A 56,677-nucleotide genomic window follows, 5' to 3' on the forward strand; every position below is an offset into this window, starting at 1 on the left:
ATCTGATGCTGGCCTCCACTCCAGCCAGCATCTTGAATCACAAAACAGGCCTCGACGGAATCCCCTTCGATTCTGTCAAAGGCTGAACCGCTCTAGCTGCGAGGTTTCAGGTTTTCCGGGTCATATAGAGGCTTGTAGCCGATGGAGACCACTTCGACCGGATAGGCGTCGCCGAAATATTCCACCTGAAGTTTGCGCCCTTCCTGGCAGTAGGACCAGGGCAGATAGGCGAGGGCGATGTTCCTGCCAATGGTTGGGCCATAAGCGACTGACGTTATGAACGATCTGCGGCCCAGTTCGTCGATGAGTGTTTCCCCCGTTTCCGGGTCCAGAACCGGCATGATGCCCACGGGATAACGCGCGACGCCCTTGCTGTCGGTGTTGTCCGTCATGACCAGCGTACAGAGCATGGCGGGCTGATGCTCGCGAGCCTTATATTCCTGGTGCTTCGCCTTGCCGCGGAAATCCGCCTCCTTGACCTTGGGGCGGGCAAGATCGGCCTCAAGCAGATTGTATTCCGTCAGCAGATCGGCATTTTGCAGGCGCAGGCTTTTCTCCATGCGACGGGTGTTGGCATAGGTTTCCACGCCAACGGCGATCACGCCGGTCGAGCGCAGCACGTCCCACACGGCAAGGCCGTCTTCGTAAGCCATGTGCAATTCCCAGCCCTGTTCCCCGACGTAGGAAATACGGAAGGCGGTCACGTCCTTGCCGGCGATCCTGATCGGCTTGATGGCTGCAAAAGGGAAATTCCCGGGATCGAGACCATCCGGGTTCTCAACCACCTTCTTGAGGTTTTCGCGGGCGTTCGGACCCCAGATGCCGATGGTGACATATTTCTCGGTCACATCGGTAATGGTGACATCGAAGCCCTTATCCTCTGCGATGCGGCGCATATAATGGAAATCGCGCGGACCGGCATCGGCGCCGTTGATCATGCGGATGCGGTCGGCCATGCGGATTGCCGTAAAGTCGGCGCGCACCATGCCCTCGTCATCAAGGAAATGGGTATAGATGCCCTTGCCTATATTGGCATCGCCGCCGATCTTTGCGGCGCAGAGCCATTCCATCAGTTCGACATGGTCCGGCCCCTCGATATCGTACATTGCGAAGTGCGATAGATTGATGATGCCGCAGTTTTCAGTGAGTTCCAGATGCTCGGCATTGGAGACACGCCAGAAATGGCGGTTATCCCACTCGTTTTCGCGCACAGGAACGCGGTCGCCATACTTTTCCAGCAAATGCTCGTTGGCGGCATAACCATGCGCGCGCTCCCATCCGCCCAATTCCATGAAGTAGCCGCCCAGTTCCACTTCACGTTCGTAGAAGGGAGAACGGCGGATATTGCGTGCCTTGGAAAAGGGTTCACGCGGATGGACTGCCGGATTGTAGACTTTCATCGCTGTTTCAGTGCAGCGATCCCAGATGAACTGTTCCGTCATCTGATGCGGATAGAAACGGGAATAGTCGATGGCGTGGTGGTCGATGGAGGTTCGCCCGTCGGTCATCCAGTCGGCGATCAGCTTGCCCATGCCCGGACCGTCCTTGACCCAGATGGCGACCGCATACCAAAGACCGCGCACCTTCTGGCTTTCGCCCATCGAAGGACCGCCGTCGGTGGTGACCTGCAGGAAGCCGTTGAAGGAATGGCCCTCATTGTAACCGAGTTCGCCGAGGATCGGGGTCAGTTCGATGGCGCGTTCCAGCGGCTCCAGGACCTGCTCCATGTCGAGGTCGCGCTGCGAAGGCGACAGGCGCGCTTCGTGCTTTTCCAGAAGATCACGCGGATGGCAAAGGCGCGGGTTCTTTTCCTCGTAATAACCCCACTCGATCTGACCACCCTCCGCCGTCTTCGGATCGCCGGTATCGCGCATATAGGCCGAATTGCCCTGATCGCGCATCAGCGGCCAGCCGATTTCCTTGCCGGTGCCTTCGAATTCATTATAGGGGCCGAAGAAAGTCAGCGGATGATCGATCGGCATGACCGGCAGGTCTTCGCCGACCATTTCCGCTATCAGACGCCCCCAAAGCCCGGCGCAGACGATGACATAGTCCGCTTCGATGGTGCCGCGATGTGTGACGACGCCCTTGATACGGCCATTCTCGACGACAAGCGACTGTGCCGGTGTGTTTGCGAAGCTCTGTAGCTTGCCAGCGGCCTCTGCCTGGTCGATCAGTTTGCCGGCGACCGTCTGCGAGCGCGGAATGACCAGACCTGCATCGGGATCCCAAAGGCCGCCCTGAACGAGGCTTTCCTCGATGAGCGGGAATTTTTCCTTGATTTCAGCCGGTTCCATCAGGCGCGCACGCGTGCCGAACGCCTTGCCCGAAGCGACCTTTCGCTTGATTTCATCCATGCGGGCGTCGTCGTCGACCCGCGCAACCTCAATGCCGCCTACGCGGGCGTAATGTCCCATCTTTTCATAGAAATCGATGGAATAGAGCGTGGTCCAGCAGGAGAGGAAATCGTGGCTTGTCGCATAGCAGAAATCCGATGCGTGGGCGGTCGAGCCGATGTCGGTCGGAATGCCGGATTTGTCGATGCCGACAATGTCGTCCCAACCACGCTCGATGAGATGATGCGCGACTGATGCGCCGACGATGCCGCCGAGCCCGACAATCACGACTTTCGCCTTTTTAGGAAACTCTGCCATTTTATGCGACCCTAGTTGGAATTCAACAAAACCATAGTCGTTGGCTGGTCGCGACATTTGCCTTTATACGACATATTCGCAGCGTCGGACGACTGCATCGCGGCTGCGGAAAATCATGCGGCCGCCGTGAAATACTATCCTGTCCGCGACATGCCGCAGCCTCCACAGTTTTCGGGGACGCGCTAAGCGGCAATGAGCATTTTGCGCTCCGCACGCTCCTGTTGCGGTGAACGTCCGTAGAGTTCGCGATAGCATTTGGAAAAATGCGACGCAGATACGAAACCGCAGGCGACGGCGATTTCAACAACGGGCATGGCCGATTGCAAAAGCAGGTGCCGGGCCCGATCCAGCCGGATTTCCAGATAATAGCGTGCCGGGGAGCGGCCCATCTCCTGGCGGAACAGGCGTTCCACCTGACGGCGCGAAAGCCCGATCATGTGAGCCACATTTATCAGCGCCTGCGGCTCGGAGAGATTTGCTTCCATCATCTCGATAATAGTCAGCACCTTGGAATTCTGGATGCCCAGCCGTGCGCGCAGCGGAAGGCGCTGGCGATCCTGCGGGCTGCGGACACGATCCGTCAGCGCCTGCTCACATATCTTGTTGACCAGATTGGCGTCGAAATCGTCGCCGATGAGCTTCAGCATCATGTCGAGAGACGCCGTGCCTCCCGCGCAGGTATAGATGTTGCTGTCGAACTCAAATAGATCGGCATAGACTTCAGCTTTTGGAAACGCCTCCGAAAAGCCCGGCAGGTTCTCCCAGTGGATCGCGCAGCGCTTGCCGGAAAGAAGCCCTGCCGCCGCCAGTATATGCGCGCCGGTGCAAAGTCCGCCGACCGTCACGCCGCGATTATATTCTTCGCGCAGCCAGGCAAAGACGGACTTGTTTTTGAACTGTTCGACATAGACGCCCGAACAGACGAACACCATCGACGGGCGCTGTTCACGTTGCAGAAAACGCCGCTCGTCTTCCAGCGACGCATTGACCGCACATTCGACACCGTTCGACGCGGTGACCGGTTTCCCGTCAACCGAGGTCAAACGCCATCGATAGGCGTCGTAGCCAAGCATTCGATTTGCAATGCGCAGCGGCTCGATTGCCGTGGCAAATGCAATCATCGAAAAGTTTGGAACAAGAAAAAAGACAATAGACCGCTTAACCGATGAAGCCTGGATCATAGCCCGATCGTTCCCATTCTCGAAAGCTCAGACTGCGGTTCCCGACGCAGCAGAAGCCTTGTGTCTCCGTCACGACTCCGGGTCATTTTCGAACCCGGTTTGACCGGTCGTTTTCAGACCGGCTACCCGGCTGCACCAGCCCGGATTATCCGGGGGAGGGCGATGGCGCAAACGAGATAGTGTTCTATTGAGACACAGAACAGGCAGGTTGCAAAGTGCGGCTAAATGCCTGCCGCGAAAACGTATTTAGATGTCGTGAAATTGAGGGCGAACCACATGATCGCCCTCGGTTTCGCTTCAGTTTTTTCGTGTGGGCCCGGATGTGGGGCGGGCCAGGCGATCATCGATATTCGGCCAGCCAATATCGTGCAGGATGTGTTCCGGGAGTGCTTCCAGAACCCGGCGGCTGCGCTTGATGCGCCGTTCATGCGACCAGAGTTCCGCCTGATTTCGTATCCTGGTCCAGATGTCCAGAAACCATGACGGAGCCGATGCGTCGGGCAAAGCGGAAGCGTTGCGGGCTATTCCTGTTCGGCCAATGGAAGCGGATTGAGTGAGTGTGTGGCATTGAACGGTCATTTTCTTACTCCTCGTTCGGAAAGTTCAGGTGATACGTTCGCTGCAGCTCTGTTTGTCGTGTTTCCAATGTGTGCCCTACTTGACGTTCAATCAAACGAAATATAGAAAGGTTTAAGATCAGAAAATTTGAACAATGCGCAGCGAAACGGAGTCCGTCATGACAGCGCCGGTTCAACACCCTCTTCCAATGCTCGATATTGATGTGCTGCGCACATTCGTGGCGATCGCCGATGCGGGAAGTTTTTCTTCGGCAGCGAATGCGGTGTTTCGGACGCCTTCTGCCGTATCCATGCAGATCAAGAAACTGGAGGACCAGTTGGGCGTCGCCGTTTTTGACCGCGATGCGCGTTCGGTCACGCTTACCAGCGACGGTGAAGTTCTTCTGGGATATGCCCGTCGCCTTCTGGCTCTCAACCGCGAAGCTGTGTCGAAATTCGTTGCGCCGACGGTTGCCGGCGTCGTTCGGCTCGGCTCGCCGGACGATATCGGCGAATGTGTTCTGCCGCTCGTCCTCAAACGTTTTGCCGAGACGCATCCGGGTGTGACGGTTGACGTGGTTATCGATCAGAGCGCCAATCTACGCAGGCGGCTCGATGAACGTCGGCTCGATGTGACGCTGGTCAACATCTCACATACCGTGCCGACGAGGGACGATGTGGAAATTCTCCTGGATGAGGAACTGGTCTGGGCAGGGGCGAAATGCGGCACGGCCTATCGCCGTGATCCGCTGCCGCTTTCCATATGGGAAGAAGGCTGCGCATGGCGCGGAAATGCGCTGCAAGCGCTTGAAAGCAGCGGTCGCCCCTATCGCATCGCCTATATGAGTTCGCACTCGACGGGACAGCGGGCGGCTATCATGGCCGACCTTGCAATTGCACCCTTCGGCAAGACCTTGCTGAACGATGGAATTGTCGCTCTTGGGCCGGAACATGGCTTGCCGTCGCTGGGCCGTTATCAGCTTGGCATGGTGGTCAAGCCGGAAGCCGGACCGCATATACAGGTCGTGGCCGATCATTTGCGGAATGTTTTCGAAGCCTATCGCCGGAGCGGTCGTTTCGAAACATTCCGCTCATGCTGATTGGGATTCCCGTTTCCCGAAATGTGTATCAGAGCGCGTCCCAAAAAGTATGAAGCGGTTTTCGGGACGCGCTCTAATACATTCTCTTGCCAGCAAAAATTGCTGCGCTAAATTGCCTTTGTGACAGCCGCGTGAATCGGCTTCACCGCCGGTCATGTCGGTCAGGATTTCAGGCGTGGCGCGAGGTATGGCTGGTTTGAATGGCCCGGTAATTTACGCAGTTCCCTTCCTTTTGGGCAAGGGCGCTCATCCCGTTGGAGAGACTGTTATGAAGCTGACCAGACTTGTCCCACTTGCTATCGTTCTGTGCGCTTTCACGCTTGCATCCTGTGCGAACACCGTTCGCGGTGTCGGGCGTGACGTGAAAAGCACCGCACACGCCATTCAGGATACGGTGGAATAAGCAAAGGTTTGGCCCGGGCTTGCCCGGGCCTTTTCATCGAAGCAGAAAATAGCTTACGGTGACGTGCCTGTCTGGGCGCGTTTTGTATTGGACATTGGTTGTCGTTATACCGTTTTCAGGCAGCTTGATATTCGCATCCTGCAGCAATGTGGCGATACGGTCGTTGGGGGCGGCGTCGCCGAACCACATGACAAGCAGGGGCGGTATCAGATGGCCTCTGGAATCCGGGGTTTCGGGATGTATCACCTGCAAGCCCGGATCGAATAATCTTAGATTGCCCGGTATCTGGGCATTGTCGGCCAGGATGGTCCTGAACGGTCCCTTCGCCTGAACTTCCTCGTAAAAATGTCGGTAATCAAGCTGCCCGTAAGGCGGATTGCTTGAGCCGTAAGTCAGATAATAGCCCAGAACAGGCGGAACGATGAGGGCAACCGCCGCGCTCACGGCGGCGAGGTCGATCATGGGCCGGTCGCCGGTCCGGTAGCGCGCCATCAGGCTGGCCATGAGCGCAGGCGTAAGAAACAGGACAGGCTGCAGCCAGCGATCCTTTACATTGTTTGCGCCGGTGGCAACGACGCCCGCGAGAACGATAACGATCCCCACCGCAATGAGACGCCGCAGAAATTGCTCGCCAGCGGTCAGAGGGATTGACGGAGCGGTCTTTTTTCTCCAGTGAATGAGCGCGATGACGCCTGCCACGGCAAGAGCGAGAATTGAGAACAGGAACGCGGCTTCGACCAGGCTCTCGACCCCGAGTAGCCTGTCGGAGAAAACATTTCCCGAAGCGCCGATTTCGAACTTGCTGGCGCGGGCGATGACACTCGATTTATGTGCCAGCATCCAGAACGCGGTCGGCCCGAAACAGACGGCGAAAGCGAGAACGGTGACGAGGCTCAGTTTCGAGAGCAGCACTTTCCGGTATTCCGCAACCAGCAGTCCCGTGACGATCAGCATGGCAAGAAAAAACGAGGCGTTGAACTTGCCGAGGATGGCGGCGGCCATGGCAATGCCGAGTGCGGCCGCAGAACCGGCATGGCGGGCGCGCATGTGCCACGCAAAAGCCAGAAAGGCCCACCCGCAACCTGCGGTGCCCGCTACCGAATGGGTGAGGGCGCGCTGCGATTCCCAACCGATCTGCGGGATGAGAAACAGGCCCAACATGCTGGCTGACGCCACGAGGCGCGAGAAACCCAACAGCCTCATGCCGCCATAAACGCTCAGAAACAGGCTGGCCAGAATGCTGAATTTTACAATCTGGAGCGTAAGCATGGATGTGCCGAGCACCGAAGCCGCCAGATTGGTGATCCAGGTGTAGAGCGGCGGTTGCGATCCGCCGTAACCCCATTCGAGATAGCCTATATTGGCGAGTTGCTCAGCGTCGTCCAGGCCCGCTCCATTGGAGACGGCAGTAACGAGAATTGTCTGGAAGACGAAATAACACAGCACGAAGATGACAGCCCAAGGCAATCCAAGGAATCTTCTATCGGCTGGGGAGGCCGTGGTAGCTGGTCGGTGTGCGGTCAAAAGCGATGCCCTGAATGATGAATTTCGCCGATTTAAGCTTCTTTTAAAGCGTGTTGCGTTCAATCGTATTCAGGCAACACGCTTTAAGCTTTTATTTTTACGCATGTTTTTATCCCAAAACCGGTTCCCACTTTTGGGAGACATGCTCTAGGCGCTGTGCATTTCACAGGATTGTGTCCAGATTTCAATCCGGTCACTGAGAAGTCTTGTAACAATAGCTTGCGATTTTGCAACGTGGCAGGCGCAAGAGCAATGCGCAACCGTCAGGGGCGGTAGGTCGTTCCGACGTTTTGAAAACCTGCCGGTATTGAAGAGGCTGAAAGTCGGGCCTGAACGGCAAAAACCGCGCTGCCGAACGGTGCACGGTTTTGCCAGTTACGCATGGCATCGCCGCCGAACGTTACACTGGCGGGATATACTAAGCTCCGGTACGCAGTACCAGATCCGGAGCATCGAGCGGGGTGACCCCCTCTCGTGCTCCTTTCTAGCCCAACATCGTTACCGTACGGTTATCAGAGACTTAAGCAAATCTAAACAATGCAATTTTTTTTAGCTTACTCTCATGTGGCATTCGACCGGGAGCGCAGATAATTGACGATACCCGAAAAATCGTCGCCGCCATGTCCTTCATCGTTGAAGAGGCCGTAAAGCTCTTCGGCATGGGCGCCGAGCGGCGTTTCAGCACCGGCGCTTTTGGCGGCTTCCTGCGAAAGCTTGAGATCCTTGAGCATCAGGGCCGCAGCGAAGCCGGGTTTGTAATCGCGATTGGCGGGCGATGTCGGAACCGGGCCGGGAACAGGGCAGTAGGTCGTCAGCGACCAGCATTGTCCCGAGGAGGTGGAAGCGACGTCGAACAGCGCCTGATGAGACAGTCCGAGCTTTTCTGCCAGCACGAAAGCTTCACTTACGCCGATCATCGAAATGCCGAGGATCATGTTGTTGCAGATTTTTGCGGCCTGTCCCGCACCGTCGCCGCCGCAATGGACGATTTTGCCTGCCATGGGCTGGAGAACGGGTTCGCCGCGACCGAATGCATCGTCGCTGCCGCCTGCCATGAAGGTCAATGTGCCGGCGGCGGCACCGCCGGTGCCGCCGGAAACCGGCGCATCAATGGAAAGGTGGCCGTGGCTTGCCGCCAGTTCATGCGCCTTGCGCGCGGAATCCACGTCGATCGTCGAGCAATCGATGAATAGCGAATCTTTGCGGGCCTTGGGCGCAATGTCTTCATAGACGGAAAGAACATGTTTGCCCGCCGGCAGCATGGTGATGACGACATCGGCATCCGCAGCGGCATCGGCCGCGCTTGCGGCGATGGCGAGGCCATTTGCCTTCGCCTCTTCCAGATGCTGCGGCAGCAGATCGAAGCCCCGGACGGTATGACCTGCTTTAACGAGATTGGCAGCCATCGGCCCGCCCATGTTGCCCAGGCCGATAAATGCTATTGTGGCCATGATCTATTCCTCCCTTAACTCAACGTCGTTTATCTGGACCCGATCATCTGGCGCGCAATGATCACGCGCATGATTTCGTTCGTGCCTTCCAGAATCTGGTGCACGCGCAGGTCGCGGACCAGCTTTTCGATCCCATATTCGTGAAGATAACCGTATCCGCCGAAAAGCTGCAGCGCTTCATTGGCGACATTGAACCCGGTATCGGTGACGAATCTTTTGGCCATTGCGGACCATTTGCCTGCATCATGTGTCTTGCGGTCGAGCTTGCTGGCTGCGGCATAGAGAAAAAGGCGCGACGCTGAAAGTTCCGTCTCCATGTCGGCCAGCCTGAACTGAAGCGCCTGAAAACGGTCTATCGTCTGGCCGAAAGCCTTGCGCTGGCTGCAATAGTCGAGCGACTTGTCGAGTGCCGATTGCGCGCCGCCGAGCGAACAGGCCGCAATGTTCAGACGGCCCCCATCGAGGCCCGCCATGGCGATCCTGAACCCTGTTCCTTCTTCGCCGAGCAGGTTTTCGACCGGTACGCGGCAATTATCGAAAATGACTGTTCTCGTCGGTTGGGCATTCCATCCCATCTTGTATTCATTGGCGCCGAAAGACAGACCGGGTGCATCTTTTGGCACAACGATGGTGGAAATTCCCCTGGGACCGTCCTCTCCGGTACGCACCATCGTGACATAGACATCGGTCGAGCCTGCGCCGGAAATGAACTGTTTGGCGCCGTTGAGTACATAGTGGTCGCCATCGCGCACGGCGCGTGTCCGCAAGGCTGCGGCGTCGGAGCCGGAACCCGGTTCTGTCAGGCAATAGCTGGCGAGCCATTCCATTGAAGTGAGATTCGGCAAAAAGCGGTGCCGCTGGTCTTCGTTGCCGAACGTGTCGATCATCCAGGCGGCCATGTTGTGAATGGAGACAAAAGCCGAAAATGAAGGACATGCGGTGGCCAGGGCCTCAAAAATCAGTACCGCGTCGAGCCGTTTCAGGGCCGAACCGCCGACATCCTCGCGCACATATACACCACCCATGCCGAGCGGTCCCGTCTCGCGTATGACGTCAACCGGGAAATGCTTGTCGCGATCCCACTGGAGGGCGTACGGCGCAATGCGGTCGCTGGCGAAGGCCCGCGCCATATCCTGAATGGCGAGTTGATCCTCGTTCAATTCGAACTGAGTCTGGTCGGCAGTATCCATGGTTTCCTCCCTATGAGCACCGCTTTCATGTTTCGACTAGAGCATAAGAGCGGAAGGCTGCCAACGCTCCATTGGAATAATGTTGCTCACATTTGTAATAAACCGATGCGCATTTTTGCATAGAGCACCGGCTGCCTGCCGCGGGCGTCCCGCAGTGCCGTTGCCAGCGCGCAAAGTTTAAGCTACCCACCGGTGCATGGCACGCGCAATCATGTTTCAGGGAACGGGTTCGGATGTCGGCAAGAGCGTTCTCGTTGCCGGGCTGTGCCGTGCCGCGCGCAACCGCGGCCTCACTGTGCGTCCGTTCAAGCCGCAGAATATGTCCAATAATGCTGCCGTCGCGGAGGACGGTGGCGAGATCGGCCGGGCTCAATGGCTTCAGGCGCTGGCTTGCGGTGTTCCGCCTTCGGTGCACATGAATCCCGTTCTCCTGAAGCCCCAGACGGATATGGGTAGCCAGGTCGTCGTGCAGGGGCAGGTGCGCGGTGAAGCGCGTGGCCGGTATTATCAGCAGCTAAAGCCGCAATTGATGGCGGCGGTGATGGAATCCTTTGCGACCGTCAGTGAAGGCGCCGATCTGGTACTGATCGAAGGGGCGGGATCGCCAGCCGAGATCAATCTTCGGGCGGGCGACATTGCCAATATGGGGTTTGCCACACGTGCCCATGTTCCTGTTGTTCTGGTGGGCGACATCGACCGGGGCGGGGTGATCGCCTCGCTGGTCGGCACGCATACGATCCTGCCGGAAGAAGATCGCGCCATGGTGCACGGCTTCCTGATCAACAAGTTTCGTGGCGACATCTCGCTCTTCGATGACGGTCTGGAAGCGATCACACGCTTTACCGGCTGGCGCTCGTTCGGCGTTGTGCCGTGGCTAAAGGCTGTCTCGCGCCTGCCCGCCGAAGATTCCGTGGTTCTGGAACGGGCAACGCGTGGCGATGCGAAGGCGTTGAAAGTCGCCGTGCCCATGTTGCCGCGCATCGCCAATTTCGACGATCTCGATCCGCTCAGGGCGGAAACCGAGGTGGAAGTCGTGATGGTCCCGCCTGGGCAGTCATTGCCGCACGATGCCGGACTGGTCGTTCTGCCGGGTACGAAATCCACGATTGCCGATCTGATCGCCTTTCGTGAAAATGGCTGGGAGCGTGATCTTCAGGCCCATATGCGGCGCGGCGGGCACGTGCTCGGCATTTGCGGCGGATATCAGATGCTCGGTAACCGGATCAGCGATCCGAACGGCACCGAGGGGCAGGTTCGCGATATTGCAGGGCTGGGGCTGCTCGACGTCGAAACCGTTATGGAACCGGAAAAGATCGTTCGCAATGTCGAAGCCCGTTCGCTCCTTCACGATGCATCGCTTGAGGGCTACGAGATTCATATCGGCCGTACGGAAGGCACGGACGCGGTTCGTCCTTTCTCGCGGATCGGCGACCATGATGACGGTGCCGTTTCTCCAGATGGCCGCGTCATGGGGACCTATCTGCACGGCGTTTTTGGCGCCGACGATTTTCGACGCCGCTTCCTCGGCAAGCTCGGTGTTCAAAGCTCCGGCGAAAATTATCGCGCAGGCATCGAGGCGGCGCTCGATGAACTGGCGGAGGAATTGGAGAACTGTCTCGATATCGATGCGCTGTTCGCACTCGATTGACGCCGCTCTGACGAAGGCCTAATGTTCGGCCATGCAACAGGTTTTGCCGGAACGAATCCCGGCAATGCCAAAAGGGAATGCGACGGACGGACCCATGCCGGGCGTCTTTATCGCAGCCGACCCCGCGACTGTAGAGCGGAGAGGGATGAGGCAAGCCGGATAACCGGCAGCCACTGGAAGCCAAAGGCTTCTGGGAAGGTAGCTTCACTCCTTATGACCCGCGAGCCAGGAGACCTGCCTGTTGCGTGAAGGACATCGTGTCCGCACCCGATGGGAGGTTTTCCCTGCTGCCTGCACGGAGGTTGTCATGGCTGCACATACTCGTAATTCTGTTTCCAACACCCTGGCAATGCCGCTCGCCGCCCGTTTGGGGACGGCTGTCGTTTCTCTGCTTCTCGGCGCATTCCTGATCTATGGGGTGGGGCTGGCTCATTCGGATGCGCTGCACGATTCGGCGCATGATACGCGCCATTCCTATGGCTTTCCCTGCCACTGAGCAGTCACTCCGTCATTCAGGCATTGAGGATTGAGCAACGCTCGATGGCAGTCTCTATCGGGACAGTCGCCATCGGGCTGAAGTTGCCATTGAGGAACAGATATGTTGATCCGTTATTTGCTGGCTACGCTTGCCGCGGGCCTTCTGGCAGGGCTTCTGGTGACGCCTGCCATGTATCTTAAAACCGTGCCCCTGATTTTACAGGCCGAAACCTACGAGGGCGCGGGCGGCCACAGCCATGGCGAAGCCGAAGCTGTGCCGCACGATCACGGCGCTATCGCTGAAGCGGAGGAAGAAGGGGCGGAACTCCCGTTCGGACGTCTCGGCAACACCATTCTTGCCAATCTTGTGGCCGGTGCCGGTTTCGCTCTGCTGCTTGGCGGTGTGGCCCTGGCGCTCGGGCTGCGCATCACGCCACACAACGGCATCTATTGGGGCGTTGCCGGGTTCTTTGCGGTCGCCTTCATGCCGTCATTGGGGCTTTCGCCCGAGCTTCCGGCCATGCCCGCCGCCGATCTGGCCGACCGTCAGCTCTGGTGGCTTGTCACGGTGGTTTTGAGCGGCATCGCTCTCTATCTCGTCATATTGCGTCAGGAAATATGGGCGAAGGCGCTCGGGCTTCTGCTGATCGTGTTGCCGCATCTTTACGGTGCGCCGCATCCCGAGGACATCTCATCGCCAATCCCGGCACTTCTGGCCTCGCAATATGCAGTCGCTTCGCTGGCAACGAACCTGTTCATGTGGGCGGTAATCGGGCTGGCGCTCGGCTGGTTCATCCAGCACTACGCTTCCCCGGAGATCGAAGGCTGATGGCAATGGCTCCGGTGAGAAAATCCGTTCTGGTTCTTGGCGGGGCCCGTTCGGGCAAGTCATCGTTTTCGGAAAAGCTGGTGGAAGCCTCCGGGCTTCAGCCGGTCTATCTCGCGACGGGACGCGCCTTCGACGAAGAAATGGAAAGCCGTATCGCGATCCATCGCAACCGGCGCGGGCCGCAATGGCTGACAGTGGAAGAGCCGCTCGGTCTCGTGGCGGCGCTTTCGAGACATGCGGGTGCCGACCGCTTCGTGCTGGTCGACTGCCTGACGCTCTGGATCACCAATCTCATGATGGCGGGGCACGACATAGCGACCGAAACGCAGCGGCTTACAGAAGCTTTACCGGGGCTTTCGGGACCCATCGTGTTCGTTTCCAATGAAGTTGGACTTGGCATCGTGCCGGAAAACCGTATGGCGCGGGAGTTTCGCGACCATGCCGGTTTTCTGCATCAGGCGGTGGCGTCGGTGGCCGACGAAGTTTATTTCATGGCGGCAGGTCTGCCGCTCAAGATGAAGGGATAATTCCATGCAGGGTCAGAAAATCCCGGCGACCGTAATCACCGGATTCCTGGGGTCCGGCAAGACCACGATGATCCGTAATCTCCTGGAGAATGCCGATGGCAAGCGCATCGCGCTCATCATCAACGAGTTCGGAGATCTCGGCGTCGATGGCGGCATTCTGAAAGGTTGCGGCATTGAGAGCTGCCGTGAGGAAGACGTGATCGAACTCAACAATGGCTGCATCTGCTGCACTGTTGCCGACGATTTCATCCCGACCATGACAAGGCTTCTGGACAGGGCAGAGCGTCCCGATCATATCGTGATCGAAACATCCGGTCTGGCGCTGCCGCAGCCGCTGGTCGCTGCCTTCAACTGGCCGGAAATAAAGACGCAGGTGACGGTCGATGGCGTCGTGACGGTGATCGACGCCGCCGCCGTTGCGGAAGGGCGGTTTGCGGACGATCACGACAAGGTGGACGCGCAGCGCGCGGCGGATGAATCTCTTGATCATGAAAGCCCTTTAGAGGAACTTTTTGAGGATCAGATTCATGCTGCGGACCTGATCGTGCTCAACAAGGCCGATCTCATCGATGCTTCCCGGCTGGACAACGTCAAGGCCGATGTGGCGGAGCGTTCGTCGCGCCGCGTCAACATGGTGCCCGCAAGTTTCGGCAAGCTTGGCGCCGATGTGCTGCTCGGTCTTGGCGTTGGTACGGAAGCCGATATTGCCAATCGCCGATCGCATCACGAAATTCATCACGCCGATGGACACGAACACGATCACGACGAGTTCGAGAGCTTCGTGGTGGAAGCCGGTCCGGTTGCCGATCCAAAGGCATTTACCGGGAAGCTCAAGGGTATAATCGCAGAACACGACATTCTGCGTCTCAAGGGTTTTGTCGATGTGCCGGGCAAGCCGATGCGTCTGGTCGTGCAGGCGGTCGGCTCGCGTATCGAGCATTATTTCGACCGGCCCTGGGGCAAGGATGAGGTTCGCGGCACACGCCTTGTCGTCATCGGCCTGCATGAGATCGACGAACAGGCAATCATCAAAGCCGTGAAAGACGCCGTTTTATAATGCATCTCCTGCTCGCCCAGAAAGGAACGATCAGCGACGGCAGCGAGGCGGTCGATCTCGGCCAGACACCGGGCGACATATTGTTCCTTTCCGCCGCCGATACGGAACTGGCCAGCCTTTCGCAGGCATATAAGCTTGCGAAAGAAGGCCCCACTTTACGGCTGGCCAATTTTCTGAGCCTGACACACCCCATGTCGGTGGACGCTTATGTCGAGCGTACGGCACAACATGCGAAACTCATCGTCGTACGGATCATCGGCGGTGAGACTTATTGGCCCTATGGGCTTGAAGCGCTTCATGCCTGCGCAGTTTCGCGTGGCATCAAGATTGTGGTGTTGCCGGGTGACGACAAGCCCGATCATGGGCTTGAACGGTTTTCGACGGTTTCAGCGCGGGAACGCGATGCGCTCTGGCAATATCTGATCGAGGGAGGGGCGGCGAATACGTCCCGCTTTCTTGAATATTGTATCGCTCTGATCAATGGCGGCGAAAAGCCGGAAGAGGCGGCTCCGCTGCTCAAGGCGGGGCTTTGGTGGCCCGAGATGGCCACGCCTTCACTCGGTCTCATTCGCGAACAATGGCAGGCCGGCGATGCGCCTGTTGCAGCAATCATTTTTTATCGTGCACTGGTGCAGAGCGGACAGACGCAGCCGGTCGAGGCGCTCGTCGACGCTTTGCAGGCACAGGGCCTCAATCCGCTCCCGATATTCGTCTCAAGCCTCAAGGACCGGCTTTCAGCGGCCGTTGTCGATGGACTGTTCGAGGATTGCCCGCCGGACATCGTTCTGAATGCCACTGGCTTCGCCATTTCCTCGCCGGGCGCCGAGCGCAAGCCGACCGTGCTCGACAAACGCGGCAACATGGTCCTGCAAGTGATCTTTTCCGGTACGCCGAAGGCAATGTGGGCCGCGTCGCAGCAGGGCTTGCTGGCACGCGACCTGGCGATGAATGTCGCGCTGCCGGAAGTGGACGGGCGTGTCCTGTCGCGTGCGGTTTCCTTCAAATCCGCAAAGCAGTTCGATACATCGGTCGAAGCTAATATTGTTACCCATGAACCGGATACGGGCCGCGTCGCCTTTGTGGCCGAACTGGCTGCGCGCTGGGCGCGATTGAAGCGCAAGGCACCGGAAGAACGGCGTATTGCGCTTATCCTCGCCAATTATCCGAACCGCGATGGCAGGCTCGGCAATGGAGTCGGTCTCGATACGCCCGCCGGAACGGTGGAAACACTGCGCGCCATGGCCCGCGAGGGCTATTCGGTGGGCGATGTACCTGTCGATGGCGATGCCTTCATGCGGCTTTTGATGGCTGGTCCAACCAATGCCGCACGCGATGGTCGCGAAATCCGCGAAACCATTTCGCTGAATCAATACAATGCCTTCTTCGAAAAGCTTCCCGATGCGATTCAAGGAGCGGTTGCGGCTCGTTGGGGATTGCCGGAAAACGATCCGTTCTTCGATCCTGCATCGAGCGGTTTTGCGCTGCCGCTGATGAAACTTGGCCAAACCATTGCCGGCATTCAGCCTGCGCGCGGTTACAATATCGATCCGAAGGAAACCTATCATTCTCCCGATCTCGTACCGCCGCACGGTTACATAGCCTTCTATGCCTATCTGCGTGATGTCGCCGGTGTCGATGCCATCGTGCATATGGGCAAGCATGGCAATCTGGAATGGTTGCCGGGCAAGGCTTTGGCGCTGTCGGAAAACTGCTACCCGGAAGCCGTCTTCGGACCGATGCCGCATGTCTATCCCTTCATCGTCAACGATCCGGGCGAGGGGACACAGGCCAAGCGCCGGGCAGGCGCGGTCATCATCGACCATCTGACACCGCCGTTGACGCGTGCGGAAAGCTACGGTCCGCTGAAAGACCTCGAAGCGCTGGTCGATGAATATTACGAGGCGTCGGGCGTCGATCCGCGCCGTCTGCTGCGCCTGAAAACACAGATTCTCGATCTGGTGCGTGATATCGGTCTCGACCGCGATGCGGGCATTCACGATCATGACGACGAAGACATGGCGCTGCAAAAGCTCGACGCCTATCTTTGCGACCTCAAGGAAATGCAGATCCGCGACGGGCTGCATGTTTTCGGTCTTGCACCGGAAGGACGTCTTCTGACCGACCTTCTGGTCGCGCTGGCGCGTGTGCCGCGCGGAATTCCGGTTTCGCTTGGCGGTCTGCCGGGCGAGCAAAGCCTGCAACGGGCCATCGCTCAAGATGCGGGACTTGGTGAGGATTTCGATCCGCTCGATTGTGCGATGGCTGATCCATGGACGGGACCGAAGCCGGAATTGCTCGTCGCGGCAAGTCCTGCAAGCTGGCGGATTGCCGGCGATACAGTGGAGCGGATCGAGCTGCTGGCGGCTCAACTCGTGAGCGGCGAAGTGAGGTGCCCCGACGACTGGGCGCGGACAAAGGCCGTTTTGCAATCGGTCGATGAGCATTTGCGTCCGATGGTGACATCCTGCGGACCATCGGAAATCGAAGGCTTCCTGGCCGCCATTTCAGGTCGCTTTGTGCCGCCGGGTCCGTCCGGCGCTCCGACGCGCGGCCGCCCGGATGTTCTGCCGACGGGGCGCAATTTCTTCTCGACCGATAGTCGTGCCGTGCCGACGCCTGCCGCATGGGAACTGGGCCGTAAATCTGCCGAACTGCTGATCACCCGTTACACGCAAGACCATGGCGAATGGCCGACATCGTTCGGGCTTACCGCCTGGGGTACGTCCAATATGCGCACCGGCGGCGACGATATCGCTCAGGCGCTGGCGCTGATCGGCGTGAAACCGGTCTGGGATATGGCTTCTCGCCGTGTCACCGGCTACGAAATCGTGCCGGTTGCAAAGCTGGGCCGTCCACGCATTGACGTGACGCTGCGCATTTCCGGCTTTTTCCGCGATGCTTTCCCGGAACAGATCGCCCTGTTCGACAAGGCTGTTCGTGCTGTCGGCGCTCTCGATGAGGAAGCGGAAGACAATCCGATCGCTGCCCGAATGGAGGCCGAAAAGGCGCGCCTCGTTGCAAGCGGAGCGGATGAAAAGACTGCGGAGCGCCGCGCGGGCTATCGCGTGTTCGGATCGAAGCCCGGTGCTTATGGCGCGGGCTTGCAGGCCCTGATCGACGAGAATGGCTGGGCGGGGCGCAACGACCTCGCCGAAGCGTGGCTTGTCTGGGGCGGCTATGCCTATGGTGCGGGCGAGGAAGGGCAGGCTGAGCGCGGGCTTCTCGAAGAGCGGCTTCGGTCCGTGCAGGCGGTGGTGCAAAATCAGGACAATCGCGAGCATGACCTGCTCGACAGCGACGATTATTACCAGTTCGAGGGCGGAATGGCCGCGACGGTCGAAAATCTGACCGGCGCGATGCCGAGCGTCTATCACAACGATCATTCGCGGCCTGAAAAGCCGGTGATCCGTACGCTGGAGGAAGAGCTTTCGCGCGTGGTGCGAGGGCGGGCAGCCAATCCGAAATGGATCGCCGGTGTCATGCGCCATGGCTATAAGGGCGCTGCGGAAATTGCCGCGACGGTCGATTACCTGTTTGCCTTTGCCGCCACGACCGGCAAGGTCGGCAATCACCATTTCGAGGCTGTTTATCAGGCCTATATCGCCGACAAGGCGGTGCAGGATTTCATGGCCGAGAAAAATCCTGCCGCGCTCGCTGAAACCGCCGCGAAGCTCAATGATGCGATTGAACGCGGCTTCTGGGCGCCACGCTCCAATTCGGCGCGGTTCGAGCTGGAACATCTGAGCGTAAATCTTATCAAGTTGAATCCGGAAAGGGCAGTAAATGGCTGAGAAATCTGCGAAACTTCTTTCGATGACGGAAGATGAGCTCAATGCCCGCCATGCCGACAAGATGCGTAAGAAGAAGGCAGCCCGCGACAAGATTCAGGCGACCAAGACCGACGAAAAAGGCCTCGTGATCGTCCACACGGGCAAGGGCAAGGGCAAGTCGACTGCCGGTTTCGGCATGGTTTTTCGTGCTCTGGGTCATGGCATGAAGGTCGGCGTCGTCCAGTTCGTCAAAGGCTCGTGGGATACGGGCGAGCGCTGGGTGCTCGAAAAATTTCCCGAACAGGTGACGATTTCGGCGCTTGGCGAGGGCTTTACCTGGGAAACGCAGGATCGTGCCCGCGATATCGAAATGGCGCGCGGCGCATGGGAGCAGGCCAAGGCCATGATCCTCGATGAAAGCTATGACATGGTGCTGTGCGACGAACTCAACATCGTGTTGCGCTATGACTATCTGCCAGTCGAAGAAATCATCGCGGTGCTGAAAGCCAAGCCGGAAATGAAGCATGTCATCATTACTGGCCGCAACGCCAAGGATGAACTGATCGAAGCTGCGGATCTCGTGACCGAAATGGAGATGATCAAGCATCCGTTCCGTTCGGGCGTCAAGGCGCAGAAGGGCATCGAGTTCTGATGGTCGATAGCTGGCAGTTCCGGGCTGCGGGTTTAAAACCCTAGCATCTGACGCAATGGATTGCTCGAATCCATCAGAAGGCGCACGGCAAGCGCAAGGCTGACGACGATCAGCAAAGGCTTGATGATGCGCGAACCGATCTTCATGGCGAGGCTCGCGCCAATCTGGGCGCCGATGAATTGCGCGACGCCCATGCAGATGCCGATTTTCCAGTTGATGACGCCGACGAGCGCAAAGGTGGCGAAGCCGCCGACATTCGATGCGCAATTGAGAAGCTTGGTGTGCGCCGTGGCCTTCAGTACACCGTAGCCAGCGAGCGCCACGAATGCCAGCATGAAGAAAGAGCCGGTTCCCGGCCCGAAAAGCCCGTCGTAAAAGCCGACCAGCGGGATCAGGGTGACGCCGAAGAGAAACGGCCCTACCCGACGCGCCCGATCGACATCGCCAAGGCTCGGCTTCAGCGCGAAATAGATTGCGATGGCAATCAGCAATATCGGCAGGGCAGCGCGCATGATGTCCACGGGCAGGACCGTTGCCAGAAGCGCGCCCAGCACCGATCCAAGCAGCGAAGCCAGCGCTTCCGGCCATTGCTGGAGGATATTCACGTGTCCTTTTCGCGCATAGGCGATGGTTGCCGATGACGAACCGAAAAGCCCTTGCAACTTGTTCGTGCCGAGCGCCTCGACGGGAGGAATCCCGGCCAGAAGCAGGGCAGGGATCGTGATCATGCCCCCGCCGCCGGCGATGGAATCGATGATGCCGGCAATGAATGCGGCAGCCGTCAGAAGCAGGGTAAGCGAATCGAAGAATTCAAACATAAGGGGGAACCCAAGGGTGAGGTTGGCGCAACATAGAGCAGCGATGCCGGGAGCGCCAGTGGCCTGTTGAGGTAAGTGCTACTCAAGCTCCGGCGGTCGAAATTCACCATTTTCGCTACGGCCTGCCGCTTTTCGATCAAGACAGGGGGCGCTTTTGTCGGTCGAGATTGTTTTCCTGTTTGTCCAACGTTATTCATACAGGCAGATCGACTGGTTTGAGGGGTTCGATGAACGAGAGCATCTTTGAGCGGATTACTGCATTTCTGAGCAGGAAAAGTGCTGTGCAGCGTGTGGCCGACGATCCGGCGCTGGCATCGGAACTGCTTTTGCTGTTGCACGTCGTATTTGCCGATGGCGATCAGCATCCGGCTGAAATAGCAGCGTTCAAGGAAATAGCTGAGAAAAGCTTCGGCATTTCGCCGGAAGAGCTTCCCGAGGTGGCGGAATATCTCAAGGATTTCGCCTATGAGACGACGACCATGCAGGCGGCCAACATGCTGGCCGAAATGGCGCCGGAACGTCGCTTTGCGCTGCTTGGCGAACTGGTGAAAATCGCCTGTTCCGACCATCGGCTCGATCGTTCGGAAGCCGAGATGATCCAGCGTATCGCCGATACGCTCGGCGTCAAGCCGGAGGAACTGCACAAAGCGCGCCAGTCCTAGGGCCGTGGTTTTGGGCCATTACAGGACAGCACTTGGGATGGGCAGTTCGTCGGGGGTAACATTCGATGAACTTCGGGCGCTTGCCGCGCGGGTATTGTCGCAGGGAGCCTGTCGGAAACCAGATGCGATTGCAACGCTTGCAGCGAGGCGGGATTTCGTATGGGAGGAACTTGCAGCACATTACGGCTGCGCGCTTCTTTATTTTGAAGCGGCGCGACTTGAGCAAGAAACGGCCCGCCTGAAAAACCCATCCGAAGTCGTTTTCCGGTCTGTCGGATGCCACGGCGTAGCGGAAGCCGCTGCGCTGGCGGCCATAGGCGCGGATGGTTATCTGCTGGTCGAGAAAACAGCGTCGGCCCGTGCAACGGCTGCTCTGGCCCATGCGGGAGAACCACATCCGGCGCTTACGAAGGAAACGCCATGACCGTTCATTTTATCGGCGCCGGTCCCGGCGCGGCAGACCTGATTACCGTGCGTGGCCTGCGCCTGATCGAACGATGCCCCGTTTGCATCTATGCAGGCTCCCTGGTGCCGAAGGAAGTTGTCGCGGGCGCGCCGAAAGAGGCGCATCTGGTGGACAGTTCGGCGCTGACCCTCGATGAAATCATCGCAGAAATGGAGGCGGCACACGCACAAGGGCTGGATGTGGCGCGGGTCCATTCCGGTGATCCTTCCATCTATGGCGCCATGGCCGAACAGATGCGGCGGCTGGACGGGCTTGGCATTCCCTATGATGTGACGCCGGGCGTACCGGCTTTTGCGGCCGCCGCCGCCGCCATGAAGCAGGAACTGACGATACCTGGGGTCAACCAGTCGATCATCCTCACGCGGACGTCGATGAAATCCTCGGCCATGCCGGAAGGCGAGAACCTCGCGATATTTGGACGGTCGGGCGCGACGCTGGTCATACATCTGTCCATTCGCAACCTCGCCAACATCGAGGCTGAGCTTATCCCGCTTTACGGGGCCGATTGCCCGGTGGTGGTGGCCTATCGCATCGGGTGGCCGGACGAACAAATCCTTCGCGGCACATTGTCGGACATTGCGGCGAAGGTCGAAGTGGCGGACCTCAAGCGCACCGCGATGATTTTTGTCGGGCGCGGGCTCGATCCGAAGAATTTTCGCGATTCAGCTCTCTATCATGAGGCGCACAGCCATGCGGCGCGCTCAAAAACAGAGGGTTGAGCGCGCAAATTCCATCGCTTCTTCAACCGTCGCGACGACAGTTTCTGCCAGGACAGGCGGGCGGGCGATCATCAGGACCGGGATGAAGAGGTCGCGTGCGGCCTCGATTTTCCCGTAGGATATGCTGCCGCCGGAGTTGCGGCAGACGATCAGTCCGATCTTTCTGTCCGCGAGAAACCGCTTCTCCAATTCACGACTTTCCGGCCTTGCCAGAACGATTTCGCAATGCGCTGGAAGCGTCACTTCGGGCGGATCGATCATGCGAAGGGTGAAATGGGCGTCCGCGCATTCGGCAAATGGAGCGATATGCTGGCGACCGAGAGCGAGAAAGACACGTTCGCCCCTCGGGATCATGGCGGCGGCCTCGGTTTCATTTGCGACGTCGATCCAGTGATCGCCGGGCTGCCGTTGCCAGGCCGGTCGTTCGAGACGAAGCAGCGGGATGTCCGCGACCTTCGCTGCCTCGATGGCGTTCCGTGAAATACGGGTTGCATAAGGATGCGTCGCGTCGATGATCAGGCCGAACTGACCGGCGGTCAGACAGGCCGACAACCCCTCCACGCCGCCAAAGCCGCCAACCCGCACCGAACCGGCGACGGGAGCCGGATTTGCCGTGCGTCCCGCAAGCGATGTAACCACATCGACGGAGCGGGCTTGCAGTGCGGCGGCAAGTCTCGACGCTTCCGCCGTGCCGCCGAGGATAAGTACCCTGGGGTCAGACGCGGGCAAGGATGTTTCCCTTGCGGTCTGTCACGATGATTTCCACCGCAACGGGTGCGCCGCGCAGCGTTTCGAGGGCCGTTTCGCGTGCCTTGAGCGCAATCGGCGTTGCCATGTCGATGCCGATTGCCTGAGTCATTTCAAGGATTTCCAGCGCTGTGTTCGCAAGGAGAATCCGGTTCTTCATATCTTCCGGCGCACCGGCCTTTCGGGCGACGGTCCATAGGAAGTTTTTATCCACCTGTGAGCGGGAGGAGTGAAGATCGAGCGCGCCCTGAGCGAGCTTGGTCAGCTTGGCGAAGCCGCCGGCAATGGTGAGCTTGTCGATGGGATGTTCGCGCAGATATTTGAGTACGCCTCCGGCGAAGTCGCCCATGTCGAGAATGGCGAAGTCGGGCAGGTTGTAGAGCGCCTGTGCGGCGTCTTCCGAGGTCGAGCCGGTCGCGCCGAGCACATGATTTTGCCCGGCGGCGCGCGCAACGTCGATGCCGCGATGGATCGAATGAATCCAGGCCGAGCAGGAGAAGGGGTGCACCACGCCCGTGGTGCCGAGAATGGAAATGCCGCCGACGATACCGAGGCGCGGATTCCATGTCTTCATGGCGATTTCCTCGCCGCCGGGTACGGATATGGTGATGACCAGATCGGCGGGGAGGCCGTATTCGGCGCATATCTGTTCGCAGATTTCCGTCATCATGCGGCGCGGAACCGGATTGATCGCGGCTTCGCCGGGCGGAATCTGAAGTCCCGGCCGGGTGACGGTGCCCACGCCTTCGCCCGCCCGAAACTGAATGCCGGTGCCGGGTGGAGCAGGAAAAACCGTCGAGATGATTGTCGCGCCGTGAGTGACGTCGGGGTCGTCGCCCGCGTCCTTCACGATGCCCGCCATGGCATAGCCTTCGCCAAGCCCTTCATAGGCGAGCTGAAAATAGGGCACTTCACCCTTTGGCAGGATGATGCCGACAGGATCGGGAAACTCGCCGGTGATAAGCGCTGTCAGCGCTGCCTTGGTGGCGGCCGTGGCGCAGGCGCCAGTGGTCCAGCCACGCCGGAGTTCGGCTTTTTCCTGACTTTTATTCATGGGGGCGGTTTCGTCATTCATGGACGCCTTATAATGTATCTGATAGCTGTGCCGCTAGTGGTCTGATTCCGACATTTGCATTCCTCGGATACAGGCGTTGAGCAAATGTCGGAATCGAAAAGACCACTAGTCACTTTATGTATCTAGTGGATTTTTCGAATTTGACGTTTGAAACAGCATCTCATTCAGTCGGGATCCAAACGTCAAATTCAATCCACTAGTGGTCTGATTCCGACATTTGCATTCCTCGGATACAGGCGTTGAGCAAATGTCGGAATCGAAAAGACCACTAGTCACTTTATGTATCTAGTGGATTTTTCGAATTTGACGTTTGAAACAGCATCTCATTCAGTCGGGATCCAAACGTCAAATTCAATCCACTAGTGGTCTGATTCCGACATTTGCATTCCTCGGATACAGGCGTTGAGCAAATGTCGGAATCGAAAAGACCACTAGTCACTTTATGTATCTAGTGGATTTTTCGAATTTGACGTTTGAAACAGCATCTCATTCAGTCGGGATTCAAACGTCAAATTCAATCCACTAGAGCGGTTCCCTCACAAATGGAATCGCTGGCTCTGGCCCTTTGTTTCGTCGCATTGTCCAATTGCTGGAAATGCCCTGGAGTAAATTTGGTTGACGGGAATGAGCAAGGCTGAAGACGCTGCCGCGTGCGTGATCGCGAAAAGCAGGGTGGTTTTGCCCGCGATGGAACCCGGCCATGTCTGGCTTGTCGGCGCGGGCCCCGGCGATCCCGGTCTTCTGACCCTTCACGCCGTCAATGCTCTCCAGCAGGCGGATGTCATCGTTTATGACGCGCTGGTGGATGATGCCTGCCTTTCGCTCAGGAATGCCGACGCCGTTCTGGAATATGCGGGCAAGCGCGGCGGCAAGCCCTCGGCGAAACAGCGCGATATTTCTCTCCGGCTGGTCGAACTCGCGAAACAGGGCAGGAAGGTCCTGCGGCTCAAGGGTGGAGATCCTTTTGTTTTCGGACGCGGAGCCGAGGAGGCGCTGACGCTTGTCGAACACGGTGTTCCATTCCGTATCGTGCCGGGCGTTACCGCCGGAATTGGCGGGCTTGCCTATGCGGGCATTGCCGCAACCCATCGCGATATCAACCAGTCGGTGACATTCCTGACGGGCCACGATGCGAGCGGATCGATGCCGGATGGCATCGACTGGGCCGGGATTGCGAGATCGTCGCCGGTCATCGTCATGTATATGGCAATGAAACATATCGATCTTATTGCTGCGCGACTGATCGAGGCCGGGCGTGCGCCGGACGAACCGGTCGCATTCGTTTGCAACGCGAGCCTGCCGAACCAGACGGTTCTCGAAACGACCCTGTCGCGGGCCGCTTCCGATGTTGCGGCAGCAGGTCTCAATCCGCCGGCAATCGTTGTCGTCGGTGAAGTGGTTCGCCTGCGTGCGGGGCTGGACTGGATGGGAGCGATGGCGGGGAAAATTCTGACGAGCAACCCGCTGGGCCGACGTATCAATGACACGGGAGTGCAGAAGGCATGAAGGGTTTGATGATTACGGCGCCGGCTTCTGGCTCCGGCAAAACCACGGTGACGCTTGGCCTGTTGCGGGCCTTGAAGCGCAAAGGCACCGCGCTTGCGCCGGTAAAGGTAGGCCCGGACTATATCGACCCTGCCTATCACAAGGTCGCAAGCGGTGCGGATTGCTTCAATCTCGATCCATGGGCGATGCGCCCCGAACTGATCAGCGCTCTTTCCTCCCGCATGACCGAAAGCGGGGCAAAACTGTTGCTCGCCGAAGGCATGATGGGTTTTTTCGACGGGGCGATGGATGGAAGCGGGTCTTCAGCCGATCTGGCGCGTCTTCTCGACCTTCCGGCCGTCCTCGTGGTGGATTGCGCAAAGCAGTCACACTCCATCGCCGCGCTGGTCTGGGGTTTCAGCCAGTTTCGCAAGAATGTGCTCATCGCCGGTGTCATCCTCAATCGTGTCGGCAGTGCCCGGCATGAGGCCATGCTGCGCGATGCGCTCGCGCCGCTCCGCATCCCCGTTCTGGGCGCCCTGCCGCGCGATGCCGCTCTTTCGTTGCCTGAAAGGCATCTGGGGCTGGTGCAGGCGGGGGAGCATCCCGATCTCGAAGCGTTTCTGGATCATGCCGCCGATGTCATCACATCGCATGTGGATCTGGACGCGCTAGAAAACATCTGGTCGCGACCGGAACGCTACGATGCGATGGCCAATGTCCCGCGCCTCAAGCCGCTCGGCAACCGCATCGCAATCGCCCGCGACGACGCTTTCGCTTTCGCTTACGCGCATTTGTTCGAAGGCTGGCGCAGGCGGGGAGCCGAACTCTCGTTTTTCTCGCCGCTTGCCGATGAAGTTCCGAATGCGGATGCCGATGCGATCTACCTGCCCGGCGGTTATCCTGAGCTTCATGCCGCACGGCTGTCGCAGGCGTCGCAATTCCGGGCTGGAATCAGGGAAGCCGCCGAGCGTGGCGTGACGATCTACGGCGAGTGCGGCGGCTATATGGTGCTGGGTGAAGCGCTGGAAGATGGCGATGGCGTCGCTCACTCGATGGTGGGCCTGCTGCCGCTCGAAACGAGCTTCGCGAAAAGGAAACTGCATCTGGGTTATCGCACGCTGGAGCCACTTGACGGATCGCCCTGGGATACGCCGTTGAAAGCGCACGAATTCCATTATGCGAGCGTTGTCCGGGAGGGTGAGGCAGACCGTCTGTTCCGCGTCCGTGATGCGCTGGGCGAGGACATGGGAGAGGCCGGCCTGCGTGTCGGCTCCGTCTCCGGCTCGTTCATGCATGTGATCGATTTTTGCGGAGAGAAAGCTTGATCTCGATAATCGAGCATGGCGGGGCGCTCGACGGCGCTGTCGCGCGCTTCGGCGGCACGCCGCAGGATTGGCTCGACCTTTCGACGGGGATCAACCCGGAGCATTTTCCGTTACCCGAATTTACGCCGGAAATCTGGAACCGACTGCCGGACGAGGGATTGTTGCGGGAAACCCTGCATCTCGCGCGTGCCTATTACGGAACGGGCGAGGGCACTCCGATCGTGGCCGCTCCCGGCACGCAAGCGCTGATTCAGCTCGTTCCGACACTGGGGCCCCCCTCGACGGTCGCAATCGTCGGGCCGACCTATCAGGAACACGCCGCGTCTTTTTCCGCTGCGGGCTGGCAGGTTGTGCAATGTGCGGCACTGGACGAGATTCCCGATAATGCGGTTGCGGCGGTCATCGTCAATCCGAACAATCCGGACGGGCGAACGACGCCCCGACAGGAGCTTTTGCGTCTTGCGCGGGAACTTGGCGCACGCGGCGGTTTTGTCGTGGTGGATGAGGCTTTTGCCGATGCCCAGCCGAACACCAGCGTGGCAAGCGATGCTGCGGATGCGCCGATGATCGTGCTGAAATCCTTCGGCAAGTTTTTCGGTCTTGCAGGCATACGTCTTGGTTTTGCGATCTCGAATGCCGGCATCGTCGAGACTATAAGGCGGCGTCTCGGTCCCTGGGCGGTGCCGGGACCAGCCCTTGCCATAGCCTGCCATGCCTTCGCCAATGGCAAGGCGCTGAAAGATTTCCGGGCGCGCATCAGCCAGCGACGTCTCGATCTAACGGCGGTTCTGGAGCGCTGCGGACTGAAAGAGACAGGCGGCACGGCGCTGTTTTCGCTGGTCGACCATGCGGACGCGCATCGGCTTTATACAACTTTGTGCGAGCGGCATATTCTGGTCCGGAAGTTCGACTATGCTCCGCGCTGGTTGCGCATCGGTCTGGCTTTGGATGCAACGGCGCTTGCCCGGCTGGAGCTGGCCCTGAAAAACTGATTCAGAATATTTGGCCAAGTCTATGGAAATAAAGCTTATCGTTCTTTCACTTGCTCTTCTTCTCGATCGCTTTATCGGCGATCCGCCGCAGCTATGGCACAAGATTCCACATCCGGTGGTCCTGTTCGGGAAAGCGATTTCATGGGGTGAGAAACGTCTGAACGATCGTGATCTTCCTGCTTCCGTCCTTCGCAGAAATGGCATGTGGCTGATGCTGGGACTGGTCGCGGCCTGCTTGATTCTCGGATTTCTGATCGAGAGCCTTCTGCCTTTTGCCGGAACTGCGGGTGCAATTGCGGAAGTGGTGATCGTCGCGGTTCTGCTTGCGCAAAAGAGCCTTGCCGATCATGTGCAAGCCGTCGCACGGGCCTTGCGGGACGACGGCATCGAGGGCGGTCGCAGGGCCGTGTCGATGATCGTGGGCAGAAATCCCGAATATCTCGATGAAGGGGGCGTGAGCCGCGCAGCCATCGAAAGCCTCGCGGAGAATGCCTCCGACGGTATCGTCGCTCCCGCTTTCTGGTTTCTGGTCGGCGGACTGCCGGGGCTTTTTGCCTATAAGCTCGTCAATACGGCGGATTCGATGATCGGTCATCTGAATGATCGCTATCGTGACTTTGGTCGTTTTGCTGCAAGGCTGGACGATGTGGCGAACTATATTCCGGCGCGTCTGACCGGCCTGTTTACGGCACTTGCCACGGCGATTGTAAAAGACAGGCTGTTGGGGAAGGAAGCATTCTCCGTGATGAGGCGGGATGCGGGGCTGCATCGTTCGCCCAATGCGGGCTGGCCGGAATCCGCTTTTGCAGGCGCGCTCGGCCTCGCGCTTGCCGGTCCCCGGCAGTATGGCGCCGAAAAGGTGGACGGGCCGATGCTGAACGCGGCCGGACGACGCGATGCGGGCGCAGACGATATCGACGCTGCGCTGGTGCTTTTCTGGTCTACGATGAGCCTTATGACCGGGATTGTGATTGTGATGAGCCTGCTCGGTCTGGAGCGGTTCCTATTTGTCGGCTAGCACGAAGCGCTTGCCGTCGAAGCGTTGCAGGCGGTTCGGATTGTCGGTTCGAGTGCCGTCGTTATCGAATTTGATCGTTCCAAGCACCGTTTCGAAAGTGCCGCTGCGCAGAAGATCGATGACGGGCTGCTTCCGGGCATCCGCCTGCGTAATGGCGTCGGACGCGATTTCAACACTGGCATAGCCGGTGATGGCAAAGGCGTCTGCAAGTTTTCCGGCCTGACGCAGGGCGTCGATTGCAAGCTTTGCGGTTGCAAGGTCCTGCGGACGCACCGGCGCCGTCATCAAGGTGTCGATGCGAAGCGGCCTTGCGCCGGGAGCGGAGTCCAGCAGGCTGCCGCCCGCGATCGTCAGCGGGTAGTTGAGCGCCGCAGCGCTCGCGCCGATAGCCGCGACATCGTCACGCTCGCCGCCCACATAGACATGGGTGGCTCCGGCGCGGCGCAGACGGGCTACCAGCGCATTCTGATTGTCGAGGCCCGGTCGATAAGTGTCGGTGAAGACGGGTTGCAGTTGCTGCTCCCTGAGATTCGTCAGGACGCGGGCGGCGCGTTCACGGCCTCCAATGGTTCCGTCATCGATGATGGCGAAAGGCTGCGCCCGCCAGAGACTGCCGAGAAAGCTCCCCGTCGCCTGCGTTTCCTTGTCGAGCCCGGTGGCAAGCCGGAATACCGCCATCGGCGTGGAGGCGCGTCTTTCGGTCAATGTCGGTTCGCTGACGCCCGATGCAACGACTGGTATGTTGTGGCTTGCAAGAATAGGCAGCGCCGCTTCAAGCGCCTCCGGGCAGAGGAAGCCGGTGGCGATACGTACATCCTGCTGCAAGAAGCGTTCCGCCGCCTGCCTGCCGCCTTCGGCGTCGCAGCGGTCGTCCGATATGACGAGTTCCGCCGTGCTGGCCGTCGCGGCCACGCGCGCGCCTTCGGCCAACTGGTTGCCGAGAGGGGCAAAGGTTCCCGACAACGGAGCCGCAAGCCCGACGCGCATATCCTCCGCGCCTGCCATGGCTGAACCGGCCAGCAGCGAAAGGATGATGCCTGTCATTACGGCAGCCGGACGTTTCCCAAATCCAATCACGTGATCCGTCTTCATTCTTGTCTGTTCCAAATTGCCATTCCGGCCCGTTCCGAAAACCGTTTCGCACTTTTCGGGACGTGCTCCAATCAATTCGTGGCATTTTGAACGAAAAGTGGGTAGCGGTTTCCTTGTCTTTGTGCAATGCCCGTTATGAATGCAGTTATTTTCAGGCGATACGACCTGTTGGCGAGACGGATTCTGTTCGACGTGCAAACGATAAATAACATCATTTCCAGCGCGGCCCCGGTCGAGTCAAAGCCCTATCGCGACGTCATGAGCCATTATGCCGGGGCGGTGCAGATCGTTACGACCGCCGGACCGGCCGGACGGCGGGGATTGACGCTGACGGCAGCCTGTTCGGTCTCCGACAATCCGCCGACGATACTGATCTGCCTGCAGAAGATTCACGCGGAAAACAGGCTTTTCATCGAAAACGGTGTCTTTGCCATCAATACGCTGGCCGGCTCGCATGAGCAACTCGCCGACGCCTTTTCCGGCCGTATCGGCCTCACGCAGGACGAGCGGTTCGAACTGGCCCGCTGGGACATGCTGGTAACCGGAGCGCCTGTGTTGCTGGGAGGGCTGGCGACATTCGATTGCCGCGTGGTCAGCGTGCAGGATCATTCCACGCACCACGTTCTGTTCGGTGAAGTCGTGGGGCTGCGCTCCAATACGGAAGAAGAAGCGCTTATCTATCTGAACCGGCGCTATCACAAGCTGGAGTTGTAAGTCGATGAGCGGTCGGGGAGCGAGAGGGGGAATTGGCGCTATAGCAGGTGTAATGATCCTGTTCTCGGTGTCTTTCGCTTTTGCCCGGGGACCACTGCCGCCATTCAAGGACGACTATTTCGCCTATCCGGGCATTCTCTCCAGCGCGGACAAGGGTGATTACAAGGTCATTGATTATAACGAGATGCGTGACATCAACGGGCGCGACGCAGTGCCTGAGAAACGTGTCAAGGATGCCTATGTCTCGATGAAAGCACGGGCCTATCAGAAGGATGTCACCTTTCAGACATCCGCCGGTCGGGTCAAGGCGATGACGGCGGGCAAGCGCGAAGGCGCCGCGTTCATCGTCATCTATCTTCACGGTCGCGGCGGCAACCGGCTGCAGGGGATGAACGATTTCACCTTCGGCGGCAATTTCAACCGGGTGAAAAATCTGGCGGCGCTGAATGGCGGGCTTTATGTCACGCCGGATTTCAGGGATTTCGGCGCGACGGGCGAGGCGCAGATTACCGGGCTGATCGATGCCCTCAAGGCATCGTCATCCAATGCGCCGCTGATTCTTTCCTGCGGATCGCAGGGCGGGGCGCTCTGCTGGCGCGTGGCCTCGAACGCAAAAGCTGGAAGCGAGCTTGCCGGGCTGATCCTGCTCGGCTCTCTGTGGGATGACGGCTTTTTCAAATCGCCTGCCTTCAAGCGGCGCGTGCCGGTCTTTTTCGGGCATGGTAGCCGCGATCCGGTTTTCGCCATCGACAAGCAGGAAGGCTTCTACCGCGAAATACGCAAACGTGCGCCCGGTTATCCGGTCCAGTTCCGCCGTTTCGAGAGCGGCAATCACGGCACGCCGATCCGCATGTCGGACTGGCGCGAAATGCTGAACTGGATTCTGGCAAGCCGGTAAGGACATGCTGTGGATGCGAATCGAAAATCTGGCAATGTGACCTTCCTGCCACTCGACAATCGGGTAAAACCGAATAGTTATCGAACTTAGTATTGTTACCTGTCCAGCAGACCCTATGAGGTAGATCATGTACGGACGCGCCCGCACCGGAGCCCGTTTTCTAGCCCTTGCCATGTTGGCCCCGCTTGCCGCCGCCTGCACGACGACTGCACCGACTTCCACCGCGACGCCGGGTCAGACGGAAGCCCCGGTGTCAGCTCCGTCCATTTCGTTGCCGCGCTTCACATCGACGGCTTATGTCGATCCCGCGCTTTCCCGGCCGTGCATCACCGCCGCCGCCAACAAGTATTTCCTGCCGGAGCGCGTCATTTCCGCAGTCAATTCCCGCCCCGGCGCCAATGGCGGCACGGATGTGGATCTGAAGGTCGATTTGCGCACCGCTGTCTGCCAGTTGACAGCGAAGGGCGGCGTGCGCGCGGTTATCGACACTTCGCCAAAAAGTGCCGATCAGGTCGCTGCCGAAGCTGCTGCCGCCAAGGCTGATGCCGCCGCAGCCGCCAAGCCTAAAAAGGTCAAGGCAAAGAAGAACTGATTCGATTGGCGTCGATAAGCCATTTGAAAGGCAGGGTTTTCCCTGCCTTTTTATTTGTCCGGCTTTTGCCCGTACCAGCGCGGGGTGTAGACCCATTCGCCGCCATTGGGCCGTGGAAAGCGGGTGGTGTGTGACGAGCCTATGATGACGACGGTGCGCATATCGACATCGTCGGGTGTCAGTTGACCAAGTGTCGTCACGCGGGTTGTTTCGGCGGGACGGCCTATGTCGCGCCCGAGGACGACGGGCGTTTGCGCGCAACGATACGTCCGCAGGATATCGAGTGCCCGTCCGAGCTGGTGCGGCCGCGCGCGGGAAATCGGGTTATAGAACGCCATTGCAAGGTCTGCTTCGGCGGCAAGCGCAAGGCGTTTTTCGATCACATCCCATGGCTTCAGATTGTCAGAAAGCGAGATGATGCAGAAGTCGTGGCCGAGCGGCGCGCCAATGCGCGAGGCAGCGGCCATTGCGGCTGAAATGCCCGGCTGAATGACGAGTTCCACGCCGTGCCAGGCCGGATCGTCCGATTCGTGCAGCGCCTCGACAACTGCTGCGGCCATCGCAAAAACGCCGGGGTCGCCGGAAGAAACCATCACCACGTTGCGCCCTGAGCTGGCCAGCTCGAACGCATGACGCGCGCGCTGCATTTCCTCGCGGTTGTCGGTCATGTGAACCGTCTGGTCGGCACGGAAGGGGCCGGCCATGCGCACATAGGTCTCATAGCCGAGAATGTCTTCGGCCTCTTGAAGTTCGCGCTGGACGGCTGGCGTCATCAGATCGCGTGTGCCGGGGCCAAGCCCGGCGACGGTCAGCCTGCCGCGCTTTCGCCCGATCAACAACACGTCGGCGGGAGTATCGGCGACCGCAAGGGCAAAGCCGTCTTTTTCCACCAGCTCTACCGGGGTCTCGACGGAGAGGAGAACACGTTCGCGCGCATCTTCTGCGTCCGATACGTAACGCAGCGGCACGTCGAGGGCGCGGGCGGCTTCGATGAGGGAAGGGGACGTGCAGTCCCTTTCATGCGCGAGAAGAAGCGCCAGAGATGCTTTTGCCAGGCCAGCGTCGGCGAGCATGTTTTCGATCTCTTCCCGCAGCTTGCAATCGGCCCTGTCGATGGCAATTGCCACGCTTCGCGGATGATAGACCAGTTCGTCGGGGCGTGGGGTGCGGCTATGCGGCGTTATGCTGACGGCGAGCTTTCCGTCACTTGCAAAGGGGAGCTTCGACTGCCTCAGCCAGTTGGATTTTCCGTTGAGTTTCAGACCCTGACCGGCCAGAAGATTGGATGTGAACATCTTGGCATCTTCGGGGTTGGCAAGGCTCAGTTCGGCGGGTGGATGCAGGAGATTGATGCCGAAGCGCAACTCGCCCGAGGTCGTGATTGCCGGGGCAATGCGAAGCGCCGTTGCGATCTGCCGCGCCAAATCATTCACGCCGGACAAACCGCCCAGAAGCGGTACGACCGCGCTTCCGTCCTCGGCAACGGCCAGAACCGGCGGTTCTATGCGCTTGTTCTGAAGAAGGGGCGCCAGAGCGCGAATGACGATCCCGGCGGCGCAAAGCGCGACGATGGGGCGACCTTCTTCGTAAAGCGAGCGTAGCGTATCGCCAAAATGCGTGAATGTCCGGTCGGCGGCGGAAACCCGGTCTCGAAGGCCTAGAACTTCGGCCTTTTCGAGCGCGCCTGCGATGAGGCGAGCCGCCGGAACGGCGCCTTCTCCAAGAACGAGAATCGCGGGGATCATGCGCCGTTCCATCTTTGCCCCGGAACGAGAATGATCGAGAAATAGGGGCAATCGCCGCCGTTCACTTCGGCCAGCGGGACAATACGCTGGTTGGTCATGGTTGCGCGCTCGATATAAAGCGCGCGGTCCGTCAGGCCGAGCTCGCTCAAGACTGTGCGCACCTTGTCGAGATTTTGGCCCAGTTTCATGATCGCTGCCGCTTCGGTGGAGGCAAGGCGGTCTTTAAGTTCGCCCGCGCTCATGACGCCGGAGAGAACGGATAACGTCTGGTTTCGATAGACAAGCGGCGCGCCAAGCACGGCGGACGCGCCGAGCACGGAGCAGATGCCGGGCACGACCTGCGTTTCATATCTGTCTGCCAACCGGTCGTGGATATACATGAACGAACCGTAGAAGAACGGATCGCCTTCGGCGATCACGGCAACGTCCTGTCCCCGGTCGAGATGGCTTGCGATCTGTTCCGTGATCTCGCTGTAGAAATCGCCGACGACCTGCTCATAACTCATATGGGCGGGCAGTTTCTCCGTCGTGACCGGATAGATCAAGGGCAGCAGCATCTGCTCCGGCGAAAGATATTCTTCGACGATTGTAAGCGCGTTGCCCTTTTTGCCTTTGGCAGCGTGATAGGCGACGACGGGTGCCGATTTCAGGAGCCGCAGCGCCTTCAGCGTGATGAGTTCAGGATCGCCCGGGCCGACACCGAGGCCGAACAGTCTGCCTTTTGCCGTCATTATTCGCGCTCCGAAGCGAGCGCATTGACCGCCGCCGCCGTCATGGCGCTGCCGCCGCGACGGCCGCGCACGATGACATAAGGTACGCTGCGGCTGTTGGCGGCAAGCTCGTCTTTCGATTCCGCCGCACCGACAAAGCCGACTGGCATCCCGATGATAAGCGCCGGTTTCGGCGCACCCGCATCGAGCAGTTCGAAAAGCCGGAACAAAGCCGTGGGCGCATTGCCGATGGCAACGATGCTGCCCGCCAGATGCGGCAGCCAGAGATCGAGCGCCGCCGCCGAACGCGTGTTGCCGATTGTCTTGGCCCGTTCCGGCACGGAGGGATCGTTCAGCGTGCATATGACCGGATTATTGGCGGGCAGGCGCGAGCGGGTGATGCCTTCGGCAACCATGCGCGCATCGCAAAGTATGGGCGCGCCCGCCAGCAGAGCGTCGCGACCAGCCGTCCCGGCACCTTTCGAAAATGCAAGATCGTTTGCCACGTCCACCATGCCGGAAGCATGGATGACGCGCACGGCCAGCTTTTCCAGGTCGGCGGGAATGCGGCTCAGGTCGGCCTCGGCGCGGATGATGGCGAAGGAGCGATCGTAGATGGCCTGTCCGTCGCGGATATAGTCTGTCATGATGACCGCTCTAATCAGTGTCGGGCGTTCAGAAGATGCGCCGCGTCGTCAATGGTGATGTCCGTCGCCAATAGCTGTCCGAAGCGCGCTGGTCCAGTCCCGTCTTGTGGAAAGCTGGCTTGCGAATAAAGATCGTAATGCTCGGCGGAGCGGGCGAGAAGCGTGAAGGGAAGGGGTGCCAGCGCCGCGCAGGACTTGGCGCAGCCCGTGAGGTGGACCGGTGCCGTTCCGGGAGCGAGACATGCCGCCAGTTTGGTACCGTCTGCCTGCGTGTCGGCAAGCGCGGAGACACAGCCGTTCAGGCCGGAGCATGCGCGAAGCCGTGCATGGGCGCTTTGGGGAGAAATCTCGAGATCGAGCGCCCGGAGGTTGTCCGCGATTTCCCCGGTTTGCGCCCCGGCGATGTGAGGCAGGAGCACGCCTTGCCATGGCGTCAGGCGCAGTTCATTTCCCGTGAGGCTCGCCAGACCGCGAAGCTGCGCTGGCGTCAAGCGTCCCATGAGCGGCATGGCGCCGATATAGAACGCGTTTCCCGCCTGTGCGTGAATGCCGAGATGGGAAAAAGCCGCTGTCTGCCTGCGCTTCCAGCCGGCGGCCGGGCCGATGTCAAAGGGGCATTCGCGGGCGAGACCGGACAGGAATTCCTGCTGCGGAACCGTTTCGAAGAGGTGTTTCATCCTCGTGAAATCGCGATAGCGCAGGAAATGATGAAGCAGAGCCTCAACGAAAGGCAGGGCATCTCGTGCCGCTATCGCCCCGAGCGCATCCTTGTCCGGGCTGGAAGCGAGGCCGAATGCATAGGCCTCGCCGCCTTCCATCGCCGACAGCCATATATCGCCGGGGTGGGATATCATCGCGCAGTTTTCGCCGCCGTCGACCTGCAACGAGAATTTCGGCGACAGCGCGTAAAATGCCTCATTCGCTTGTAACATGGCGAGCAGATCCGAAGCCAGCGACGCGGCGTTGCAAATCTGGCCCGGATCGATACCCGCCGTGGGGCTTGCCATCACATTGCGAATGTCGTCGGCGGCTGGATTGTCGGCTCCAAGTCCTGCCTCGTAAAGCGCGGCGACAACCGCCTCCCAACGAGCAGGGGCGATGCCGCGCAACTGTATATTGGAGCGAATCGAAAGCTCTATTGCTTCCGCTTCAAAACGTTCGGCTATGTCCGCGAGAGCATATGCCTGTTCTGTTGTGAGACGACCGAGCCTCAGTTTGATGCGGGCAATCGCCCCATCTTTCGCCATGACCATGCGCGTGAGACCCGGACAGGCGTTTCGTCTGTCTGGCCGTTCCGATTCTACGGCTCTGGTTCGTTGGCTCAACATATCCGTCTTATACGCTTGCACCGAGCAGCACTCCACCCTACGAAAGATAAAAAGGAGCAAAAAGCATGGCTTGCTGGCTTACGGTCATCGGCATCGGCGAAGATGGATTGGAGGGCTTGAGCGACAATGCGCGCAAAGCTATTCTTTCGGCGGATGTGATCGTCGGCGGCAGGCGGCATCTGGATTTTCTGGACAATGCTGTCAGGGCAGAACGCGTGGTCTGGCCGTCTCCTTTCGACACGGCCTTTGCAATGATCAAGGCCCATCGCGGCAAACCGGTGGTGGTTCTTGCAAGTGGCGACCCCATGTTTTTCGGCGTGGGCGCATCGCTGTCGCGGCATTTTTCTTCCGGGGAAATGCTGATCCTTCCTCATCCTTCATCGCTTTCGCTTGCCGCTGCCCGGATGGGCTGGTCGTTGCAGGATGCGCGCTGTGTGAGCGTGCATGGGCGACCGCTGGCACTGCTTGTGCCGCATATATTGCCGGGCGAACGGCTGTTTGTGCTCAGCAATGACGGTTCGACACCTGCAAAGGTGGCGGCGCTGCTGAAAGACAGGGGATTCGGAAAAAGTCCGATTACGGTCTTTGAACATCTGGGCGGGCCGAAGGAGCGTCGCATAGAGGGCGTTGCGGAAAGCTGGTCTCACGAGCCTGACGCCGATCTCAACTTGCTGGCGGTCGAATGTGCCGCGTCACCGGATGCGCGGGTGATGTCGCCGGTTGCGGGGCTTCCCGACGAAGCTTTCGAGAATGACGGACAATTGACCAAGCGCGACGTGCGTGCCGTCACCCTGTCGCGTTTGCAGCCTTTGCCGCATGAGCTTTTATGGGATGTGGGCGCCGGTTGCGGTTCAATCGGCATTGAATGGATGCGGGTGCATTCTTCGTGCAGAGCCATTGCCATTGAAGCCGATGAAAAGCGACAGGGCATGATTGAGCGCAATGCGCGGGCGCTGGGTGTTCCGGGTTTGCAGCTTGTGAACGGCGAAGCACCGAAAGCGTTAAGCGGCCTTGAAGCGCCGGATGCCATTTTCATTGGCGGTGGTGTGACGGATGAGGGCGTGCTGGAAGCGTGCTGGAACGCCCTGAAACCCGGCGGGCGGTTGGTTGCCAATGCCGTGACGCTGCAAAGCGAAATGCGTCTTTTCGACTGGCGGCAGCGGTTCGGCGGCGAACTGGTGCGGCTGTCGGTGGCGCAGGCAGGCGCGCTCGGTTCGTTCGACGTCTGGCGTCAGGCGCTGCCGGTTACGCTTTATCGTGGGGTTAAAAACAAGGGGGCCTGACGCCCCCTTTCGTTTATCGGCGGAAACCTTCGCTGGCTCGCATCAGGTTTTGCGTATAATCGGTGTGAATATTGCCGGTGACGAGATCGTCTGCCTGCAACCGTTCCACAACCTCGCCATTACGCATGACAGCCAGACGGTCGCACATATGAGTGACGACGCCAAGATCGTGGCTCACCATGACGAAGGTGAGGTTGCGGTCATGGCGAACCTGTTCGAGAAGGTTCAGCACTTCCGCCTGAACCGAAGCATCGAGCGCCGAGGTGGGTTCATCGAGCAGCAGGATGCTGGGTTCGATAATCAATGCGCGCGCGATGGCGATACGCTGGCGCTGGCCGCCCGAAAGCTGGTGCGGATAGCGGAAGCGGAAACCGGAGCCCAATCCCACCTCGTCGAGCGCGCGCACGATCCGCTGTTCGCTGTCATCGACGCCATGAATGGCGAGCGGTTCCAGCAGCAGGCGATCCACCGTCTGGCGCGGATGCAACGAGCCATAGGGGTCCTGAAACACCATTTGCACATTGCGATAAAACGCCTTGTCGCGCGGCGTCTTGAGAATCTGGCCGTCGATGCGAATTTCGCCGTCTTCGACCGGGGCAAGGCCAGCCACGGCGCGCAGCAGAGTCGATTTCCCGGAACCGGATTCACCCACCAGCCCGTAAGATTCTCCACGCGCCACGTCGATGCTGACCGATTTCAGGGCGTGGAAATGATCGAAATAGACGTCGATATCATCGACGCTGAGAGCGGGCGCCGTACTCATAGCTTTCCCCGTCATAGCTTCCATGCCTCCTCACGCTGCAAGGTGGGCAGGGGATGACGGTCGGCTCCGATTTTCGGCATACAGTTCAGCAATCCTTGCGTATAGGGATGTTTCGCATTGGCGAGGTCCTTTGCCGCGATTTCCTCCATGATCTTGCCCGCATACATGACGATGACACGGTCGCAAAAGGAAGAAACCAGACGCAGGTCATGGCTGACGAAGATCAGCCCCATGCCACGTTCGGCAACCAGCCTGTCCAGAATGCCCAAGACTTCGAGCTGAACCGTCACGTCAAGCGCCGAGGTTGGTTCGTCGGCGATCAGCAATTCGGGTTCGGCCACCAGCATCATGGCGATCATCACGCGCTGGCCCATGCCGCCCGAAACTTCGTGCGGATAGAGCTTCATGACGCGCTCGGGATCACGGATTTGCACGGCTTCCAGCATGGCCGCTGAACGGCTGCGGATTTCGTCGCTGCTATATCTGCCATGGGCTTTCAGCGTTTCGGCGATCTGCTTGCCAATGGTCATTACCGGATTGAGCGAATATTTCGGGTCCTGCAACACCATGGCGACGCGGCCGCCGCGTAAAGAGCGGCGCTGGCGGGCAGGGGCGTTCAGAAGATCGATGCCGTCGAATTCGAGTTTTTGGGCGGTAATCTTCGCGTGGGGCGGGGTCAGTCCCATGATGGCGCGCCCGGTCTGGGACTTGCCCGAACCGGATTCACCGACAATGCCCAGACGCTCGCGGCCAAGCGTGAAGCTGACGCCGCGCACGGCTTCAATCGCTCCGGTGCGTGTCGGAAAAGTGACGCGCAGGTCTTCGACAGTCAGAAGCGGCTTCATTGGTTGTTACCCCGCGGATCGAGCGCATCGCGCAGGCCGTCGCCCAGAAGGTTGAAGCCAAGGCTGACGATAAGGATCGCAATGCCGGGCATGGCGGCGACCCACCACTGGTCAAGGATGAAGCGGCGACCGGAGGCGATCATGGCGCCCCATTCGGGCAGCGGCGGCTGTGCGCCAAGGCCGAGGAAGCCAAGACCGGCGGCGGTGAGGATGATGCCAGCCATATCGAGCGTCACACGCACGATCAGCGACGAGGTGCAGAGCGGCATGATGTGGCGCAGCACGATGCGGAATGGCGAAGCGCCCATCAGGCGGACCGCCGAAATATAATCGGAATTGCGCACCGTCAGCGTTTCGGCGCGTGCGATGCGCGCATAGGGCGGCCATGAGGTGATCGCAATGGCGATGATGGCGTTTTCAATGCCCGGCCCCAAGGCCGCGACGAAGGCGAGCGCCAGAATGAGTTTTGGAAAGGCAAGGAAAATGTCGGTGATGCGCATCAGGACCGCATCGACCCAGCCACCCGCATAGCCCGCGACCGTGCCGACCAGCAGCCCGATCGGGGCGGCAATGACGGCGACCAGAAGCACGACATAGAGCGTCAGGCGTGAGCCGTGGATGAGACGCGAGAGAATATCTCGCCCCTGATCGTCGGTGCCGAGCAGATAGCCGGGCGAGCCGGGCGGGAGGAGACGCGCATTGGCGAGATCGCCCACCACCGGCGAATGTGGCGCCAGAACATCGGCCAATGCCGCAACGACGAGCAGGCCGATAATGATGAGAAGGCCGAGAACGGCCAGCTTGTTGGCGGTAAACCGCCGCCAGACCATGTAGGAACGGCCAAGGCGGGCCTGGGTGCGCGACTGCGGACGCTCGGTGAGCAGCCATTCACGCCATGAGAGGTTGGAAGTATCTGTCATTTGGCTCATCGTGCGCGCGTCCTTGGATCGAGAAGCCGATAGAGAAGATCGGACACGAGGTTGAGCGCGATAAAGACCGATCCGATGACGATGGTGCCACCCAGAACGGCATTCATATCAGCGTTTTGCAGCGAATTGGTGATGTAGAGGCCAAGTCCCGGCCACGAGAAGATAGTTTCCGTCAGAACCGAACCTTCAAGAAGGCCGGCATAGGAAAGTGCGATCACGGTGACAAGCGGTACGGCGGCATTGCGCAGCGCATGGCCCCAGATGATGCGGGTTTCCGAAATGCCCTTGGCGCGCGCCGCGACGATATATTCCTGCTCAAGCTCATTGAGCATGAAGGAACGAGTCATGCGGCTGATATAGGCAAGCGAGAAATAGCCGAGCAGGGCCGATGGCAGGATAAGGTGGGAGACAATATCCTTGAGCGCTGGCCAGTCGCGCAGGATTATCGCGTCGATCAGGTAGAAGCCGGTGATCGGCGTGAAAGTATATTCGAACGTGATGTCGATACGCCCGGGACCGGATGTCCAGCCGAGCCGCGCATAAAAGATCAAAAGCGCCAGCATACCGAGCCAGAAAATCGGCACCGAATAGCCGACAAGGCCGATCACGCGCACGATCTGGTCAACGATGCTGCCGCGCTTCACCGCAGCGAGGACCCCAAGCGGAATGCCGAATAGCGCACCGATGATCGTGCCGACGGTTGCAAGCTCCATCGTGGCCGGAAAGACGCGGCGGATATCCGTCATGACCGGATTGGTCGTCAGAACGGAAGTGCCGAAATCGCCCAGCAGGACACCTTTCACATAAAGAAAGAACTGTTGGTAATAGGGCAGGTTGAAGCCCATTTCCTCCCGTACGCGCGCAACGACATGCGCGGGCGCGCGGTCGCCGACGATGGCCAGAACCGGGTCGATCGGCACGACGCGGCCGATGAAGAAAGTGACGGCCAGAAGGCCGAGATAGGTGGTCACGACGATGACCAGAAAACTGGCTATCGATGTGACGAGGCCCGATGAGCGCCGCGGGGCCCGCCGTACCTTTTTCGATGTTGTGTCAGTATTACTCAATGTTTTTGACCGCTTCCGGCAGTGAGAGCGTTTCAGGGCTTCTTCCGGTCCGGGAACCCGGATCGGCGGCGCCGCAAATTTTGCGGAGCGGCTTCCCATTCTGATTCAGAAAACCACTCCATCCCGTTGATTTGAAGCTGTTTCGGCGCGTGATGATTTTCACGCGCCGCAGGAAACACTATTCCTTGCTGATCGGCGCCAGGAAGTTGGAATCGAAGGTCGGGCCGAGCTTGTAGCCCTTGACGTTGCCGCGAACGCCAGCGACTTCGACCTGCTGGTACAGCATGACGAACGGGCTCTGGTCGAGAGCTTCCTGCTGAAGCTTCTTGTATTCCTCCGCGCGCTTGTCGGAATCACGTTCCAGAAGCGCTGCCTGAGCCTGTTTCGTCAGTTCGGGAATGTCCCAGGCATTGCGCCAGGCCAGGGTCTTGGTCGAGGCGTCGTCGCTGTTGTCCGGGTTGCTGGTGAAGGCTTCGCCATTGGAATTCGGGTCCCAGTAGTCCATGCCCCACTGGCCGATATACATATCGTGGTTACGCGCGCGATATTTGGTCAGCGTCTGTTTGCCGTCGCCGGGAATGATCTCGATCTTCACACCGGCTTGTGCGGCGGTCTGCTGGAAGGATTCCGCAATGCCGGTCACGGGCTGGGTATTGCGCACATCGAAAGTGACGGAAAGACCGTCCTTCAGACCGGCCTTCGCCAGCAGTTCCTTCGCCTTTGCCACGTCGAACTTATACGGATTGGATTCGAGAGCGCCCAGAACGCCCTTTGCCTGATAGGTCTGGCGAATCTCGCCGATGCCCTTGATAAGCGTCGAGCCGATTGCATCGTAGTCGACCAGATATTTGAACGCCTCGCGCACTTCCGGCTTGGCTAGTTCGGGGTTCTTCTGGTTGAGGCTGATGTAATAGACCGTGCCCTTTGCAGCGCTCGTCGTCGAGAGGTCGGCATTCTTCTGGACGGCTTCATAGTCGCCCGGTTCCAGGTTGCGCGCGACATCGACATCGCCCGATTCAAGCATCAGGCGCTGGGTGGCGCTTTCCTTGACGTGGCGATAGAAGACGCGGGCCAGCTTGGCCTTTTCGCCGTAATAATTGTCGTTGCGCTCCATGATAACGACTTCGTTTGCACGCCATTCGCGGATCACGAACGGGCCCGAGCCTGCCGATTTGGTCTTCAGCCAGGCATTGGCATAGTCGGTGTCATATTTGTAGTCGTCGGTCGGCGTGACCTTCTCGGCGTGCTCTTCGAGCAGCTTCTTGTCGACGATGGCGCCGACTGTTGCGGTCAGGCAGTTGAGCACGAAGCTCGGCGCATAAGGCTTGTCGACGGTGAACACGAAGGTGCCGTCGTCCACGGCCTTGGCTTTTTCATTGACGTTTTCGCCCGTCAGGCCGAACTGGGTCAGGATGAAGGCCGGGCTCTTGTCGAGGCGCACGGCGCGTTCGAAGGAATAGGCCACGTCGGCTGCCGTGATCGGGTTGCCGGAGGCGAATTTGATGTCCTTCTTGAGCTTGAACGTATAGGTGAGGCCGTCATCGGAAACGGTCCAGCTTTCGGCAACGCCCGGTACGACCTTCGAGGTGTCGTTGATGTCGAGGCGAACGAGCATGTCATAGGCATTGCCGATGAATTCTGCCGGGCTCAGTTCGAAAGATTCCGCCGGGTCCAGCGTGATGGTGTCGTCAATGGCCCATGCTTCGACCAGCGTGTCCGCCGGGGTGGCGCTCCAGGCCGGATTCGCCGCCATTACGGCCGCAAGCGCCGCGCCTGCGGCCAGAATACGAAAACGTCCGAAATGCATCATGGTATGAGTTCCCTTCCTGCTATTTTCTATGAGATTTTGTCAGTCCCGGTCAGGCTGCTTCGTGCCAGGCCTGTTTCAGGACACGTATCCAGTTGTCCCGGCAAAGCTTCGCCAGCTCGTTTTCACCATATCCCGCTTTTCGCAAAGCGGCGACAAGGTTTTGCGTGCCTGCGGCATCGCCGATTTCAGCGGGTATGGTTGCGCCGTCATAGTCCGAGCCGAGCGCCACGCAGTCGATGCCCATGCGCTCGACCATGTAGTCCACATGCCGGACCATGTCGGAAAGCGGCGTGTCAGCGCCTTCTCCGCCATCGGCCCTAAGCATGGTCGTGGCATAGTTCAGGCCGGCAAGCCCCTTGCGCTCGCGGATGGCATCCATCTGGCGGTCGGTGAGATTGCGCGCCACCGGGGTGAGGGCATGAGCGTTCGAATGACTGGCGATCAATGGCTGGTCACTCAGTTCCGCAACGTCCCAGAAGCCCTTTTCAGTGATATGCGCAAGGTCGATCAGAATGCCCCTGGCATTGCAGGTCCTGACCAGACGCCTGCCTGCTTCCGTGAGGCCCGGACCGGTGTCGGGGGTCATCGGATAGGAGAATGGTACGCCGTGTCCGAAAATATTGTTGCGGCTCCAGACGGGGCCGAGCGAACGCAGGCCGGCGGCATAAAAGACTTCCAGCGCGGCGAGATCGGCATCGATGGCCTCGCAGCCTTCCATATGCAGCACGGCTGCAAAGGTGTCGCTGTTCAGGGCTTCATCGAGGTCGCGGCCGTTCCGGCAGAGCTTCCAGCCCCCGGCAGCTTCCAGCCGCAGGGCGATTGCTGCGATTTCAAGGGCGATGTCGAGGGAAGGGCTGCGTTCCAGCGGGGGAGAAAGCGGAGTTTGGTAATGACCGTTGGCATCGGGCTTGCCAAGTTCGATATGTTCGCCCGACGATATGTATATGGCGCATATTCCACCGGCTAGACCGCCTTTGCGCGAACGGGGCAGATCGATATGGCCATTATCCGTCCCGCCGATAAATTCCTTTATCGGGTCTTCGCCCCTGCGGGCATTTTCCCAAAGCCGCAGAAGAACATCGTTATGTCCGTCGAAAACGCGCTGCATCTTTTGTTTCCTGACTGCATGGCCTGACTGCCTGGTATGCGCGGGCAAGGCCATATATTCGAACGTTCAGGCGCAAGGAAAAACACGGAAAAGCCAGATGGCTTTCCGATGTGACGGCCGAGCTTTGCGCTCTTGTTGTTCCCCCGCACTTTCACTCCCGATTTATAAGCGGTCACTGCGTGGGGGAGTCAAGTCGGGGCGTGTGGCGTTTCGGCTGCGAAATGAAGGGAAAGTGCGCAAAACGAAAGGGCCGCGCCATGGAACGCAGCCCTTTGTGCAAAAACAGAATTACCTGATGCGAAAACGGAATGAAGTCCTGTTTCGTCCATCGGCCTAGAATTTATAATTCAGGCCGGCCTTGATGGAATGGTTCTTCAGATTATTGCGCTGCTCGATGCCGTTGACGCGGGACTTCACGTCGCTGAAGCGCTGGAAGTCATATTCCGCCTTGACCGAGAGCGGGCCGCTCAAAGCCTGTTCGACACCGGCGCCGATGAGCGGGCCGCCCTCCCAGCCGGGTGCGGATGTGGTGTTGTCCTTGGCCTTGAAGCGCGTGACGCCATAGCCAGCCGTACCGTAGACGAGCGTCTTGTCGAAGGCATAGCCGATCTTGCCCTTTGCGTTGCCGTTCCACGACTGCTGGAGACTGCCGCCATCGCCGATGCGATGTTCGGCTTCGGCGAAATTGCCTTCCAGCTCCGCGCCGAAGACGATATTGCCGCTCTGCATGTTCTTGCCGACGACGACGCCGCCAAGCGCGCCGGTGCGGTTGGTAAAGGGGCCGGGAACCTTGGACGAGGAAGCGCCGATCTGCGCGCCGACATAGTTGCCGGACCAGTCGTGCGGGCCTGCCGAAACAGGATCGCTATAGGAATAGTCGGTCGAGTCCATCATGTCGGCAGCGTAGGCCACCCCTGCGAACGCGATGATTGCGGCGCCGAGCGCCGTTACGGTGAAAGAACGCTTCAACATTTTTTACTCCGATTTCCCGACCGGAAACGCTGGCGGGAAACATGCTTGAAATCTATTTTCGGGCAGGCAAAGGCCATGCCGTTGTGCAGCCAGTCATCTCGCCTGTGATTGTGACTAAATTTAAGAAAATTCGAGCGATTTCCACGCATCGCACAACCATTCCTTGCGCTATGCTTAACGAATGGTAATTGCCGATACCGTGTCAGATCAATCGCTGTGACCGGAAGCTCGTATGTCCATGCTTGCCGATGATAATGTGATCGTGGACGGTTATGCCGAGCGCCTTCGCCGCGGTGACGAGTTGCTTGGTCATTTCGATGTCGGCGCGGGAGGGAGTCGGATCGCCGGACGGGTGATTGTGCACCAGAATGATGGCGGTCGAGGAAAGCTCCAGCGCGCGCTTGACCACTTCACGCGGATAGACCGGCGTATGATCGACAGTGCCTTTCTGCTGGACCTCGTCCGCGATCAGCTTGTTCTTCTTGTCGAGAAAGAGAATGCGGAACTGCTCGCGTGTTTCGAAAGCCATGGCGGAGGTGCAATATTCGATCACCTTGTCCCAGGAGCCAAGCACCTCGCGCTCCATGATGGCGCTGCGAGCGCTTCGCATGGCAACCGCTCCGACAAGCCTGAGTTCCAGCGCAACGGCAGGCCCCGCTCCGGGCAGTTCGGCGATAAGCTTTTCCGGGGCGGCGAGGACTTCGGCAATGGAACCGAACCGGTTGAGAAGCGCCTTGGCCAGCGGCTTGGTGTCCGCCCGCGGGATGGCGCGAAAGAGCAGCAGTTCCAGCAGTTCATAATCCGCCAGCGCATCGGGAGCGTCCCTGAAACGCTGTTTGAGACGATCACGGTGCCCCGCATGATGCGGCTTGTCCAGCCTGGGCGTGAGTTGCATCGTATCGTTGAAGCCGGGAAACTGGGCGCTACCCGGCTCGTCGCTGTTCTTTGCCATCCTGTTTAAACCCCCGCAAAAACAGACCAGACAATTACCGACAATGATGTCGTTTGGCCATTATCGCATCGAAGCTGGACCGAAGACATTGGCGGGCGAGAGGGTGAATATCTCGCAGCCGTCCCTGGTGACGCCCAATGTATGTTCGTATTGCGCGGTCAGCGAACGGTCCCTCGTGACCGCCGTCCAGCCATCCGCAAGCACCTTCACATGCGGCTTGCCCAGATTGATCATGGGCTCGATCGTGAAGATCATGCCTTCCTTGATCTCGACGCCTTCGTTGGGCGTGCCATAATGCAGGATATTGGGCGCGTCGTGAAACAATTGCCCGACGCCATGACCGCAGAAATCGCGCACGACGGAGCAGCGTTCTCCTTCGGCATAGGTCTGGATTGCCGCGCCGATCGCGCCGGTCTTCGCGCCCGGCTTTACCGCCGCAATACCGCGTAGAAGGCTTTCATAGGTCACTTCCAGCAGGCGCTCCGCAGCGCGCTTGATTTCGCCCACCGCATACATGCGGCTTGAATCGCCGTGCCAGCCGTCCAGAAGATAGGTCACGTCGATATTGACGATATCGCCTTCACGCAGCGGCTTGTCGTTGGGAATGCCGTGGCACACGACATGATTGATCGAGGTGCAGGTGGAATTCGTATAGCCGCGATAGTTCAATGTCGCCGGAAAGGCACCGTGGTCCATGCCGAATTCGAACACGAAGCGGTCGATTGCATTGGTCGTCACGCCCGGCTTGATGATATCGTTGAGCGCATCGAGGCAGCGTGCGGTCAGGTTGCAGACGGTACGCATTCCTTCGAAGGCCTCCGGGCCGTACAGCCTGATCTGGCCTGTATATTTCATGGGTGCGCTTGTCGCTTCGATATAGGTCACCATCACTCGATCCGTCTTAATCTACTCAATCGGCACCAGTTCGGTGGCGTCGATATTCCTGTCCGTTATGTGGCACCGAACGGCCCAGGCCTCAACCCCGGATGCGCGCGCATGTTCGAAAGTACGTGCATATGTGGGATCGAGGTCGCCCGAAATGCTGAATCTGCTGCAATCGTTTCGCTGGATAATAAACAGCATCACACCTCGATGACCAGCGGCAACGACATCGACAAGCTCATTGAGGTGTTTTGCGCCGCGCGCCGTCACCGTATCGGGAAATTCGGCGAGGCCGGGCGTGCGGGTGAAGTGCACATTCTTCACCTCTACATAGGCGCGCGGGCGGTCGCCTTCATCCAGCAACAGGTCTATGCGCGAGTTTCGCCCGTATTTCTGCTCCCGTTTCAGGCTGGCATAGCCGGTGAGGTCGGGAAGAAGCCCTCGCAAAATGGCTTCCTCGGCGATCCTGTTCGGCAGCCCCGTATTGACGCCGACGAGCGTGTCGTCCGCCTCGACGATCTGGAGCGTATGGGCATATTTGCGATGAGGGGCATCCGAGACGCTGAGCCAGACCCGCGAGCCGGGCGCCGTCAGCCCAAGCATGGAGCCGGTATTGGGAACGGAAGCGGTTATGAAGCGCCCGTCATCGAGCGTGACATCGGCCAGAAATCTCTTGTAGCGACGTATCAGTCTGCCTCTGACGAGGGGCGTTTGAAAAAGCATGATGTTTTCTGGCTCGTTTCATAAAAATACGAAACGGCTTTTTGCTTTGAAACGACAGAAAAACCAAGCGCAAACGCATTTTTCAGGGAAAGAAAAACCAGCGAATGGTACGCCAAAATCGACGAAGATGAGAACTGGAATGCCAAAATTCGTAGATGACACGCGGAACAGGATGCCGATGAAAACAGCGCGAAGATAATTACTCCCCGATAAGCCAGCACAGCTGCTAATCCCAATAGCCCGTTTTCGGCGGCGGATCGCCTTCAGGATCGAAGAGGTCATCGGGGTCGGGAAACAGGTTCTGTTCTTTGAGCATCCCTGACAGGACCTCCAGTTCATTGCGAGATTCGAGGACCTGCAAGCGCAGCCGCGCCCAATCGATCATGCCCCTATATTCCGGGCCAGCTTCTGACAACAGCTTACTCGCCCCGTCAATTGTCTTACGGAGTTCGATCGCCTCTCGCTGGTCATCGGCCAAGCTTTGAAGGAACTCCTGTCTTGCGATCTCTCGCTGCTGTCGCTTTTCCTGAAGGTCGCGCCGGTAAGCAAGATGTTTGCGGCGACGTTCGTCAGCTTCACGTTCCTCGCGGCGGGCTCGATCGAAATGAACATGATAAAGAATCCCATCCGCTATCGATTCAAGCATCGATTCCAAGGATTGGAGTCGGCCGTCAGACCAGCGCTTTCTAGCGCCATCGGCCCAATTTATAACTTGAAAGGATAATTTGCCTTCGTGGATATAGTCGTATTCAGGCCAGAATCTCTCATAAGATAGCCACTGCCCTCAACGACGGGCAATCTCTCGCTGCCGCTCGTAGTCGTCGTGTTTCTTCTGCTCGTTAGGTGTAGGAACATGTTTCTCCCGTCGCCGGCCTTCGCTGAGTTCAAAGCGAACATTGTCTTGTCCAAGCTCAGCAGAGAATCCATGATCATTACGCTTGATCGTAAGTCCGCGTGCTTCTAACTCGATTATGAGATAGTGAATGAATGTGACTATTCGGCTCACCGATCCCGGTGCGACGTGAAGGCTGGCTACGGTAATCCCCCCGTTTTTAACGGGACTCGACAGTAGAATTCAGGCCGCCATTTTCAGTTTCTGTACGGGTGTTATTCCGCCGATTCCCATATTGGGCCGTTGGTTATTGTAGGTCCATAGCCACTACGGAGAGTGTCCGATCTTCTGTGTAATTTGAAACCGGTCTATGCTTCATTGAAAGGAAGCATGGATGACAATCCCGCAAGCCCTACTTGATGAACTTCTGAAGGATGTGAAGCGTCCAGAGGATTTGCTCGGTGATGCCGGGCTTATGAAAGAGCTGAAGATCCGGCTCATGGAATGGATGTTGGGTGCCGAACTGACGGAGCATCTGGGCTATGAAGAGGGCAAGGAAGCGCCGAGCGGCCAGCCGAACCGGCGTAATGGTTCCACGAAGAAGGCGTTGAAGAGCGAAGACGGTGAGTTGCCTGTGGCGGTTCCGCGCGACCGCGACAGCAGTTTCGAGCCGGCCTTGGTGAAGAAGGGCCAGAACCGCGTCATCCGCAAATCGATCAAGACGCGCGGATCGTTTCGGGAGTGTCATAAACTTTGTGTCTCCGATCCGGCCCATGCGGTTTGATACTCAAGCGGCGAAGCGCTCCTCGAACATTATGGCGAACCGGTTTCTGGCTGCAAACCATTCGCGTACATTTCTCCCCTCTTTTTCGAAGCCACGGATTGCCAGATAGATCAGCTTGGTTGCCGCTTCATCGGTCGGAAACCATCCGCGCGTCTTGATCGATTTGCGGATGACGCGGTTCGGGACCACGTGCCAGCGGCACAGATTGCCGATGCGATAGGCTGGAATGTCGAGCCGTTCGGCCAATTCTACCAGCGGATACGACCAGACGAGCGTGTGGAAACTTTCTCGTGAGAACAAACGGCCCGGCCCGGCGGAATAACCGAGATCCCCGCCGTTCGCAGGCGGCGGGGGTGCTTAGGGGAAGTAGTGGCTGCTTTCTCCGGTCTTCGAACGAGTGCCGCAGGCTGTAAACCGAATGCTTGTCGGTCTCGAGCAGCTTGTTCTCCGAGAGATATTTGTTCAGCGTGGCAGAAAGGGAATTGCCCTTGTCGCGATAGCGGGCGAAGCCGGAGGGGCTCTGCTTCATTGCCTCCAGCGCCATGCCGACAAGCGGCACGATACGGATGGATGACTCCGTTTTGATTTCGCGGGGGCTTTCTGGATCTTCGTCCGGTTCGATCTTAATATGCGGCACGTCCGAGGACAGCATTATGCGCTCGGGCATCAGGTTGCAGATTTCGGAAGGCCGCGCCCCGGTATTCGCGCAGATAAGGAGGATGTGCCGCGCCTGATCGTTCAGGCCAGCCAGTGCGCCGGGCTTCAATAGCTGGTCGGTGATCCACTTTTTCGAGAACGGCGGACGCTTGCGTTTCTTCATGCCCTTGCGCTTGAACCGCAGGCCATCGAATGGATTCTCCCGGTCCTTCTCCTGCATGTAAGCGAAATAGTCGCGATAGACCCCAGCCAGAACACCGAGCCGACGATTGCCTATATCGGCGGTATGAGTCGGAGCGCCTTCCTTTGGCGCAATCTTCTCCATCCAGTGACAGAAATAGGTCCGCGCATCCGCCCGGGTGATCTTCGCGATGTCCAGATCGCCCACCACTTCGATGAAGTGATCGATTCTGGCCTTCTTGCCCTTAACCCACCGGTCACGTTGTGCCGGGCTTTTGCCGTTGATTTGATGTGGCGCTATCTTCTCGACAAAGACCTTGTAGGCCTTGCTCAACGGCACAGCAGCGGAATCATCGGCAAGACCGAGAACAGCTTCCACGACCGGTTTCTGGATCGGCAGGGGTATAGCGCCGATACGCTGAAGGATTTCGTCTAAGCCCCCAGACGCTATCTGGCCGACGGTCTGATAGGTGAAGCCCATGGCCTTCGCCAGCTTCAGCGTTTTCTCGTGCTTCGTCCACGGATCGGACTATCCATGATGAGGGCCGCCCATAGTTCGGAGTCGGCCCGTTCATAGACGTCACGGAGCGCCCGAGCCTTGGCGAGGTCGGAGGTTTTCGGGGAAATGCGAATCTGTGGTGTACGCTTGTCGAGATGGAGCAGTTTGGTCGGGACGCGGCGACGATATTGATAACGACCGTCTCGAAGGACGATGAATCGATCTGGATCGTTTTCGCGCTTCCGCCCTGCCATTTTGGCCGCCCCATCGTGTCACGCTTCCGCAAGGATTTGTGTCACGGATTTCGTCAAATCGCAACGGTTCCGGGAGTTAGATCGGAAAAAGCGTAATGATTTCAATGGGTATTGCAAAAAAAAGTGGTACGCCCAAGGGGAATCGAACCCCTGTCTGCGCCGTGAAAGGGCGCTGTCCTAACCGCTAGACGATGGGCGCCTGTCGCTGGTGTGGGGCGCTTATAGTCAGGAAATTTCCGACTTGCAAGCCCCTTTTTCACCAATCCGTGAATAAATTCAGACGGCGTGAAACATCGCGCTTCAAGCGCTAAATCTCTGAATTTCAAGGAAAAAGAAAAACCAGCAAATGGTACGCCCAAGGGGAATCGAACCCCTGTCTGCGCCGTGAAAGGGCGCTGTCCTAACCGCTAGACGATGGGCGCCTGTCGCTGGTGTGAGTGGGCTTATATTCAGGAAGGTCCTGACTCGCAAGCCCCAAAAATCACTTTTCTGAAAAAAATCCGATGGGTTATGAAAACGGGGACAAACTGATGCGGTTTTGCGGTTATTTGCTTGAAAACAAAGGCAAAAGAAAAAGCCGGATCGCGTGATCCGGCTTGCATCATGCGGGAAAGGTCTTTTCCATCAGCCCTTGCAGCGCCAGTTCCAGTCACGTTCCGGGCCAACATCGACGTGAACCGATTTCGTGTGGCAGTAGGTGCCGACGCCGCCGCGTCCCGACATGGAGCGGGCGTAGCGGGCGACTTCCCATTTGGAAACGCCATCGATCTGAATGTCGGCTGCCGCGCAGATCATGTGAAACGATTTGCGTGCGCCGTTGACCTTGCGGTTATAAGTGGGGCTGCGATAGCCCGAAGTCACCATCACCGGCCGACGGAAATGCCTTTCCATGTTTCGCAACATGGCGACGAGTTGAGGCTTGAGGCAGGCGACATCGACTGTTTCGCGCTGGACCTTCAGGCCGTTCGGCGAGAGTCGGGCAAGGCCGGGCGCGGAAGCAAGCGTTACGCTCGCAAATTCATCGTCTTCATTCGCGTCGATATCGCTATCGTCGTAAATGCTGTTGCGGTGCTTGATCTCGAAGCCGCCATTGGGGCGAACGCCGGGCAGGGAATAGTTATACTCATGCTTGGCAGACGGAGAGACCGGCTTTACCACGGCAAGTTTCCGGTTTTCGGCCTTTTTGGAGCGCGCGTCGGTCGATTCGTCAGAGAAAAGGCGGGCAATGCTGTTCTGGGACGGTGTCGGCCGCTGCGGTGAAGCATAGGCGCTCTTCGTGGAGCCGAACAGCGACGCGACCTGAACGGGTTTTTCCGTTTCTGCCGGTTTTGCTGCTTCCGCCTGTTGCGGCTTGGCGGCTTCGTCCTTTTTGGTTTCTGCAGACGGTGCTTCCGGTTCGGCGCTATTTTCCGCCGCAGGCTTCGGCTCGCCCGCCTTGCTGCCGAATATTCCAAAAAGCGAAGTGCTTTTGGCGGGCTTCGGGGCGAGGGCTGCTACTTCGGCCGGTTGTGCGCCAGCCGGTGCGCCATTCGGTGCGGAGGATTTTGCCGCAGCCGTCTTGCTCTCGGTACTGGTATTGTCGGTCGTTCCGGCGTTCGCAACATCGGCGGGCTTGGTTTCGTCCTGTTTGGCGTCAGTCTTTTTCTCGTCCGCGACCGGAGCGCCTGCCGTTTCGGCGGCGACGGTCTGATCGACCGCACTTTGCAGGCTGTCTGCGAGCAGCGAACCATCGCTGCCGGAGGTCATCTGGAGCGGCTTGCCGTCAAGACCGGTGCCGGTCGAGGTGCAGGACGTGACAATGAGCGCAAGCAGCGCCACGCTGCCTGAAAGAAACCTGCCGGCGGTCCGGTGTGTTGGTTGTGCAAATTTCAACAGTCTGCTCCAGCTCGATTTCCCTGACCAGTTTGGCGGTCCCGGAATGGCCCCGGCCTACCTGGTTTCGGGAGATCGGCTCTCCCGTGCAAAGATGACCCCATGCCCTGTATGGAGTCTTCCTCACAGTTCCCGGTAATCGATTCCGGGAAAGAAATTCAGAAATATCAGCACATTATGATTGTCACTTCACAGCAGTGACAGCCATTTCGCTGTATTGCGCAAATCACCCGGCGGGCAATTCGTTACCAATTTTTAAGTTTTTTAGCTGCCGAGCGCAACTATTGATGTGAATTTTGGGTTGGTGAACTTCCCGGCATGTAAGAAAAACCTGAATATGACGAAATATTACTTTTTGTAACTTTTGGTTATATCTCGTTGTTCTGATTCGTGCCCGTCGTCCGCACGGGGCCCGGAACCGGCATCCCTGGGCGCGGGAATTTCCGATTTGGGCCACTCGCTTGTTGACAGGACGCCTTGTCATGGTGCTATCCCTTCGCAATTGCTTTATCTTTGTCTGGTGTTGTGGCCAACGGCACCCCATGCGGCATCAACCGGGAACAGAAACATGACCAAGCATACGCGGCAGATCGCCAATATCCTGCTGGCAGCAACGGCCGCCGCGATGCTCACTGCCTGCGCTGGCGGAAAAGAGTTTCAGGGTGTGCCGCAGGAAGGGGCGCTGCGCACCGGTACCTATCCGACATTCGGACGTATGCCGAAGGCTGCGACGACGCAGATCACCGTCGAGGAAAAGCAGCAGCTCACGACCAATCTCGATGCCGACCGCACGCAACTGGCGGTGTCGAAGAGCGCCGGCGGCGGTTTCACGCCAGCCGAAGCCGCGGCCCTGCGCAAGCAGGCTGAACAGGAAACCGACGCTACATTGAAGCAGATCGAAGCCGGGGAAGAATAATCCTCCTTTCGGTGTGGTCTCTTCGATTCCGATATTGGCTCGGCACCTTTATCAGAGGGATGCAAATGTCGGAATCAGACCACGCTAGGACGAAAAACTGCGCCCTTTGGCGCCGTGTATGTCTCGACCCGATTCGATTACAGGTGTATAGCTCCTCCCTGGCGCATGTGCGTCATTACGTTTAACCCTCCTTTGGAACAGGATCATGTCGGAAGAATTCCATAAAGTCCGCCGTCTGCCCCCTTATGTCTTTGAACAGGTCAACCGTCTGAAGGCATCGGCGCGAGCGGCGGGTGCCGACATCATCGATCTTGGCATGGGCAATCCCGATCTGCCGACCTCGCAGAATATCGTCGACAAGCTGTGCGAGGCCGTTCAGGACCCGCGCGCGCATCGCTATTCGGCTTCGAAGGGCATTCCGGGGCTGCGCCGCGCGCAGGCGCAATATTATGCGCGCCGCTTCGGCGTGAAGCTCAACCCGGATACGCAGGTCGTCGCCACGCTCGGCTCCAAGGAAGGCTTTGCCAATATGGCGCAGGCCATCACCGCGCCGGGCGATGTGGTACTGTGCCCGGACCCGACCTATCCGATCCACTCCTTCGGCTTCATCATGTCGGGCGGCGTGGTCCGCTCCATTCAGGCAAAGCCGGACGAAAACTTCATCACGGCGCTGGAGCGCGGTGTGAAGCACTCGATCCCGAAGCCGATCGCGCTGATCCTCAACTTCCCGTCCAATCCGACCGCTTATGTGGCCACGCTCGACTTCTATAAGGATGTGGTGGCTTTTGCGCGCAAGCATGACATCGTCATCCTGTCGGATTTGGCCTATTCGGAAATCTATTTCGATGGCAATCCGCCGCCGTCGGTGCTGGAAGTGCCGGGCGCGATGGATGTGACGGTGGAATTCACCTCCATGTCGAAGTCGTTCTCCATGCCGGGATGGCGCATGGGCTTTGCCGTCGGCAATGAGCGTCTGATCGCGGCGCTTACCCGCGTGAAATCCTATCTCGATTACGGTGCGTTCACGCCGATCCAGGTGGCGGCGACGGCCGCGCTCAACGGTGACGGTTCGGACATCGCCTATGTGCGCAACGTCTACAGGCAGCGCCGCGACGTGCTGGTCGAAAGCTTCGGACGCGCGGGCTGGGAGATTCCGCCTCCGGCCGCGACGATGTTCGCCTGGGTTCCGATACCGGAACGCTTCCGCTCACTGGGTTCGCTGGAATTTTCCAAGCTTCTGGTGGAGCAGGCCGATGTGGCCGTTGCACCGGGCATCGGCTTCGGCGAACATGGCGACGATTATGTGCGTATCGCTCTGGTCGAGAACGAGCATCGCATTCGTCAGGCCGCGCGCAACATCAAGCGGTTCCTCTCCGCCAAGGATGAAAACCTGCAAAATGTGATTCCGCTCGACGGCCGTCGCGGATAAAATTTCAGAATAACTGCGGGCCGTCACTCACGGTCCGCAGCATCCCGCCCGATAAAGCTACTCCATACAGAAGGTCGAAATAATGAGTGATGCATTGCGGATCGGCGTTGCCGGCCTCGGCACCGTTGGTGCTTCGGTGTTGCGTATCCTGCGTGACAAGTCCGACATGCTCACACGCCAATGCGGCAAGCCCGTGACGGTTACGGCGGTCAGCGCCCGCGACCGTACGCGGGATCGCGGTGTCGATCTTGCCGGTATTGCGTGGTTCGACGATCCGGTGGAACTGGCGAAATCCGCCGACATCGACGTTTTCGTGGAACTGATCGGCGGCGAAGACGGCCCGGCCAAGGCGTCGGTGGAAGCTGCCCTGCATAGCGGTCGCCATGTCGTGACCGCCAACAAGGCGCTGCTTGCCCGCCATGGTGTCGCTCTCGCCAGGATCGCCGAGGACAAGGGCGTCCTGTTGAATTTCGAAGCTGCCGTTGCGGGCGGCATACCGGTTATCAAGGCGATGCGTGAATCGCTCACCGGCAATACGGTTTCGCGCGTTTATGGCATCATGAACGGCACCTGCAACTATATCCTGACCCGGATGTGGGAAGAGGGGATTTCGTTCGAAGCCTGCCTGAAGGACGCGCAACGGCTGGGCTATGCCGAAGCCGATCCGACCTTCGATATCGAAGGCAACGACACCGCGCACAAGCTGGCTCTTTTGACCAGCCTTGCCTTTGGCACGCAGATTGCCGCCGCCGATATTTATCTGGAAGGCATCAGCAATATTTCTCTGGCCGATATTCGCGCCGCCGACGAGCTTGGCTATCGCATCAAGCTTCTCGGCGTTGCGCAGAAGACCGATACCGGCATCGAGCAGCGCGTGCATCCGACCATGGTGCCGACCTCGTCGGTCATCGCGCAGGTGCATGGCGTCACGAACGCCGTCGCCATCGAAACCGATCTTCTGGGCGAGCTTCTGCTTTCCGGTCCCGGCGCTGGCGGCAATGCGACGGCTTCCGCCGTCATCGGCGATATCGCCGATATCGCCAAGAGCCGTCCGGGTTTCCAGCACGGTCCGGTATTCAGCACGCCCGCCAGGGCCTTGCAGCCTTACAAGCGCGCCAAGATGCGCAAACATGCGGGCGGTTACTTCATCCGCCTGACCGTGTTCGACCGCATCGGCGCCTTTGCCGCGATTGCCAAGCGCATGGCGGAAAATGACATTTCGCTCGAATCGATCGTGCAGCGCCCGCCTATGGACGACATGCAGCAGGAGGGAACCAAGACGGTGATCCTCGTTACGCATGAAACGACGGAAGCCGCCGTCAAAAAGGCGCTGGAAGCCATCCTCAAGGACGATCATCTGGTGAGCAAGCCGCAGATGATCCGCATCGAACGGGCTGGCTGAGAGCGGAACATAAAACGATTGCGCTAAATCGATTAAGTATTTGAACGCGTATTGTTTTTAGTTTTCACCCTTGCCGTATGCGACTGACTTTGACAAAACAGTCACAGTAATCCGCAAAGATTGGGTCGCTTTAACGCAATTCGAATTCAGGACTTTGTTCAAATGGCCAAGACCGCAGAGCAGCACCCGCACGGACTCGATCGCATCCTCACCCTCGAACTGGTCCGCGTGGCCGAGCGTGCAGCGGTGGCCGCGGCGAGACTGCGCGGACGGGGCGATGAGATGGCTGCCGATCAGGCGGCTGTCGATGCCATGCGTCAGGAACTGAACCGTCTTCCGATTGCGGGCACTGTCGTTATTGGTGAAGGCGAGCGCGACGAAGCGCCGATGCTCTATATCGGCGAGGAAGTCGGCACCAGGCAGGGACCGGACGTCGATATCGCGCTCGATCCGCTGGAAGGC

At 58.9% G+C, this 56,677-nt stretch carries 53 protein-coding genes, 2 tRNA genes, 1 pseudogene and 1 riboswitch (1 of these 57 cut by a window edge); of the genes and pseudogenes, 25 read left to right on the plus strand and 31 right to left on the minus strand.

Translation table 11 applies throughout. The features are described 5' to 3' along the window. Positions 1–92: 92 nt before the first annotated feature. The 3 genes from FHS76_RS07365 to FHS76_RS07375 all read right to left on the minus strand — a co-directional run bounded on the left by FHS76_RS07365 (position 93) and on the right by FHS76_RS07375 (position 4,414). The gene (locus FHS76_RS07365) at positions 93–2,654 is read right to left on the minus strand and encodes a GcvT family protein (protein ID WP_183650188.1); all 2,562 of its coding nucleotides are present in this window, start codon (positions 2,652–2,654) and stop codon (positions 93–95) included. Positions 2,655–2,836: 182 nt separating this feature from the next. Then, positions 2,837–3,835 (minus strand): GlxA family transcriptional regulator, encoded by a 999-nt coding sequence (locus FHS76_RS07370; protein ID WP_183650191.1) that lies wholly within the window; start codon positions 3,833–3,835, stop codon positions 2,837–2,839. A gap of 297 nt (positions 3,836–4,132) precedes the next feature. Beyond that, complete coding sequence (locus FHS76_RS07375) at positions 4,133–4,414, minus strand: DUF1127 domain-containing protein (protein WP_183650194.1); 282 nt, start codon at positions 4,412–4,414, stop codon at positions 4,133–4,135. A gap of 157 nt (positions 4,415–4,571) precedes the next feature. On the opposite strand from FHS76_RS07375, the gene FHS76_RS07380 reads away from it, so the two are divergent. Continuing rightward, a complete protein-coding gene (locus FHS76_RS07380; RefSeq protein WP_183650197.1) occupies positions 4,572–5,492 on the plus strand; it encodes a LysR family transcriptional regulator in 921 nt (306 codons plus the stop codon). Between the two features lie 268 nt (positions 5,493–5,760). Further along, positions 5,761–5,895: an entericidin EcnAB gene (locus tag FHS76_RS07385; protein ID WP_183650200.1), complete on the plus strand. Its 135-nt coding sequence runs from the start codon at positions 5,761–5,763 to the stop codon at positions 5,893–5,895. Positions 5,896–5,928: 33 nt separating this feature from the next. Here FHS76_RS07385 and FHS76_RS07390 read toward each other — a convergent pair whose 3' ends face one another. The 3 genes from FHS76_RS07390 to FHS76_RS07400 form a co-directional block, all read right to left on the minus strand. Next, the gene (locus FHS76_RS07390; protein ID WP_235992608.1) at positions 5,929–7,362 is read right to left on the minus strand and encodes a glycosyltransferase family 39 protein; all 1,434 of its coding nucleotides are present in this window, start codon (positions 7,360–7,362) and stop codon (positions 5,929–5,931) included. A 617-nt stretch (positions 7,363–7,979) separates the two neighbouring features. Then, positions 7,980–8,870 (minus strand): 3-hydroxyisobutyrate dehydrogenase, encoded by an 891-nt coding sequence (mmsB, locus tag FHS76_RS07395; RefSeq protein WP_183650206.1) that lies wholly within the window; start codon positions 8,868–8,870, stop codon positions 7,980–7,982. A gap of 29 nt (positions 8,871–8,899) precedes the next feature. Beyond that, the gene (locus tag FHS76_RS07400; RefSeq protein WP_183650209.1) at positions 8,900–10,060 is read right to left on the minus strand and encodes an isobutyryl-CoA dehydrogenase; all 1,161 of its coding nucleotides are present in this window, start codon (positions 10,058–10,060) and stop codon (positions 8,900–8,902) included. Positions 10,061–10,256: 196 nt separating this feature from the next. Here FHS76_RS07400 and FHS76_RS07405 point away from each other — a divergent pair, with 196 nt between their 5' ends. The 7 genes from FHS76_RS07405 to cobO all read left to right on the plus strand — a co-directional run bounded on the left by FHS76_RS07405 (position 10,257) and on the right by cobO (position 19,020). After that, positions 10,257–11,708 carry a cobyric acid synthase gene (locus tag FHS76_RS07405; protein ID WP_183650212.1) on the plus strand — a complete coding sequence of 484 codons (1,452 nt, stop codon included), beginning with the start codon at positions 10,257–10,259 and terminating at the stop codon, positions 11,706–11,708. Positions 11,709–11,729: 21 nt separating this feature from the next. Continuing rightward, positions 11,730–11,964, plus strand: a riboswitch (cobalamin riboswitch). Between the two features lie 51 nt (positions 11,965–12,015). Then, entirely contained in the window at positions 12,016–12,204 is a 189-nt protein-coding gene (locus FHS76_RS07410) for a CbtB domain-containing protein (protein ID WP_183650214.1), read from the plus strand. Positions 12,205–12,306: 102 nt separating this feature from the next. Then, on the plus strand, positions 12,307–13,014 hold the full coding sequence (locus tag FHS76_RS07415; protein ID WP_183650217.1) for a CbtA family protein: 708 nt from the start codon (positions 12,307–12,309) through the stop codon (positions 13,012–13,014). Between the two features lie 5 nt (positions 13,015–13,019). Next, on the plus strand, positions 13,020–13,541 hold the full coding sequence (gene cobU / locus FHS76_RS07420) for a bifunctional adenosylcobinamide kinase/adenosylcobinamide-phosphate guanylyltransferase (RefSeq protein ID WP_183650934.1): 522 nt from the start codon (positions 13,020–13,022) through the stop codon (positions 13,539–13,541). A gap of 4 nt (positions 13,542–13,545) precedes the next feature. Next, on the plus strand, positions 13,546–14,598 hold the full coding sequence (gene cobW / locus FHS76_RS07425; protein WP_183650220.1) for a cobalamin biosynthesis protein CobW: 1,053 nt from the start codon (positions 13,546–13,548) through the stop codon (positions 14,596–14,598). After that, entirely contained in the window at positions 14,598–18,389 is a 3,792-nt protein-coding gene (gene cobN, locus FHS76_RS07430; protein ID WP_183650223.1) for a cobaltochelatase subunit CobN, read from the plus strand. The genes cobW and cobN overlap by 1 nt, the downstream gene beginning before the upstream one ends. After that, complete coding sequence (cobO, locus tag FHS76_RS07435) at positions 18,382–19,020, plus strand: cob(I)yrinic acid a,c-diamide adenosyltransferase (RefSeq protein ID WP_183650226.1); 639 nt, start codon at positions 18,382–18,384, stop codon at positions 19,018–19,020. Before cobN ends, cobO begins: the two co-directional genes overlap by 8 nt. A gap of 32 nt (positions 19,021–19,052) precedes the next feature. Here the strand turns inward: cobO and FHS76_RS07440 are convergent, their stop codons facing one another. Next, the gene (locus FHS76_RS07440; RefSeq protein WP_183650229.1) at positions 19,053–19,838 is read right to left on the minus strand and encodes a TSUP family transporter; all 786 of its coding nucleotides are present in this window, start codon (positions 19,836–19,838) and stop codon (positions 19,053–19,055) included. Positions 19,839–20,065: 227 nt separating this feature from the next. Between FHS76_RS07440 and FHS76_RS07445 the strand changes: the two genes are divergently transcribed. Genes FHS76_RS07445 through cobM form a run of 3 tightly spaced genes read left to right on the plus strand, consistent with a single transcriptional unit; the run spans position 20,066 to position 21,685 of the window. After that, positions 20,066–20,500: a tellurite resistance TerB family protein gene (locus FHS76_RS07445; RefSeq protein WP_183650233.1), complete on the plus strand. Its 435-nt coding sequence runs from the start codon at positions 20,066–20,068 to the stop codon at positions 20,498–20,500. A 37-nt stretch (positions 20,501–20,537) separates the two neighbouring features. Then, positions 20,538–20,924 carry a cobalamin biosynthesis protein gene (locus FHS76_RS07450; protein ID WP_183650235.1) on the plus strand — a complete coding sequence of 129 codons (387 nt, stop codon included), beginning with the start codon at positions 20,538–20,540 and terminating at the stop codon, positions 20,922–20,924. Next, positions 20,921–21,685: a precorrin-4 C(11)-methyltransferase gene (gene cobM / locus FHS76_RS07455; RefSeq protein ID WP_183650238.1), complete on the plus strand. Its 765-nt coding sequence runs from the start codon at positions 20,921–20,923 to the stop codon at positions 21,683–21,685. Before FHS76_RS07450 ends, cobM begins: the two co-directional genes overlap by 4 nt. Here the strand turns inward: cobM and FHS76_RS07460 are convergent. After that, positions 21,668–22,414 carry a cobalt-precorrin-6A reductase gene (locus FHS76_RS07460; RefSeq protein ID WP_183650240.1) on the minus strand — a complete coding sequence of 249 codons (747 nt, stop codon included), beginning with the start codon at positions 22,412–22,414 and terminating at the stop codon, positions 21,668–21,670. The genes cobM and FHS76_RS07460 overlap by 18 nt on opposite strands. Further along, positions 22,401–23,507, minus strand: a complete 1,107-nt coding sequence (locus tag FHS76_RS07465; RefSeq protein ID WP_183650243.1) for a cobalt-precorrin-5B (C(1))-methyltransferase — start codon at positions 23,505–23,507, stop codon at positions 22,401–22,403. The genes FHS76_RS07460 and FHS76_RS07465 overlap by 14 nt, the downstream gene beginning before the upstream one ends. A gap of 624 nt (positions 23,508–24,131) precedes the next feature. Between FHS76_RS07465 and cobA the strand changes: the two genes are divergently transcribed. From cobA to cbiB, 4 genes are read left to right on the plus strand one after another with little or no spacing between them, the layout of a single operon-like run. Then, entirely contained in the window at positions 24,132–25,013 is an 882-nt protein-coding gene (gene cobA / locus FHS76_RS07470; RefSeq protein WP_183650246.1) for a uroporphyrinogen-III C-methyltransferase, read from the plus strand. Next, on the plus strand, positions 25,010–26,320 hold the full coding sequence (locus FHS76_RS07475) for a cobyrinate a,c-diamide synthase (RefSeq protein WP_183650248.1): 1,311 nt from the start codon (positions 25,010–25,012) through the stop codon (positions 26,318–26,320). The genes cobA and FHS76_RS07475 overlap by 4 nt, the downstream gene beginning before the upstream one ends. Beyond that, positions 26,317–27,312: a threonine-phosphate decarboxylase CobD gene (gene cobD, locus FHS76_RS07480; protein ID WP_210306033.1), complete on the plus strand. Its 996-nt coding sequence runs from the start codon at positions 26,317–26,319 to the stop codon at positions 27,310–27,312. The genes FHS76_RS07475 and cobD overlap by 4 nt, the downstream gene beginning before the upstream one ends. Before the next feature lie 22 nt (positions 27,313–27,334). Further along, positions 27,335–28,330: an adenosylcobinamide-phosphate synthase CbiB gene (gene cbiB / locus FHS76_RS07485; RefSeq protein WP_183650252.1), complete on the plus strand. Its 996-nt coding sequence runs from the start codon at positions 27,335–27,337 to the stop codon at positions 28,328–28,330. Here the strand turns inward: cbiB and FHS76_RS07490 are convergent. After that, complete coding sequence (locus tag FHS76_RS07490; RefSeq protein WP_183650940.1) at positions 28,316–29,407, minus strand: branched-chain amino acid ABC transporter substrate-binding protein; 1,092 nt, start codon at positions 29,405–29,407, stop codon at positions 28,316–28,318. The two genes, cbiB and FHS76_RS07490, sit on opposite strands and share 15 nt — an antisense overlap. Before the next feature lie 207 nt (positions 29,408–29,614). Between FHS76_RS07490 and FHS76_RS07495 the strand changes: the two genes are divergently transcribed. From FHS76_RS07495 to FHS76_RS07505, 3 genes are all read left to right on the plus strand, one after another. Further along, the gene (locus tag FHS76_RS07495) at positions 29,615–30,136 is read left to right on the plus strand and encodes a flavin reductase (protein ID WP_328700457.1); all 522 of its coding nucleotides are present in this window, start codon (positions 29,615–29,617) and stop codon (positions 30,134–30,136) included. A gap of 4 nt (positions 30,137–30,140) precedes the next feature. Further along, on the plus strand, positions 30,141–31,034 hold the full coding sequence (locus tag FHS76_RS07500; protein WP_183650259.1) for an alpha/beta hydrolase: 894 nt from the start codon (positions 30,141–30,143) through the stop codon (positions 31,032–31,034). 127 nt (positions 31,035–31,161) lie between these two features. Further along, entirely contained in the window at positions 31,162–31,626 is a 465-nt protein-coding gene (locus FHS76_RS07505) for a hypothetical protein (RefSeq protein WP_183650261.1), read from the plus strand. A 50-nt stretch (positions 31,627–31,676) separates the two neighbouring features. On the opposite strand, the gene cobJ is transcribed toward FHS76_RS07505, so the two are convergent. Genes cobJ through cobG form a run of 4 tightly spaced genes read right to left on the minus strand, consistent with a single transcriptional unit; the run spans position 31,677 to position 36,056 of the window. Beyond that, a complete protein-coding gene (gene cobJ, locus FHS76_RS07510; protein WP_183650264.1) occupies positions 31,677–33,371 on the minus strand; it encodes a precorrin-3B C(17)-methyltransferase in 1,695 nt (564 codons plus the stop codon). Continuing rightward, positions 33,368–34,102: a precorrin-2 C(20)-methyltransferase gene (locus FHS76_RS07515; RefSeq protein ID WP_183650266.1), complete on the minus strand. Its 735-nt coding sequence runs from the start codon at positions 34,100–34,102 to the stop codon at positions 33,368–33,370. Before FHS76_RS07515 ends, cobJ begins: the two co-directional genes overlap by 4 nt. Beyond that, positions 34,102–34,728: a precorrin-8X methylmutase gene (locus tag FHS76_RS07520; RefSeq protein WP_183650268.1), complete on the minus strand. Its 627-nt coding sequence runs from the start codon at positions 34,726–34,728 to the stop codon at positions 34,102–34,104. The genes FHS76_RS07515 and FHS76_RS07520 overlap by 1 nt, the downstream gene beginning before the upstream one ends. 14 nt (positions 34,729–34,742) lie before the next feature. Then, entirely contained in the window at positions 34,743–36,056 is a 1,314-nt protein-coding gene (gene cobG / locus FHS76_RS07525) for a precorrin-3B synthase (RefSeq protein WP_183650270.1), read from the minus strand. Positions 36,057–36,121: 65 nt separating this feature from the next. Between cobG and cbiE the strand changes: the two genes are divergently transcribed. Beyond that, a complete protein-coding gene (gene cbiE, locus FHS76_RS07530; protein ID WP_183650272.1) occupies positions 36,122–37,339 on the plus strand; it encodes a precorrin-6y C5,15-methyltransferase (decarboxylating) subunit CbiE in 1,218 nt (405 codons plus the stop codon). Between the two features lie 13 nt (positions 37,340–37,352). Here the strand turns inward: cbiE and FHS76_RS07535 are convergent, their stop codons facing one another. The 11 genes from FHS76_RS07535 to FHS76_RS07585 all read right to left on the minus strand — a co-directional run bounded on the left by FHS76_RS07535 (position 37,353) and on the right by FHS76_RS07585 (position 48,036). Continuing rightward, entirely contained in the window at positions 37,353–38,117 is a 765-nt protein-coding gene (locus FHS76_RS07535) for an ABC transporter ATP-binding protein (protein ID WP_235992610.1), read from the minus strand. Further along, positions 38,114–38,947: an ABC transporter ATP-binding protein gene (locus FHS76_RS07540; protein ID WP_183650274.1), complete on the minus strand. Its 834-nt coding sequence runs from the start codon at positions 38,945–38,947 to the stop codon at positions 38,114–38,116. The genes FHS76_RS07535 and FHS76_RS07540 overlap by 4 nt, the downstream gene beginning before the upstream one ends. After that, positions 38,944–39,876: an ABC transporter permease gene (locus FHS76_RS07545; RefSeq protein WP_183650276.1), complete on the minus strand. Its 933-nt coding sequence runs from the start codon at positions 39,874–39,876 to the stop codon at positions 38,944–38,946. Before FHS76_RS07545 ends, FHS76_RS07540 begins: the two co-directional genes overlap by 4 nt. Next, on the minus strand, positions 39,873–40,943 hold the full coding sequence (locus FHS76_RS07550) for an ABC transporter permease (protein ID WP_183650278.1): 1,071 nt from the start codon (positions 40,941–40,943) through the stop codon (positions 39,873–39,875). Before FHS76_RS07550 ends, FHS76_RS07545 begins: the two co-directional genes overlap by 4 nt. A gap of 178 nt (positions 40,944–41,121) precedes the next feature. Next, positions 41,122–42,753 (minus strand): ABC transporter substrate-binding protein, encoded by a 1,632-nt coding sequence (locus FHS76_RS07555; RefSeq protein ID WP_183650280.1) that lies wholly within the window; start codon positions 42,751–42,753, stop codon positions 41,122–41,124. 49 nt (positions 42,754–42,802) lie between these two features. Beyond that, on the minus strand, positions 42,803–43,861 hold the full coding sequence (locus FHS76_RS07560) for a dipeptidase (RefSeq protein ID WP_183650282.1): 1,059 nt from the start codon (positions 43,859–43,861) through the stop codon (positions 42,803–42,805). A 333-nt stretch (positions 43,862–44,194) separates the two neighbouring features. Next, entirely contained in the window at positions 44,195–44,833 is a 639-nt protein-coding gene (locus FHS76_RS07565; RefSeq protein ID WP_183650284.1) for an outer membrane protein, read from the minus strand. Positions 44,834–45,035: 202 nt separating this feature from the next. Next, positions 45,036–45,785 (minus strand): RadC family protein, encoded by a 750-nt coding sequence (gene radC / locus FHS76_RS07570; RefSeq protein WP_183650286.1) that lies wholly within the window; start codon positions 45,783–45,785, stop codon positions 45,036–45,038. Between the two features lie 60 nt (positions 45,786–45,845). Then, positions 45,846–46,673, minus strand: coding sequence for a type I methionyl aminopeptidase (gene map / locus FHS76_RS07575; protein ID WP_183650288.1), 828 nt, complete (start codon positions 46,671–46,673; stop codon positions 45,846–45,848). An 18-nt stretch (positions 46,674–46,691) separates the two neighbouring features. After that, positions 46,692–47,390 (minus strand): DNA/RNA nuclease SfsA, encoded by a 699-nt coding sequence (sfsA, locus tag FHS76_RS07580; RefSeq protein WP_183650290.1) that lies wholly within the window; start codon positions 47,388–47,390, stop codon positions 46,692–46,694. A gap of 226 nt (positions 47,391–47,616) precedes the next feature. Beyond that, positions 47,617–48,036, minus strand: coding sequence for a hypothetical protein (locus FHS76_RS07585; RefSeq protein ID WP_183650292.1), 420 nt, complete (start codon positions 48,034–48,036; stop codon positions 47,617–47,619). 580 nt (positions 48,037–48,616) lie between these two features. Between FHS76_RS07585 and FHS76_RS07590 the strand changes: the two genes are divergently transcribed. Further along, complete coding sequence (locus FHS76_RS07590; RefSeq protein WP_210306035.1) at positions 48,617–49,006, plus strand: transposase; 390 nt, start codon at positions 48,617–48,619, stop codon at positions 49,004–49,006. Positions 49,007–49,009: 3 nt separating this feature from the next. Here FHS76_RS07590 and FHS76_RS22525 read toward each other — a convergent pair. From FHS76_RS22525 to FHS76_RS07615, 6 genes and pseudogenes are all read right to left on the minus strand, one after another. Then, a pseudogene (locus FHS76_RS22525) lies at positions 49,010–49,177 on the minus strand (IS256 family transposase); the annotation flags it as partial. Beyond that, entirely contained in the window at positions 49,134–50,324 is a 1,191-nt protein-coding gene (locus FHS76_RS07595; RefSeq protein WP_183650295.1) for a site-specific integrase, read from the minus strand. The pseudogene FHS76_RS22525 and the gene FHS76_RS07595, both read right to left, overlap by 44 nt. A gap of 14 nt (positions 50,325–50,338) precedes the next feature. After that, a complete protein-coding gene (locus tag FHS76_RS07600) occupies positions 50,339–50,596 on the minus strand; it encodes a DUF6538 domain-containing protein (protein WP_183650298.1) in 258 nt (85 codons plus the stop codon). A gap of 124 nt (positions 50,597–50,720) precedes the next feature. Continuing rightward, positions 50,721–50,795: transfer RNA gene (locus FHS76_RS07605), tRNA-Glu, on the minus strand. A gap of 148 nt (positions 50,796–50,943) precedes the next feature. Continuing rightward, positions 50,944–51,018: transfer RNA gene (locus FHS76_RS07610), tRNA-Glu, on the minus strand. Positions 51,019–51,220: 202 nt separating this feature from the next. Further along, a complete protein-coding gene (locus tag FHS76_RS07615; RefSeq protein WP_210306036.1) occupies positions 51,221–52,468 on the minus strand; it encodes a D-Ala-D-Ala carboxypeptidase family metallohydrolase in 1,248 nt (415 codons plus the stop codon). 568 nt (positions 52,469–53,036) lie between these two features. On the opposite strand from FHS76_RS07615, the gene FHS76_RS07620 reads away from it, so the two are divergent. From FHS76_RS07620 to glpX, 4 genes are all read left to right on the plus strand, one after another. Further along, positions 53,037–53,384 carry a hypothetical protein gene (locus FHS76_RS07620; protein WP_183650300.1) on the plus strand — a complete coding sequence of 116 codons (348 nt, stop codon included), beginning with the start codon at positions 53,037–53,039 and terminating at the stop codon, positions 53,382–53,384. Positions 53,385–53,589: 205 nt separating this feature from the next. Next, complete coding sequence (locus FHS76_RS07625) at positions 53,590–54,813, plus strand: LL-diaminopimelate aminotransferase (protein WP_183650303.1); 1,224 nt, start codon at positions 53,590–53,592, stop codon at positions 54,811–54,813. A gap of 82 nt (positions 54,814–54,895) precedes the next feature. Further along, on the plus strand, positions 54,896–56,215 hold the full coding sequence (locus FHS76_RS07630; protein ID WP_183650305.1) for a homoserine dehydrogenase: 1,320 nt from the start codon (positions 54,896–54,898) through the stop codon (positions 56,213–56,215). A gap of 162 nt (positions 56,216–56,377) precedes the next feature. Further along, positions 56,378–56,677 carry the 5' end (the start) of a class II fructose-bisphosphatase gene (glpX, locus tag FHS76_RS07635; protein ID WP_183650308.1) on the plus strand. The gene runs 687 nt beyond the window's last position, so the window shows 300 of its 987 coding nt (coding positions 1–300); its start codon is at positions 56,378–56,380; its stop codon lies off the right edge, out of view.

The sequence above is a fragment of the Brucella daejeonensis genome (genome assembly GCF_014199265.1).
Taxonomy (GTDB): Bacteria; Pseudomonadota; Alphaproteobacteria; order Rhizobiales; family Rhizobiaceae; genus Brucella; species Brucella daejeonensis.

Coding starts and splice junctions, on each gene's coding strand:
- FHS76_RS07585 (WP_183650292.1), bottom strand. CDS start 48,036: ATGCTTGAATCGATAGCGGATGGGATTCTTTATCATGTTCATTTCGAT.
- FHS76_RS07595 (WP_183650295.1), bottom strand. CDS start 50,324: ATGGGCTTCACCTATCAGACCGTCGGCCAGATAGCGTCTGGGGGCTTA.
- cobM (WP_183650238.1), top strand. CDS start 20,921: ATGACCGTTCATTTTATCGGCGCCGGTCCCGGCGCGGCAGACCTGATT.
- FHS76_RS07620 (WP_183650300.1), top strand. CDS start 53,037: ATGACCAAGCATACGCGGCAGATCGCCAATATCCTGCTGGCAGCAACG.
- FHS76_RS07515 (WP_183650266.1), bottom strand. CDS start 34,102: ATGACGGCAAAAGGCAGACTGTTCGGCCTCGGTGTCGGCCCGGGCGAT.
- mmsB (WP_183650206.1), bottom strand. CDS start 8,870: ATGGCCACAATAGCATTTATCGGCCTGGGCAACATGGGCGGGCCGATG.
- FHS76_RS07555 (WP_183650280.1), bottom strand. CDS start 42,753: ATGATGCATTTCGGACGTTTTCGTATTCTGGCCGCAGGCGCGGCGCTT.
- map (WP_183650288.1), bottom strand. CDS start 46,673: ATGGTGACCTATATCGAAGCGACAAGCGCACCCATGAAATATACAGGC.
- FHS76_RS07590 (WP_210306035.1), top strand. CDS start 48,617: ATGACAATCCCGCAAGCCCTACTTGATGAACTTCTGAAGGATGTGAAG.
- FHS76_RS07385 (WP_183650200.1), top strand. CDS start 5,761: ATGAAGCTGACCAGACTTGTCCCACTTGCTATCGTTCTGTGCGCTTTC.
- FHS76_RS07370 (WP_183650191.1), bottom strand. CDS start 3,835: ATGATCCAGGCTTCATCGGTTAAGCGGTCTATTGTCTTTTTTCTTGTT.
- FHS76_RS07465 (WP_183650243.1), bottom strand. CDS start 23,507: ATGAATGACGAAACCGCCCCCATGAATAAAAGTCAGGAAAAAGCCGAA.
- cobU (WP_183650934.1), top strand. CDS start 13,020: ATGGCTCCGGTGAGAAAATCCGTTCTGGTTCTTGGCGGGGCCCGTTCG.
- FHS76_RS07475 (WP_183650248.1), top strand. CDS start 25,010: ATGAAGGGTTTGATGATTACGGCGCCGGCTTCTGGCTCCGGCAAAACC.
- FHS76_RS07560 (WP_183650282.1), bottom strand. CDS start 43,861: ATGCAGCGCGTTTTCGACGGACATAACGATGTTCTTCTGCGGCTTTGG.
- FHS76_RS07400 (WP_183650209.1), bottom strand. CDS start 10,060: ATGGATACTGCCGACCAGACTCAGTTCGAATTGAACGAGGATCAACTC.
- cbiB (WP_183650252.1), top strand. CDS start 27,335: ATGGAAATAAAGCTTATCGTTCTTTCACTTGCTCTTCTTCTCGATCGC.
- FHS76_RS07565 (WP_183650284.1), bottom strand. CDS start 44,833: ATGTTGAAGCGTTCTTTCACCGTAACGGCGCTCGGCGCCGCAATCATC.
- FHS76_RS07440 (WP_183650229.1), bottom strand. CDS start 19,838: ATGTTTGAATTCTTCGATTCGCTTACCCTGCTTCTGACGGCTGCCGCA.
- FHS76_RS07535 (WP_235992610.1), bottom strand. CDS start 38,117: ATGACGGGGAAAGCTATGAGTACGGCGCCCGCTCTCAGCGTCGATGAT.
- cbiE (WP_183650272.1), top strand. CDS start 36,122: ATGGCTTGCTGGCTTACGGTCATCGGCATCGGCGAAGATGGATTGGAG.
- FHS76_RS07625 (WP_183650303.1), top strand. CDS start 53,590: ATGTCGGAAGAATTCCATAAAGTCCGCCGTCTGCCCCCTTATGTCTTT.
- FHS76_RS07600 (WP_183650298.1), bottom strand. CDS start 50,596: ATGGCAGGGCGGAAGCGCGAAAACGATCCAGATCGATTCATCGTCCTT.
- FHS76_RS07505 (WP_183650261.1), top strand. CDS start 31,162: ATGTACGGACGCGCCCGCACCGGAGCCCGTTTTCTAGCCCTTGCCATG.
- FHS76_RS07380 (WP_183650197.1), top strand. CDS start 4,572: ATGACAGCGCCGGTTCAACACCCTCTTCCAATGCTCGATATTGATGTG.
- FHS76_RS07410 (WP_183650214.1), top strand. CDS start 12,016: ATGGCTGCACATACTCGTAATTCTGTTTCCAACACCCTGGCAATGCCG.
- FHS76_RS07415 (WP_183650217.1), top strand. CDS start 12,307: ATGTTGATCCGTTATTTGCTGGCTACGCTTGCCGCGGGCCTTCTGGCA.
- FHS76_RS07405 (WP_183650212.1), top strand. CDS start 10,257: ATGGCACGCGCAATCATGTTTCAGGGAACGGGTTCGGATGTCGGCAAG.
- FHS76_RS07520 (WP_183650268.1), bottom strand. CDS start 34,728: ATGACAGACTATATCCGCGACGGACAGGCCATCTACGATCGCTCCTTC.
- cobA (WP_183650246.1), top strand. CDS start 24,132: ATGAGCAAGGCTGAAGACGCTGCCGCGTGCGTGATCGCGAAAAGCAGG.
- FHS76_RS07450 (WP_183650235.1), top strand. CDS start 20,538: ATGGGCAGTTCGTCGGGGGTAACATTCGATGAACTTCGGGCGCTTGCC.
- FHS76_RS07445 (WP_183650233.1), top strand. CDS start 20,066: ATGAACGAGAGCATCTTTGAGCGGATTACTGCATTTCTGAGCAGGAAA.
- cobJ (WP_183650264.1), bottom strand. CDS start 33,371: ATGATCCCCGCGATTCTCGTTCTTGGAGAAGGCGCCGTTCCGGCGGCT.
- FHS76_RS07545 (WP_183650276.1), bottom strand. CDS start 39,876: ATGAGCCAAATGACAGATACTTCCAACCTCTCATGGCGTGAATGGCTG.
- cobN (WP_183650223.1), top strand. CDS start 14,598: ATGCATCTCCTGCTCGCCCAGAAAGGAACGATCAGCGACGGCAGCGAG.
- FHS76_RS07375 (WP_183650194.1), bottom strand. CDS start 4,414: ATGACCGTTCAATGCCACACACTCACTCAATCCGCTTCCATTGGCCGA.
- sfsA (WP_183650290.1), bottom strand. CDS start 47,390: ATGCTTTTTCAAACGCCCCTCGTCAGAGGCAGACTGATACGTCGCTAC.
- FHS76_RS07365 (WP_183650188.1), bottom strand. CDS start 2,654: ATGGCAGAGTTTCCTAAAAAGGCGAAAGTCGTGATTGTCGGGCTCGGC.
- cobW (WP_183650220.1), top strand. CDS start 13,546: ATGCAGGGTCAGAAAATCCCGGCGACCGTAATCACCGGATTCCTGGGG.
- cobG (WP_183650270.1), bottom strand. CDS start 36,056: ATGTTGAGCCAACGAACCAGAGCCGTAGAATCGGAACGGCCAGACAGA.
- FHS76_RS07630 (WP_183650305.1), top strand. CDS start 54,896: ATGAGTGATGCATTGCGGATCGGCGTTGCCGGCCTCGGCACCGTTGGT.
- FHS76_RS07540 (WP_183650274.1), bottom strand. CDS start 38,947: ATGAAGCCGCTTCTGACTGTCGAAGACCTGCGCGTCACTTTTCCGACA.
- radC (WP_183650286.1), bottom strand. CDS start 45,785: ATGGCAAAGAACAGCGACGAGCCGGGTAGCGCCCAGTTTCCCGGCTTC.
- cobO (WP_183650226.1), top strand. CDS start 18,382: ATGGCTGAGAAATCTGCGAAACTTCTTTCGATGACGGAAGATGAGCTC.
- FHS76_RS07500 (WP_183650259.1), top strand. CDS start 30,141: ATGAGCGGTCGGGGAGCGAGAGGGGGAATTGGCGCTATAGCAGGTGTA.